The sequence below is a fragment of the Wolbachia endosymbiont (group B) of Chorthippus parallelus genome, from assembly GCF_947251815.1.
Classification (GTDB): Bacteria; Pseudomonadota; Alphaproteobacteria; order Rickettsiales; family Anaplasmataceae; genus Wolbachia.
This window is the reverse complement of sequence record NZ_OX366390.1, coordinates 980,416-1,038,086: the sequence shown is the minus strand read 5'-3', so window position 1 is coordinate 1,038,086 and position 57,671 is coordinate 980,416. Positions and strand designations below refer to the sequence as shown.

General features: G+C 33.3%; 44 protein-coding genes and 14 pseudogenes (2 of these 58 only partly in view). 29 read left to right on the top strand and 29 right to left on the bottom strand.

Annotated elements, in window-relative coordinates; genetic code table 11:
* Window positions 1-743, top strand: the final stretch of a protein-coding gene (gene tkt / locus OPS21_RS04760) for a transketolase (protein ID WP_264337260.1). 1,222 nt of this gene lie to the left of the window's left edge; 743 of the gene's 1,965 nt are visible here — the last part of the coding sequence; its start codon lies beyond the left edge, outside the window; the stop codon is at window positions 741-743.
* A 5-nt stretch (window positions 744-748) separates the two neighbouring features.
* On the opposite strand, the gene OPS21_RS04755 is transcribed toward tkt, so the two are convergent.
* The 3 genes and pseudogenes from OPS21_RS04755 to OPS21_RS04745 all read right to left on the bottom strand — a co-directional run.
* On the bottom strand, window positions 749-2,368 hold the full coding sequence (locus tag OPS21_RS04755) for a recombinase family protein (protein ID WP_264337259.1): 1,620 nt from the start codon (window positions 2,366-2,368) through the stop codon (window positions 749-751).
* A 290-nt stretch (window positions 2,369-2,658) separates the two neighbouring features.
* A complete protein-coding gene (locus OPS21_RS04750) occupies window positions 2,659-3,120 on the bottom strand; it encodes an ankyrin repeat domain-containing protein (protein ID WP_236514967.1) in 462 nt (153 codons plus the stop codon).
* A gap of 25 nt (window positions 3,121-3,145) precedes the next feature.
* Window positions 3,146-3,481, bottom strand: a pseudogene (locus OPS21_RS04745) (ankyrin repeat domain-containing protein); the annotation flags it as partial.
* 71 nt (window positions 3,482-3,552) lie between these two features.
* Between OPS21_RS04745 and OPS21_RS04740 the strand changes: the two are divergent.
* Window positions 3,553-4,652, top strand: a pseudogene (locus OPS21_RS04740) (IS3 family transposase).
* A 110-nt stretch (window positions 4,653-4,762) separates the two neighbouring features.
* Here the strand turns inward: OPS21_RS04740 and OPS21_RS04735 are convergent.
* Window positions 4,763-5,140: pseudogene (locus tag OPS21_RS04735) on the bottom strand (ankyrin repeat domain-containing protein); the annotation flags it as partial.
* 168 nt (window positions 5,141-5,308) lie between these two features.
* Window positions 5,309-5,683: pseudogene (locus OPS21_RS04730) on the bottom strand (phage tail protein); the annotation flags it as partial.
* A 221-nt stretch (window positions 5,684-5,904) separates the two neighbouring features.
* On the opposite strand from OPS21_RS04730, the gene OPS21_RS04725 reads away from it, so the two are divergent.
* Window positions 5,905-6,849: an IS110 family RNA-guided transposase gene (locus tag OPS21_RS04725; protein ID WP_264336326.1), complete on the top strand. Its 945-nt coding sequence runs from the start codon at window positions 5,905-5,907 to the stop codon at window positions 6,847-6,849.
* A gap of 246 nt (window positions 6,850-7,095) precedes the next feature.
* Here OPS21_RS04725 and OPS21_RS04720 read toward each other — a convergent pair.
* The 4 genes and pseudogenes from OPS21_RS04720 to OPS21_RS04705 form a co-directional block, all read right to left on the bottom strand.
* Window positions 7,096-8,010, bottom strand: a pseudogene (locus tag OPS21_RS04720) (phage portal protein); the annotation flags it as partial.
* Complete coding sequence (locus OPS21_RS04715; RefSeq protein WP_264336327.1) at window positions 8,010-9,041, bottom strand: PDDEXK nuclease domain-containing protein; 1,032 nt, start codon at window positions 9,039-9,041, stop codon at window positions 8,010-8,012. The gene OPS21_RS04715 and the pseudogene OPS21_RS04720, both read right to left, overlap by 1 nt.
* Before the next feature lie 26 nt (window positions 9,042-9,067).
* Window positions 9,068-9,292: a gpW family protein gene (locus OPS21_RS04710; RefSeq protein WP_264336328.1), complete on the bottom strand. Its 225-nt coding sequence runs from the start codon at window positions 9,290-9,292 to the stop codon at window positions 9,068-9,070.
* Window positions 9,285-9,419 carry a hypothetical protein gene (locus OPS21_RS04705; RefSeq protein ID WP_265027572.1) on the bottom strand — a complete coding sequence of 45 codons (135 nt, stop codon included), beginning with the start codon at window positions 9,417-9,419 and terminating at the stop codon, window positions 9,285-9,287. The genes OPS21_RS04710 and OPS21_RS04705 overlap by 8 nt, the downstream gene beginning before the upstream one ends.
* A 55-nt stretch (window positions 9,420-9,474) precedes the next feature.
* Here OPS21_RS04705 and OPS21_RS04700 point away from each other — a divergent pair.
* The 7 genes and pseudogenes from OPS21_RS04700 to OPS21_RS04670 form a co-directional block, all read left to right on the top strand.
* Window positions 9,475-10,574: pseudogene (locus tag OPS21_RS04700) on the top strand (IS3 family transposase).
* A gap of 171 nt (window positions 10,575-10,745) precedes the next feature.
* A complete protein-coding gene (locus tag OPS21_RS04695; RefSeq protein ID WP_264337258.1) occupies window positions 10,746-12,431 on the top strand; it encodes a phage terminase large subunit family protein in 1,686 nt (561 codons plus the stop codon).
* Window positions 12,421-12,654, top strand: a complete 234-nt coding sequence (locus OPS21_RS04690; RefSeq protein WP_264337257.1) for a gpW family protein — start codon at window positions 12,421-12,423, stop codon at window positions 12,652-12,654. Before OPS21_RS04695 ends, OPS21_RS04690 begins: the two co-directional genes overlap by 11 nt.
* A gap of 31 nt (window positions 12,655-12,685) precedes the next feature.
* Window positions 12,686-12,982 carry a hypothetical protein gene (locus OPS21_RS04685; RefSeq protein WP_264337256.1) on the top strand — a complete coding sequence of 99 codons (297 nt, stop codon included), beginning with the start codon at window positions 12,686-12,688 and terminating at the stop codon, window positions 12,980-12,982.
* 93 nt (window positions 12,983-13,075) lie between these two features.
* Window positions 13,076-13,273: a type II toxin-antitoxin system RelE family toxin gene (locus OPS21_RS04680; protein WP_019078751.1), complete on the top strand. Its 198-nt coding sequence runs from the start codon at window positions 13,076-13,078 to the stop codon at window positions 13,271-13,273.
* 128 nt (window positions 13,274-13,401) lie between these two features.
* Window positions 13,402-14,814, top strand: coding sequence for a phage portal protein (locus tag OPS21_RS04675; protein WP_264337255.1), 1,413 nt, complete (start codon window positions 13,402-13,404; stop codon window positions 14,812-14,814).
* Window positions 14,815-14,828: 14 nt separating this feature from the next.
* Window positions 14,829-15,464, top strand: a pseudogene (locus OPS21_RS04670) (S49 family peptidase); the annotation flags it as partial.
* Window positions 15,465-15,571: 107 nt separating this feature from the next.
* On the opposite strand, the pseudogene OPS21_RS04665 reads toward OPS21_RS04670, so the two are convergent.
* Window positions 15,572-16,671, bottom strand: a pseudogene (locus OPS21_RS04665) (IS3 family transposase).
* A 71-nt stretch (window positions 16,672-16,742) separates the two neighbouring features.
* On the opposite strand from OPS21_RS04665, the pseudogene OPS21_RS04660 reads away from it, so the two are divergent.
* The 4 genes and pseudogenes from OPS21_RS04660 to OPS21_RS04645 form a co-directional block, all read left to right on the top strand.
* Window positions 16,743-17,204: pseudogene (locus tag OPS21_RS04660) on the top strand (S49 family peptidase); the annotation flags it as partial.
* A 27-nt stretch (window positions 17,205-17,231) separates the two neighbouring features.
* Complete coding sequence (locus OPS21_RS04655; RefSeq protein WP_264337254.1) at window positions 17,232-17,606, top strand: head decoration protein; 375 nt, start codon at window positions 17,232-17,234, stop codon at window positions 17,604-17,606.
* A gap of 36 nt (window positions 17,607-17,642) precedes the next feature.
* Window positions 17,643-17,855 (top strand): annotated as a pseudogene (locus OPS21_RS04650) (major capsid protein); the annotation flags it as partial.
* A 71-nt stretch (window positions 17,856-17,926) separates the two neighbouring features.
* Window positions 17,927-19,026 (top strand): annotated as a pseudogene (locus OPS21_RS04645) (IS3 family transposase).
* 89 nt (window positions 19,027-19,115) lie between these two features.
* Here OPS21_RS04645 and OPS21_RS04640 read toward each other — a convergent pair.
* Complete coding sequence (locus tag OPS21_RS04640) at window positions 19,116-19,742, bottom strand: hypothetical protein (protein ID WP_264337253.1); 627 nt, start codon at window positions 19,740-19,742, stop codon at window positions 19,116-19,118.
* Window positions 19,743-20,054: 312 nt separating this feature from the next.
* On the opposite strand from OPS21_RS04640, the gene OPS21_RS04635 reads away from it, so the two are divergent.
* From OPS21_RS04635 to OPS21_RS04615, 5 genes are read left to right on the top strand one after another with little or no spacing between them, the layout of a single operon-like run.
* Window positions 20,055-21,749 (top strand): recombinase family protein, encoded by a 1,695-nt coding sequence (locus tag OPS21_RS04635; RefSeq protein WP_264337252.1) that lies wholly within the window; start codon window positions 20,055-20,057, stop codon window positions 21,747-21,749.
* Between the two features lie 48 nt (window positions 21,750-21,797).
* Window positions 21,798-22,385, top strand: a complete 588-nt coding sequence (locus tag OPS21_RS04630) for an L-threonylcarbamoyladenylate synthase (RefSeq protein ID WP_006013379.1) — start codon at window positions 21,798-21,800, stop codon at window positions 22,383-22,385.
* Window positions 22,386-22,402: 17 nt separating this feature from the next.
* Window positions 22,403-23,254: a DNA polymerase III subunit delta' gene (locus OPS21_RS04625; RefSeq protein WP_211908312.1), complete on the top strand. Its 852-nt coding sequence runs from the start codon at window positions 22,403-22,405 to the stop codon at window positions 23,252-23,254.
* Window positions 23,255-23,290: 36 nt separating this feature from the next.
* Entirely contained in the window at window positions 23,291-24,085 is a 795-nt protein-coding gene (locus OPS21_RS04620) for a hypothetical protein (protein ID WP_264337251.1), read from the top strand.
* Between the two features lie 44 nt (window positions 24,086-24,129).
* Window positions 24,130-24,789: a VirB8/TrbF family protein gene (locus tag OPS21_RS04615; protein ID WP_264337250.1), complete on the top strand. Its 660-nt coding sequence runs from the start codon at window positions 24,130-24,132 to the stop codon at window positions 24,787-24,789.
* Here the strand turns inward: OPS21_RS04615 and OPS21_RS04610 are convergent.
* Window positions 24,767-26,269, bottom strand: coding sequence for a proton-conducting transporter transmembrane domain-containing protein (locus OPS21_RS04610; protein ID WP_264337249.1), 1,503 nt, complete (start codon window positions 26,267-26,269; stop codon window positions 24,767-24,769). The two genes, OPS21_RS04615 and OPS21_RS04610, sit on opposite strands and share 23 nt — an antisense overlap.
* 288 nt (window positions 26,270-26,557) lie before the next feature.
* On the opposite strand from OPS21_RS04610, the pseudogene OPS21_RS04605 reads away from it, so the two are divergent.
* Window positions 26,558-27,749 (top strand): annotated as a pseudogene (locus OPS21_RS04605) (IS4 family transposase).
* Window positions 27,750-28,118: 369 nt separating this feature from the next.
* Here OPS21_RS04605 and OPS21_RS04600 read toward each other — a convergent pair.
* Window positions 28,119-29,639: a hypothetical protein gene (locus OPS21_RS04600; RefSeq protein ID WP_265027571.1), complete on the bottom strand. Its 1,521-nt coding sequence runs from the start codon at window positions 29,637-29,639 to the stop codon at window positions 28,119-28,121.
* Between the two features lie 180 nt (window positions 29,640-29,819).
* Between OPS21_RS04600 and OPS21_RS04595 the strand changes: the two genes are divergently transcribed.
* The 6 genes from OPS21_RS04595 to OPS21_RS04570 all read left to right on the top strand — a co-directional run bounded on the left by OPS21_RS04595 (window position 29,820) and on the right by OPS21_RS04570 (window position 35,533).
* The gene (locus OPS21_RS04595; RefSeq protein ID WP_264337247.1) at window positions 29,820-31,097 is read left to right on the top strand and encodes an adenylosuccinate synthase; all 1,278 of its coding nucleotides are present in this window, start codon (window positions 29,820-29,822) and stop codon (window positions 31,095-31,097) included.
* A gap of 158 nt (window positions 31,098-31,255) precedes the next feature.
* On the top strand, window positions 31,256-32,230 hold the full coding sequence (locus OPS21_RS04590) for a hypothetical protein (protein ID WP_264337246.1): 975 nt from the start codon (window positions 31,256-31,258) through the stop codon (window positions 32,228-32,230).
* 212 nt (window positions 32,231-32,442) lie between these two features.
* A complete protein-coding gene (locus OPS21_RS04585) occupies window positions 32,443-33,387 on the top strand; it encodes an IS110 family RNA-guided transposase (RefSeq protein WP_264336326.1) in 945 nt (314 codons plus the stop codon).
* Window positions 33,388-33,755: 368 nt separating this feature from the next.
* Window positions 33,756-34,607 carry a hypothetical protein gene (locus OPS21_RS04580; RefSeq protein WP_264337245.1) on the top strand — a complete coding sequence of 284 codons (852 nt, stop codon included), beginning with the start codon at window positions 33,756-33,758 and terminating at the stop codon, window positions 34,605-34,607.
* A 102-nt stretch (window positions 34,608-34,709) separates the two neighbouring features.
* Window positions 34,710-34,946 carry a translation initiation factor IF-1 gene (infA, locus tag OPS21_RS04575; protein WP_007302820.1) on the top strand — a complete coding sequence of 79 codons (237 nt, stop codon included), beginning with the start codon at window positions 34,710-34,712 and terminating at the stop codon, window positions 34,944-34,946.
* Window positions 34,943-35,533, top strand: coding sequence for a Maf family nucleotide pyrophosphatase (locus OPS21_RS04570; protein WP_264337244.1), 591 nt, complete (start codon window positions 34,943-34,945; stop codon window positions 35,531-35,533). The genes infA and OPS21_RS04570 overlap by 4 nt, the downstream gene beginning before the upstream one ends.
* On the opposite strand, the gene OPS21_RS04565 is transcribed toward OPS21_RS04570, so the two are convergent.
* From OPS21_RS04565 to OPS21_RS04545, 5 genes are all read right to left on the bottom strand, one after another.
* Window positions 35,520-37,787: a hypothetical protein gene (locus OPS21_RS04565; protein ID WP_264337243.1), complete on the bottom strand. Its 2,268-nt coding sequence runs from the start codon at window positions 37,785-37,787 to the stop codon at window positions 35,520-35,522. The genes OPS21_RS04570 and OPS21_RS04565 overlap by 14 nt on opposite strands.
* Before the next feature lie 394 nt (window positions 37,788-38,181).
* Window positions 38,182-39,507 carry an alanine:cation symporter family protein gene (locus OPS21_RS04560; RefSeq protein WP_264337242.1) on the bottom strand — a complete coding sequence of 442 codons (1,326 nt, stop codon included), beginning with the start codon at window positions 39,505-39,507 and terminating at the stop codon, window positions 38,182-38,184.
* A gap of 108 nt (window positions 39,508-39,615) precedes the next feature.
* A complete protein-coding gene (locus OPS21_RS04555; protein WP_264337241.1) occupies window positions 39,616-40,119 on the bottom strand; it encodes a protein-disulfide reductase DsbD domain-containing protein in 504 nt (167 codons plus the stop codon).
* Window positions 40,120-40,406: 287 nt separating this feature from the next.
* The gene (groL, locus tag OPS21_RS04550) at window positions 40,407-42,065 is read right to left on the bottom strand and encodes a chaperonin GroEL (protein ID WP_264337240.1); all 1,659 of its coding nucleotides are present in this window, start codon (window positions 42,063-42,065) and stop codon (window positions 40,407-40,409) included.
* Between the two features lie 90 nt (window positions 42,066-42,155).
* Window positions 42,156-42,446, bottom strand: a complete 291-nt coding sequence (locus OPS21_RS04545; RefSeq protein WP_007302813.1) for a co-chaperone GroES — start codon at window positions 42,444-42,446, stop codon at window positions 42,156-42,158.
* A 113-nt stretch (window positions 42,447-42,559) separates the two neighbouring features.
* Here OPS21_RS04545 and ygfZ point away from each other — a divergent pair, with 113 nt between their 5' ends.
* Window positions 42,560-43,357: a CAF17-like 4Fe-4S cluster assembly/insertion protein YgfZ gene (gene ygfZ / locus OPS21_RS04540; RefSeq protein WP_264337239.1), complete on the top strand. Its 798-nt coding sequence runs from the start codon at window positions 42,560-42,562 to the stop codon at window positions 43,355-43,357.
* An 888-nt stretch (window positions 43,358-44,245) separates the two neighbouring features.
* On the opposite strand, the gene OPS21_RS04535 is transcribed toward ygfZ, so the two are convergent.
* Together OPS21_RS04535 and OPS21_RS04530 are read right to left on the bottom strand one after the other, a co-directional pair.
* Window positions 44,246-45,127 (bottom strand): hypothetical protein, encoded by an 882-nt coding sequence (locus OPS21_RS04535; protein WP_264337238.1) that lies wholly within the window; start codon window positions 45,125-45,127, stop codon window positions 44,246-44,248.
* 72 nt (window positions 45,128-45,199) lie between these two features.
* Window positions 45,200-45,508, bottom strand: coding sequence for a hypothetical protein (locus tag OPS21_RS04530; RefSeq protein WP_264337237.1), 309 nt, complete (start codon window positions 45,506-45,508; stop codon window positions 45,200-45,202).
* 55 nt (window positions 45,509-45,563) lie between these two features.
* On the opposite strand from OPS21_RS04530, the pseudogene OPS21_RS04525 reads away from it, so the two are divergent.
* A pseudogene (locus OPS21_RS04525) lies at window positions 45,564-46,663 on the top strand (IS3 family transposase).
* Window positions 46,664-46,769: 106 nt separating this feature from the next.
* Here the strand turns inward: OPS21_RS04525 and OPS21_RS04520 are convergent.
* From OPS21_RS04520 to OPS21_RS04495, 6 genes and pseudogenes are all read right to left on the bottom strand, one after another.
* A complete protein-coding gene (locus OPS21_RS04520; protein ID WP_265027569.1) occupies window positions 46,770-47,036 on the bottom strand; it encodes a hypothetical protein in 267 nt (88 codons plus the stop codon).
* 178 nt (window positions 47,037-47,214) lie between these two features.
* A pseudogene (locus OPS21_RS04515) lies at window positions 47,215-48,314 on the bottom strand (IS3 family transposase).
* Between the two features lie 12 nt (window positions 48,315-48,326).
* The gene (locus tag OPS21_RS04510) at window positions 48,327-49,034 is read right to left on the bottom strand and encodes a hypothetical protein (protein ID WP_265027568.1); all 708 of its coding nucleotides are present in this window, start codon (window positions 49,032-49,034) and stop codon (window positions 48,327-48,329) included.
* Window positions 49,035-49,319: 285 nt separating this feature from the next.
* Window positions 49,320-50,597: an IS4 family transposase gene (locus OPS21_RS04505; protein ID WP_265027567.1), complete on the bottom strand. Its 1,278-nt coding sequence runs from the start codon at window positions 50,595-50,597 to the stop codon at window positions 49,320-49,322.
* An 84-nt stretch (window positions 50,598-50,681) separates the two neighbouring features.
* Entirely contained in the window at window positions 50,682-50,804 is a 123-nt protein-coding gene (locus OPS21_RS04500) for a recombinase family protein (RefSeq protein WP_264337236.1), read from the bottom strand.
* A gap of 73 nt (window positions 50,805-50,877) precedes the next feature.
* Window positions 50,878-51,858, bottom strand: coding sequence for an IS481 family transposase (locus OPS21_RS04495; RefSeq protein ID WP_264336561.1), 981 nt, complete (start codon window positions 51,856-51,858; stop codon window positions 50,878-50,880).
* 111 nt (window positions 51,859-51,969) lie between these two features.
* On the opposite strand from OPS21_RS04495, the gene OPS21_RS04490 reads away from it, so the two are divergent.
* Window positions 51,970-52,590 (top strand): hypothetical protein, encoded by a 621-nt coding sequence (locus OPS21_RS04490; RefSeq protein WP_264337235.1) that lies wholly within the window; start codon window positions 51,970-51,972, stop codon window positions 52,588-52,590.
* A 378-nt stretch (window positions 52,591-52,968) separates the two neighbouring features.
* Here OPS21_RS04490 and OPS21_RS04485 read toward each other — a convergent pair whose 3' ends face one another.
* The 3 genes from OPS21_RS04485 to mgtE form a co-directional block, all read right to left on the bottom strand.
* Complete coding sequence (locus OPS21_RS04485) at window positions 52,969-55,674, bottom strand: ankyrin repeat domain-containing protein (RefSeq protein ID WP_265027566.1); 2,706 nt, start codon at window positions 55,672-55,674, stop codon at window positions 52,969-52,971.
* An 11-nt stretch (window positions 55,675-55,685) separates the two neighbouring features.
* The gene (locus OPS21_RS04480; protein ID WP_264337233.1) at window positions 55,686-56,207 is read right to left on the bottom strand and encodes a hypothetical protein; all 522 of its coding nucleotides are present in this window, start codon (window positions 56,205-56,207) and stop codon (window positions 55,686-55,688) included.
* Window positions 56,208-56,695: 488 nt separating this feature from the next.
* Window positions 56,696-57,671: the 3' portion of a magnesium transporter gene (mgtE, locus tag OPS21_RS04475; protein WP_264337232.1), read on the bottom strand. Its footprint extends 386 nt past the window's final position; only the last 976 of its 1,362 coding nucleotides appear in the window; its start codon lies off the right edge, out of view; it ends in the stop codon at window positions 56,696-56,698.

Sequence of the window (57,671 nt, the reverse complement as noted above, 5' to 3'; positions counted from 1 at the left end):
TTATTCCTTATGGTGGAACTTTTTTAGTATTTTCCGACTACTGCCGCCCTGCTATACGTCTTTCAGCCTTGATGAAACAGCAGGTTATATATGTAATGACTCATGACTCAATTGGAGTAGGAGAAGATGGTCCAACTCACCAGCCAATAGAGCATTTAGCTTCTCTGAGAGCTATACCAAATCTGTATGTTTTTAGGCCAGCAGATGCAATTGAAACTTTGGAGTGCATTAGCATTGCACTTGAAAAAAAAGAGTCACCTGCACTATTTGCGCTTTCAAGGCAAAATATTAATTACATGCACTCTTATACTGACCAATTGGCCAACCTATCAAAATTTGGTGCATATATACTATGCGAATATTCAGGGAAGCTAGAAGTGACGATATTTGCTACCGGATCTGAAGTTGAAATTGCAGTTGAGGCAAGAGAAAAATTACAGGAAAAAGGTGTAGGTACAAGGGTCATTTCTATGCCGTGTTGGAGGCTTTTTGACGAGCAAAGTGATGAATATAAAGGGGTAATATTAAATAATGATAGTATTAAAGTTGCAATTGAAGCTGGAAGTGAAGTGGGTTGGCATAAATATATAGGTTCAAACGGTATATTTATTGGCATGAAAAATTTTGGAGAATCAGCACCTTATGAAGCTCTTTATAAGCATTTTAATATTAGCGCTGACTATGTAGTAAAATGTGTTTGTGAAAACGCTTTTTATCATTCCACTGCCCATAAAATTACTTAATGAACTCAGCCAGTACCGTTATTATGACGTCCAGTACAATGTTGCAAATTAAAAATCTCTCCATCCTGTGCTGGTTCTTCGATTCTAAACGCCACTTCTACCTGATCATAACCAATCTGAATTCGTTCTACTAATGCTTTAATGATGCCACGCTTAGTTTGCCAATCTAGCTGTTCCAAATTAGATTTTACACTGGAATAAAGACTCTTTATACTGTTGATGATAAGGTTCATTCCCTTCTCTATTGCTTTTTGATCAACTACCTTTTTCTTCTCTTCTTCTATCCCTCTTAAGCGTTCCCTCATTCTTTTCATCGTCTGTTTAAATTCTTCCTCACTTATATATCCTTTATCTCCTACATTTTCTTGACTATAATAGTCTTCCATTAACTTTTCGATGCCTTGTTTTATTTGATTTTCCCTTCTTGCAAACTTCTTATCTGATGATTCATCATTTTTATTTTCTGCAATTCTACGGTGATACTCATTTTTTATTATCTCTGGGTTTTTTAGTAAATTTTTCACCTTTTCCCATATAGCTGTTTCTAACATATCTGTACGGACCAATTTATTAGTACACTTCTCCCTACCATCAGTAATACGTATAGTACTACTACAGCGATAATAGCTAAACTTTTTTCCTTCAACTCCACATTGTGCACCACTATACGCATATCCACAGTTTTGACACACAACTAGACCTTGTAATAGATATTTCTTTTTTCCTCCCTCTCTCTGCATCCTTGCTCTTTTTCTATTTTCATCCAGTTGCTTTTGTACTTTATTAAATAACCCTTCATCAACTATTTTTGGTACTGGTATATAAATCCAGCTGTCCTCATCTGTGCGACAGATAGAAACCTTTTGTTTATTTCTTTCTCTTTTTTCAACCCTCTTTAATTTACCAAACGCTGCTTGTCCTTTATATGCTGGATTTCTTAACACCTTCCAAATTACTATTGGACACCACACCTTCTTTCCAGTTCTTGTTCTAATTGACTTATCTCTTAGTCTACGTATCACTTCCCTTATACTTATTCTCTCTTGCCCTACCCACATGAATATCTGCTTTACTATTTTTGCTTCCTCTTCATTTATTTCAAACTTTGTCTTTTCTCTATCTACATGCTTTATACGATTATAACCAAAAGGTGCAATGCCAATTACACTTACACAGCCTTTTTTTGCTCTATGGAGTTTTCCCCTACGACTACGTTCCATAATCTTTGTACACTCATATTCTGCCACTAATCCTTGCATTCCCAATAACAATTTAGACTCTGGATTATTTTCAGTCTTATGATTTAAGAATATTACTTCTACTCCTGCTTTTTCAAATTCATCAAGTAATATCATTTGATGTGCAGATTTTCTTGATAGTCGGTCAGGTGAATGAATATAAATTTTATCAATTTGATCTTCTCCTACTTTATCACGTAATGCATCTAAACCTTCACGTTCTAAACTCCACCCACTAAGCCCATCATCCTTAAATTCATACTCATTCAATAACTCATGCTTATCTGCAGCAATTCTATGCTTGAGCTCGGCAATTTGACTCTCTATTGTATTGTTCTGCGCTTGACTCTTCGATGAAACTCTTGCATATAAGGCCACTGTTATCATTTTTCTTTATCTCCTTTTCATTGTTTCTTTTTACCGCATACCTTAGTAACAGCTCATAGGCGTCTGCTAGATGTTGTTCCGCTAATTCATCTGGCTCGTATCGGCAAGTTAATGTTCTTTTTCTCATAGTTTCTCCTGCAAATGTTTTTGTAGTGCAAGGAGCCTTACCACTCCTTTTTTCCATCAATCCATTTACTCTTATGAAAAAGACCAACTTTTATCAGCTACAGCCTTCAAATTTGGTCTAGCCCTTCCTTTGCCAACTGCTGTTGCGCTTTCTGATACGACTCTTATTTTTTTAACAAACTTTCCATTTTCTCTGTTTCTTTCTTTAATACCTCGGCTATTTCTTTGCTATTTTTCGCATAATCCATCGCTGTTATTCCAAATTTATCTGCTTGCTCTATTTCAGCCCCTGCTTTTACTAGCTCCTCCACTATTTCTTTTTCTCCGACCATACATGCAAGATGCAGCGGAGTGCATTTATTGCCATACTCTTCAGCATTTACATTCCCTCCTGATTTTATCAATTCTCTAACTGTTTCTAGACGTTTCTCCGTTATCGCTAGATGCAGTGCTGTATGTCCTCTTACATCTGCTGCATTCACATCTACTCCTTTTTCGATTAATAACCTCACTGTTTTTACCTCTACTGCATAATGTAGAGCTGTTCTTCCTTTTTCGTCTCTTTCATAAATATTTTTAAACGAGTTCTCTAATAGTGACTTATCTTTTTTACCCAGCTTTACCATAACTTACCCCACCTTTTCTTTAAACCTAAGCCTTCCTTTTTACCACCTCATCTATCATTGCATTCACTTGGCTGATTATCTTGCTTGCTAAATTTTGACATTCTTTCTTTATTAGCGATTTGTCTCTCTTCCTTATTTCTCCTATCTCTATTATTTTTAGCTCCGGCATGTAGCTTCCATTCAACATGTCTGCTATTTCTCCCACTAGCCCCTCTATTCCATAGCACGTCAGTTCTCTACTTTTTGTTATTCCTCCTTTTTCTCTCAAAAATTTACTCGCCTTTTCACTCTCTTTGCTATCACATAGACGATACTTTTCACTTTCCCAGATGTAATACATTGGCGTTGCGCCGTACTTATTCTATAATGCACCCCATAAACTAGACCAAAAAAAAATGGTTGATCCGAGTAGGAAGGTAAAGGGGTAAAAGTATGGCAACAAAAAAATATGAACCAGAGTTAAAAGCAAAGATAGCTTTGGAAGCAATAAAAAATCAAAAAAGCACATCTGAGATATGTAGTGAATATAAAATACCATCAACAAATCTATATGATTGGCGTGATAGAGTATTGGCAAGGTTAAAAGACCTATTTGTTGAAGAAAGTGAAAGTGCGAGAAAACAAAGAATCTTAGCGCAAGAAATAGAAAGTTTACATAAAGTAATAGGAGAATTGACAGTGGAAAATAGTTATTTGAAAAAAAAATTACTGAAATAAGCAAAAAAGATAGAGTAAGGTTTATAGAAAAAGATTCTGATCTATCAATTAGGAAACAGGCTGATTTACTGGGGATTTGCAGATCTAGCCTATATTATAGGCATATAATTAATAACGAAAGTGAAATTTGATTCAAGAAGTATATTTGGCTTCTGATTGCCGTTATGGATATCGTAAAATTACTGCTGAAATCATAGCGAGTGGAGTAGTAGTCAATCACAAAAAAATCTTAAGAATTATGAAAAAAATGAAGATTAGTGGGCTGTATTGTAGAAAAAGATGTAATACAAGTATTAAAGAAAAAAAGCATAAAATATATCCTTATTTACTCAAAGATTTGATTATTTGTAGAGTTAATCAGGTATGGGCTACTATATATTATGGTAGAAGGTAAGTTTGTCTATTTTGTGGCAATAATGGACTTGTATAGTCGCTATATTATTGCTCATTCATTATCACCATATCTCGATGCTGGATTTTGCCTTTATACTCTCAAAGAAGCTCTAAAACAAGGTAAACCTGAGATTTTTAATAGTGATCAAGGAGTGCAGTTTACTAGCTACAACTTTATTATGGAATTAGAGCGTGCTAATATTAAAATTAGTATGGATCATAAAGGACGTTGCTTCGACAATATATTTGTTGAGCGTTTATGGAGAACTTTAAAGCAAGAAGCTATATATTATTATAGACCAAATAGTATCAGAGATTTGAATCTTATAATAAACGATTTTGTTGGTTGGTATAACTATAAAAGGCGACATCAGACTCTACATTATAAAGTTCCTGCTGATCTTTATTATCATAAACAGTAAATGAATATATTGATAAATACTTTAAATGTGTGTCGACGTATTTATCAACATATTCATTTTAAAAATCGGATCACTTTGAAAAAAATGGTCTAGACAAATGGGTGCATTATATTCAGTTGATTAACTTCAGCTCCAGCCTTTACCAGCTCTTTTATTATTTCAACTCCTGCTCCTCCCATCTTGCACGCAGAGTGGAGTGGCGTACATCCAGTGACATATTGAGTGGCATTTACTTCTGCTCCCGACCTTAGCAGCACTTTTACATTTTCTAAACTCTTTGCGAATACTGCACAGTGTAGAGGTGTATAACCATTTTTATCTCTTGCATTTACCTCTGCTCCTTTTTTTATTAATAATCTCACTGTTTTGTAATCAGAGATTTCTACTGCTTGATGCAAGATCGTCTCTCCTTCTTCATTTCTTTTATTAATGTCTTTAAATCCGTTACTTGATACTTCTTTAAAAAACTTACTCTTGCTAAAACTCATTTCATACCTCACAAAATTAGCTTTTCTAGCACCAGACAAATTTCTTATATTTACCTGCTGCTATTCAAGTCATGTCCTTTTTAGCATGAGAAAGCAAGTCTTTTTCTTTTTATTTCATACACTTTTACCTATTATTAATATAATATATGAGTATCTAAATATAAGTACTTAACTTATTAAAGATATTATTCGACTATCTTTCCAACTTCTGTGCAAATGTCGATGTTCATGCCACTTCAGTACTCCCGGGTAAAATACTAAAATGTGCTTTTCTAATTCGTGTATTGAGTCTTTTTGCTCTGAATCCAAATCATTTTTATAGTAAACGTTGTGTTCTGCTAAAACATATTTTCTGACCTTCTGATCTGTATAATTTTCTACTTTATAGTTATGAGTAACGCTAAATCTTTCTAAAATTGGCTTGTGTTTTAAATTCCAATATTGCCCTGAAAGTTTATCGCTTCCCAATACAAATTTATTTCCTCTTTCTTCTACGCTACTAACTGGAAAGCACGTATTTATGTCTCCTAAATCCCAACTGTTGTAAGTTAAAAATATGATATAAAGGAGATAAGAGGGAAGATAACCCTACTCACTATAGGAATAGAGTTATCACGGGCGTGTGCGACCGACCAACTGTTGGTATTATAACCGTTCGGATCAAGGTACACTAGCCCATCTCTCGATACGTTTGAATAGTTGCATGGGACATATGTATGCACCCGTTTACAATCTTAAATTAATTAAAACTAATCGAGGTTATTATGATTACATCTTATCAAAATTTTATTGGCATTGATATCGGAAAATTTAAAAATGTTGTTGCAGTTCACAAACAGAAGAACGCTGTCGAATTCGACAATGATACTGCTGGCTGGCAACAATTGTTTCAAGATTTTTCAAATATCTTACCTAATTCTTTAGTAACTCTGGAAAACACTGGAAAATATGAGCTTGGCTTAGCACATTTTCTTGTTGATAAAGATATTGCTGTACATCGAGCTAATACTCGCAAAGTAAAAAGCTTTGTTCTATCTCATGGAACTTTAGCAAAGTCTGATCAATCAGATGCAAGAGCCCTTGCTCAGTATGGGTTTGAACGCTATAGTACTCTATCTCTATTTGCACCTATGTCAAAAGAACAAACAACCTTAGTTGCACTTTGTCAACGTCGTGATGACATTACAAAAATGAGAGCTCAAGAGAAATCTAGGCTTGCAGCACCTGAAAACGACCATATAAAAGAAAGCTGTCAGAAAACTATTGAATTCTTTAATAGCCAGATAGATGAGCTCAACAATACCATACAAAAAATTATTGATGAGAATCCAGAGTTACAAAAGCGCCAAAAAATCCTTAAAACAGTTCCAGGAATAGGTGCAAAATTATCTCAAGATTTTCTGTGTCTAATGCCAGAACTTGGTTATGTAAGTAGGGGAGAAATTGCAAGTCTTGCTGGAGTTGCACCTCATCCGAAAGAAAGTGGTAAAACTATTGGTTATCGCAGAATAAGTGGTGGCAGAAGCAACGTTCGTGAAAAGCTTTTTACAGCTGCGATGTCTGCTTCAAGGTCTAAGTCTGCGCTTGGTGCCTTCTATTCAAGGCTTGTTGGTAAAGGTAAAAAGAAGATGGTGGCTATGACAGCTCTAATGCGTAAAATCATAGTAATTGCCAATGCGAGGCTTAAAGAAGCAGTCAATGTGAATTAAAAAAATCTGCATAGAAAATAGGTTAACGAATATGTGGATAAATACGTCTACACACATTTAAAGTATTTATACACATATTCGTTAACCATAAGATCTAAGCAGTAACTGTTGTTTGATACAAAATTTTTCTATGATTAAGTTAGGGTTTTTATTGTCAAAAATGCACTTTTTACTCGAATAAAAAACAAAATTACAAACAAAAGTTGTAATGAAACTAAATTCAAAAAATTTTAAAAAACATAGTTGATCTGACGGTTCTGAAAATTTTATATCCTCTCCTGGGTCTAAAAGCTGCATTGTTCCTGGCTCTAAACCTGATAGTGCTACTCCTTGCTCATTACTTTCACCTTCTCCCATGATATTTGCTTCTGGATCGAGTCTCGTAATAAATCCAGCAAACATTGCTGCAGTTTTCTTTCTCACCAGCTCTGCATCATCATATTGATCAAGCTCATAAAGTTTCAGAAGTATACTCGAAAGCCATGGCTCTCCTCGAATCTGACCAGGTCTTAGTGGTCTATAAATATGTAAAACATCATTTGCTGGCACTCTCACTGATTCACCAAACGAACCTTCACCAGGGTGTTCTCTAAATAAGTAATATGCCTCTCTTTGTCCAAGCCTGTTAAACTCAATGCCGTTTCTTATTACATTACCATTTCCTAAAGTTTGATTTGTTTTATTATCTAAATGTTCAGACTCAAGTACTTGCAGTTGTAATGGTACAGAAAATCCATCCTCTAGCTTTCTTGTTCGGAGTCGTACAAAACATTCTCCTCCCTCTATCATACTTCTGCATACTAGAGCTTGTAATCCATAAAAATCACTTACTCCGTTACTATCTGCTTCATCTGTCCATCTTAGCCATAATTCTTGCACTTTCTTTCTAAATTCTGCATTCTTTGCTTTTGATTGCGGTTTTATTCCTGTTCCAATAGAGTTACTTACTATTGTATCAATGATATTTGCTGCATATGGATTTTTTCTCACCATATCACGTGATCGACTACGTAAGTGCTCAAGGCTTTGAGACAGCAAATTGTTTATGCTTCCTGTTTCTCCTTGCCAATACATTATCCTTCTTCCTGATCCTGCAGCGTCCCATGCAGAACTTTTTGGTTTTGGTTTATTGAATAGTTGCTTGAATGATTTGAGTAGCATTACTTTTCTTTATCTGAAACTTTGGATAACTCAGCCTCTAGCTCTTCTACTGTTGGTAAAGCTGCCTTTATATTCTTTGGTAGATTTTCAGTAATTTTATATTCTGCCAACCCTATCGGTTTATTTATGTCTTTCAGTGTATACTTAGCTAGTACGTTATCCTTTGACTTGCATAAAATTAATCCTATAGATGGTTGATCTGTTTCGTGCTTTAGTAAATCATCAACGGCTGAAAGATAAAAATTCATTTTACCTGCATACTCTGGCTTGAAATCTTTGTCTTTTAGCTCGATTACTACAAAGCAACGTAACTTTAAATGGTAAAACAATAAATCAATATAAAAGTCTTTATTTCCAACATCTAAGTGAAATTGCCTACCAACAAATGCAAACCCTTCACCAAGTTCTAGCAAAAACTTCTCCATATGGCCTACAAGACCTTTTTCTACTTCTCTTTCGTGAGCATCGTCTCCTATACTCAAAAAATCAAAAATATATGGATCTTTTAATGTATAATGTGCTAAATCTGACTGCGGAGAAGGTAATTTATCTTTGAAGTTAGTAACAGCTTTTCCTTGACGTTTGTGCAATTCACGTTCGATTTGCATCACCATTATACTACGTGACCAGCCGTGCTCTATAGCTTTTTGAAAATAAAATAGTCTTTCTTTTGGATCTTTTACTTTATCTAAAATAACTACAATATGAAACCAAGGCAATTGTGCAGCAACCTGCTGCGTAAATTCAGTATCTTGATATTCTGCAGCAAATTGACGCATATAAGTAAGATTCCTAGCACTAAATCCCTTCATTTCTGGAAATGCGCTTCTCAAATCCTTACTTAGCTGATCTATGATTTTAGCACCCCAGCCATGCTCTTTTTGGCGTTTTAAGATCTCTGTACCAATATGGTGGTAAAGCACAATAAGCTTGCTATTTACTGCTAGTGCTGCTTTATAACGACTAGTAGCAATCTGTTCTTTGAGCTGCTCTAAAAATTCTGTATATTCTTTTGCTATAACTTTTGTCATAAAGTTCCTTTCAACAACTTTTATTATTATATGATCCCCTTACTCGTTGAAAAAACAATTTTCCTCTTTGGCTTCATACCTGCAATTTTCAATTCAGCCTTAATTCGTTGTCTTAAGCTTAGTAAATCATCTATATCTACTTCAGCATATCTCACAACATGGTCACCATATGCAATTGATACCACTCTTTCGCCACTCTGAAGCTTCTTTATTGCTTGTTCAATTTGAGACAAATACTCTTCGTTATACATTTTTCAACCACTTACTCTGTCTTACTTTTTTGGGCTTTTTGCTTTCCATTTTTCCACTCAAACTATTCCATTTACTCTCTGGCCATCTGTCTATTCCCAGTGCTATTGATGCTATAATGCACCCCATAAACTAGACCAAAAAAAAATGGTTGATCCGAGTAGGAAGGTAAAGGGGTAAAAGTATGGCAACAAAAAAATATGAACCAGAGTTAAAAGCAAAGATAGCTTTGGAAGCAATAAAAAATCAAAAAAGCACATCTGAGATATGTAGTGAATATAAAATACCATCAACAAATCTATATGATTGGCGTGATAGAGTATTGGCAAGGTTAAAAGACCTATTTGTTGAAGAAAGTGAAAGTGCGAGAAAACAAAGAATCTTAGCGCAAGAAATAGAAAGTTTACATAAAGTAATAGGAGAATTGACAGTGGAAAATAGTTATTTGAAAAAAAAATTACTGAAATAAGCAAAAAAGATAGAGTAAGGTTTATAGAAAAAGATTCTGATCTATCAATTAGGAAACAGGCTGATTTACTGGGGATTTGCAGATCTAGCCTATATTATAGGCATATAATTAATAACGAAAGTGAAATTTGATTCAAGAAGTATATTTGGCTTCTGATTGCCGTTATGGATATCGTAAAATTACTGCTGAAATCATAGCGAGTGGAGTAGTAGTCAATCACAAAAAAATCTTAAGAATTATGAAAAAAATGAAGATTAGTGGGCTGTATTGTAGAAAAAGATGTAATACAAGTATTAAAGAAAAAAAGCATAAAATATATCCTTATTTACTCAAAGATTTGATTATTTGTAGAGTTAATCAGGTATGGGCTACTATATATTATGGTAGAAGGTAAGTTTGTCTATTTTGTGGCAATAATGGACTTGTATAGTCGCTATATTATTGCTCATTCATTATCACCATATCTCGATGCTGGATTTTGCCTTTATACTCTCAAAGAAGCTCTAAAACAAGGTAAACCTGAGATTTTTAATAGTGATCAAGGAGTGCAGTTTACTAGCTACAACTTTATTATGGAATTAGAGCGTGCTAATATTAAAATTAGTATGGATCATAAAGGACGTTGCTTCGACAATATATTTGTTGAGCGTTTATGGAGAACTTTAAAGCAAGAAGCTATATATTATTATAGACCAAATAGTATCAGAGATTTGAATCTTATAATAAACGATTTTGTTGGTTGGTATAACTATAAAAGGCGACATCAGACTCTACATTATAAAGTTCCTGCTGATCTTTATTATCATAAACAGTAAATGAATATATTGATAAATACTTTAAATGTGTGTCGACGTATTTATCAACATATTCATTTTAAAAATCGGATCACTTTGAAAAAAATGGTCTAGACAAATGGGTGCATTATAACTGCAGCATCAGAGCCAGGAAAATGGAGAACGGAAAGAACTCCTTATTTAAAAGAAATAATGGATTCACTTTCTCCATCTTCGTCAGCGGAGAAAGTAGTATTCATGAAAGGAGCGCAGATTGGAGGAACAGAAGCAGGAAATAATTGGATTGGCTATATCATAGATCAAACACCAGGTCCAATGTTAGTAGTACAGCCAACAGTCGAAATGGGAAAGCGTTGGTCAAAAGGAAGATTTGCGCCGTTAATAGAGAGTACACCATGTTTAAAAAGTAAAGTAAAGGACCCAAGGTCAAGAGATTCAGGCAATACTGTACAAAGTAAGGAGTTTCCAGGTGGAATAGTAGTAATAACTGGAGCAAATAGCAGTGTAAGCCTCCGATCTATGCCAGTAAAGTATCTCTTTCTTGATGAGATAGATGCCTATCCAGGAGATTCTGGAGGTGAAGGAGATCCAGTTTTACTCAGCATAGCCCGTACTAATACATTTGCACATCGAAAGATTTTTTTAGTGTCAACACCAACGATTCATGGAATAAGCAGAATTGAGAAGGAGTTTGAAGCAACAGATAAGAGATATTTTTTTGTACCATGTCCGCATTGTAATTACTATCAAGTTCTAAAATGGCCACAAATAAAATGGGAAAATAGCGACTCAAGAACAGCACATTATGTCTGCACTGAATGTAGCGGCAAAATAGAAAATCATCAAAAGACAGAGATGCTAGAACGTGGAGAATGGAGAGCTACAGAGGCAAAAGAAGGGGAGAAAAAAGGATTTCATCTTTCAAGTCTTTATAGTCCAGTTGGCTGGTATAGTTGGCAACAAGCAGTAGAGGACTTTCTCCATGCAAAGGAAAGTGAACAATTACTGAAAGTTTGGATAAATACCACTTTAGGAGAAACTTGGGTAGATAAAGGAGAAGTACCAGACTGGAAGCAATTATTCAACAGAAGAGAATTTTTTCCCGTAGGCACAGTACCAAAAGGTGAAGTGGTTTTGACAGCAGGAGTAGATGTTCAAAAAGATCGGTTAGAAGTAGAAGTTGTAGCATGGGGAAAAAGCCGTGAAAGTTGGTCAATAGACTACCGAGTATTTGAAGGAGATACAGGAAGTGGAGAAGTATGGGGAAAGCTTTCGGAGCTCCTCAATCATCATTTTATCGGTGAAAATGGGCTTGAATACATGATAAGCATGATGGCGGTTGATGCAGGGTATGCAACGCAGGAAGTTTACAACTGGGTGAAAAGTCATCAAGGCTCTGGAAGAGTAATGGCGGTGAAAGGTGTAAATAAAGCACTAGTGCCACTTAGCAGCCCAAGTAGAGTAGATATAACAGTTGGTGGTCAAAAGCTAAAGAGAGGAATAAAGCTCTGGCCAGTAGGAGTATCAATATTAAAGTCAGAGCTTTTTCAATTACTTAATATTTCAAAAGGAGAAGAAGGAAAAGCTCTACCTGGATATTGTCATTTTCCCGAGTATGCACCTGAATATTTTAAGCAGCTAACAGCAGAGCAATTAGTCAGCAAAGTGGTAAAAGGATACACCAAACAAGAGTGGCAAAAGGTAAGAGAAAGAAATGAAGTATTAGACTGTAGGATTTATGCAAGAGCTGCATCTATTGCGCTTGGAATCGATCGTTGGCCAGAGAGTAAATGGAATAGTTTAAGTGAAAAACCAGAAAGTAAAAAGCCTAAAAAAGTAAGACAGAGTAAGTGGCTTGGTAATCAAAATGTACAGTGAAAAATATTTAACTCAAGTTGAGAAAGCAATTCAAAAACTGCAAAGCGGAGAAAGAGTTGTCTCAATTGCATATGGTGACCATGTTGTGCGGTACGGGGAAGTTCAAATAAATGACTTACTTAATCTACGGCAACGTATTAAGGCTGAACTGAAAGTTGCAGGTGCGAGACCGAAGAGAAGAATTGTGATTGCGACAAGTAAGGGGATTGACAAAATTGTGTAAAAATGTTATAGTTTAAAGCTAGTATTTTGCAATGAATAATATGGCTCAAAGTCAAGGAAGACTTAATGTTAATGTAAATTTTGAGGGGGAATTTGCTCAGTACCTTACAGAAATGGCGAAAGTTCAAAATAGAACTATAGAAGAAGTTGTAAAGGACCTAGTGGAAGAAGAAATTGAAGCAAGTAAATTATCTGAAGAAGATGATGAAATAGATGAAGTAGATATAGAGTTAGCCAAGCTTTCTCTTGAGCGTGATGCTAGAGGTGATGAAGAAATTAGAAGTGAGGATGTAGACTGGAATAGAATATTATCTGCAAAAACAGTCTAAAAGTGGAGATACAAGCTGGGATACGATATTATCTATTCAAAAAGAGTTCTTGAAGAGGACTTTCTTGCATTACCACCAACGATAAGATCTAGAGTGAGAAGAGCTGTAGATAGTCGTCTTGCAACCAACCCTAAAGCAATAGGTAAAGCATTATCGCATGAATTCAAAGGGTATTTTAGGATACGAGTAAGTGATTATCGTGTAATTTATAGGATAAACTACTTAAAACACACAGTAACTATTACTGCAATGGGACATCGGAAGGACATTTATGAACGCAGCCCAGAATAAGCGTTGGTATTTGTGCAAGAGCCTCATGCATAATTTATAAAGCGTTAACAGCCAGACTCTCCAGCAGCTTGCTGTAATTTTTTAATGTAAAATTGTGCAACAAACTGCTGCATAATCAAAGAGGCAAAATGTTATTAAAATCATTCAAACAACTATTTAGCAAGCCAAAAATCAAAAGTTCAGCCTGGGATGCAGCAGGGTCAGGAAGAAGGGTAATGTATTGGCAAGGAGAAGCAGGAAGCATAAATAATTTACTCTCTCAAAGCCTTGAGCACCTGCGTAGTCGCTCTCGAGATATGGTAAGGAAAAATCCATATGCGGCAAATATCATTGATACAATAGTAAGTAACTCTATTGGAACAGGAATAAAACCGCAATCAAAAGCAAGAGATGGGGAATTTCGAAAGAAAGTACAAGAATTATGGCTAAAATGGACAGATGAAGCAGATAGTAGCGGAATAAGTGATTTTTATGGATTACAAGCTCTGGTATGTAGGAGCATGATAGAGGGAGGAGAATGTTTTGTACGACTCCGAACAAGAAAGCTAGAGGATGGATTTTCTGTACCATTACAACTGCAAGTACTTGAGTCTGAACATTTAGACAATAAAACAAATCAAACTTTAGGAAATGGTAATGTAATAAGAAACGGGATTGAGTTTAACAGACTTGGGCAAAGAGAAGCATACTACCTATTTAAAGAACACCCTGGTGAAAGTACGTTTGGAGAGTCAGTGAGAGTACCAGCAAACGATGTTTTACATATTTATAGACCATTAAGACCTGGGCAAATCAGAGGGGAGCCTTGGCTTTCTAATATACTGCTGAAACTTTATGAGCTTGATCAATACGATGATGCAGAATTAGTGAGAAAAAAGACAGCAGCGATGTTTGCAGGGTTTATTACAAGACTTGATCCAGAAGCAAATATTTTAGGAGAGGGTGAAAGTAATGAGCAAGGAGTAGCACTATCTGGACTGGAACCTGGAACAATGCAGCTTTTAGACCCAGGAGAAGACATAAAATTTTCAGAGCCGTCTGATGTTGGGGGAAGTTATGAAGCATTTATGAGACAGCAACTGAGGGCAATAGCGATTGGTACAGGGATAACATATGAACAGCTAACAGGAGATTTAACAGGTGTTAATTATTCATCCATTCGAGCAGGGCTGATAGAGTTTCGCAGAAGGTGCGCAATGTTACAGCACAACGTGATAGTGTTCCAGTTTTGTAGACCTATTTGGAATAGATGGCTAGAATTAGCAGTACTTTGTGGAGAACTGAGTATAGATGAAAAAGTAGTAAAAGCAGCGAAAGAAGAAGTAAAATGGATACCACAGGGATTTGATTGGGTGGATCCGCTCAAAGATCAGCAAGCACAGCAAATGGCAGTAAGGAATGGATTTAAGAGTCGATCGGAAGTAGTATCAGAAATGGGTTATGATGTTGAAGAAATTGATCAAGAGATTGCCGAAGATCAAAAGCGTGCTGATTCTTTCAACCTTCTCTTTGATTCTGATGTCAGAACACAAACAAAATAAATCTCATTTACATTATGAAAATTTTACAAACCAACTGGATGTGCAAGCCGATGATGATAGAGCAAAAAAGCTTTGACTTGTTGTCGCTATATAACGGAAAACAGCCTATATTTAAAAATATAAAACATGCAATAAATCAAAATATAGCAAGAACAGCAATAATACCAATACATGGAATTTTGACCAAAAAACCAGGAACTTTTGACGATTTTCTGGGAATGATATCATATGAGAAAATTCAAGAAGAAATAGAAGAAGCTTTAGAAAATAAGGAAGTAGAAACTATTACACTTGATATAGATAGCCCAGGAGGAGAAGTAAACGGTGTATTTGATTTAGCTGATTTTATCTATAGTGCAAGAGGAAAAAAGAGGATAATAGCGATAGCAAATGATGATGCATATTCTGCTGCATATGCAATAGCTTCAAGCGCTGAAAAGGTATTTGTGAGCAGAACTTCAGGAATAGGAAGTATTGGAGTAATTGCAAGTCATATAGATCAAAGTGGGTTTAATGAAAAACAGGGAATAAAATATACGACAGTATTTGCAGGAGGTAGAAAAAATGATTTAAACCCACATGAACCAATAACTTCTGAAAGTTTAGAAAGCTTACAAAAAGAAGTAGACCGACTATATGAGATGTTTATAATGCACCCATTTGTCTAGACCATTTTTTTCAAAGTGATCCGATTTTTAAAATGAATATGTTGATAAATACGTCGACACACATTTAAAGTATTTATCAATATATTCATTTACTGTTTATGATAATAAAGATCAGCAGGAACTTTATAATGTAGAGTCTGATGTCGCCTTTTATAGTTATACCAACCAACAAAATCGTTTATTATAAGATTCAAATCTCTGATACTATTTGGTCTATAATAATATATAGCTTCTTGCTTTAAAGTTCTCCATAAACGCTCAACAAATATATTGTCGAAGCAACGTCCTTTATGATCCATACTAATTTTAATATTAGCACGCTCTAATTCCATAATAAAGTTGTAGCTAGTAAACTGCACTCCTTGATCACTATTAAAAATCTCAGGTTTACCTTGTTTTAGAGCTTCTTTGAGAGTATAAAGGCAAAATCCAGCATCGAGATATGGTGATAATGAATGAGCAATAATATAGCGACTATACAAGTCCATTATTGCCACAAAATAGACAAACTTACCTTCTACCATAATATATAGTAGCCCATACCTGATTAACTCTACAAATAATCAAATCTTTGAGTAAATAAGGATATATTTTATGCTTTTTTTCTTTAATACTTGTATTACATCTTTTTCTACAATACAGCCCACTAATCTTCATTTTTTTCATAATTCTTAAGATTTTTTTGTGATTGACTACTACTCCACTCGCTATGATTTCAGCAGTAATTTTACGATATCCATAACGGCAATCAGAAGCCAAATATACTTCTTGAATCAAATTTCACTTTCGTTATTAATTATATGCCTATAATATAGGCTAGATCTGCAAATCCCCAGTAAATCAGCCTGTTTCCTAATTGATAGATCAGAATCTTTTTCTATAAACCTTACTCTATCTTTTTTGCTTATTTCAGTAATTTTTTTTTCAAATAACTATTTTCCACTGTCAATTCTCCTATTACTTTATGTAAACTTTCTATTTCTTGCGCTAAGATTCTTTGTTTTCTCGCACTTTCACTTTCTTCAACAAATAGGTCTTTTAACCTTGCCAATACTCTATCACGCCAATCATATAGATTTGTTGATGGTATTTTATATTCACTACATATCTCAGATGTGCTTTTTTGATTTTTTATTGCTTCCAAAGCTATCTTTGCTTTTAACTCTGGTTCATATTTTTTTGTTGCCATACTTTTACCCCTTTACCTTCCTACTCGGATCAACCATTTTTTTTTGGTCTAGTTTATGGGGTGCATTATAGTTTGTTCAACTCATAGCAAGAAATAGGAATCTATCGACAGAAAAAATCGAATCAACAGAAGCAGGGTTATATTTTGGAGAAAATGCAACAGAAGTAGGGCTTGCCGATGGAATTATGACATATTCTGAATTTATCAATCAATATAGGAGTTACAGTATGAATTTAAACACAACAGATAAACAAGAACAGCCAATTCAAGACTCAAGTGAATTAATTGAAAAAGGTGGGTGCAAGAAGTGTCGAGGAGAAGTTTTGGAATTGATACGTTTATGTAACCTGTCGCACATGCCAGAGAAGTTAACGGAGTTTATTGAACAAAATGTGAGCACTAAAGAAGCGAGAGAGATATTAATGGAGCTACTAGCAGAGCGAACGAAAAAGACAGAGATACTAAGTACAATACCACAGAATTCACCGGAAGACTTGATGATGGAAGCAGCTAAAGCTCGTCAAACTGCATAAGTAAGAAATTTTAAAGGAGAAACATTTATGACAAATATAACTGAAGGAAATAATTTAGGAGATCTTCTGAAATATGAAGTTTCAAATCTATATTCAAGGGACCAAATAACAGTAGCTAAAGGTCAAAATATCAAGCTTGGCGCAGTAGTTGCCAAAAAGACAGATGATGGTTTTATTAGAGTACTTAATCCCACTGGAACAGATGGTACACAAACAGCAATAGGAGTAATTACAAATGATATAAATAGCAAAGATTCTGATATGAAAGGAGTAATTATTACTCGCATAGCAATGCTAGCAGATCATGCAGTTGTATGGCCAGCAAATATAACTGAAGAGCAGAAAAATGCAGCAATAAAGCAGCTTGAAGGACGAGGGATCATCATCCGCAAGGGAGCTTAAAAAAACTATTAAAAACACAAAAGGGGGAAAAGAAAAATGCAAAATCCATTTACAAATACAGCATTTAGCATGACGGCACTAACAAATGCGATAAATATATTGCCGATAAATTATGGACGAATTGAAAATTTAAATTTGTTTCCAAGTAGATCAGTAAGATTTAGACATATTACCATAGAAGAGCAAAATAGAGTATTAAGTTTACTACCAACGCAGTTACCCGGAGCACCAGGAGCAGTAGGAAAAAGAGTATAATGCACCCCATAAACTAGACCAAAAAAAAATGGTTGATCCGAGTAGGAAGGTAAAGGGGTAAAAGTATGGCAACAAAAAAATATGAACCAGAGTTAAAAGCAAAGATAGCTTTGGAAGCAATAAAAAATCAAAAAAGCACATCTGAGATATGTAGTGAATATAAAATACCATCAACAAATCTATATGATTGGCGTGATAGAGTATTGGCAAGGTTAAAAGACCTATTTGTTGAAGAAAGTGAAAGTGCGAGAAAACAAAGAATCTTAGCGCAAGAAATAGAAAGTTTACATAAAGTAATAGGAGAATTGACAGTGGAAAATAGTTATTTGAAAAAAAAATTACTGAAATAAGCAAAAAAGATAGAGTAAGGTTTATAGAAAAAGATTCTGATCTATCAATTAGGAAACAGGCTGATTTACTGGGGATTTGCAGATCTAGCCTATATTATAGGCATATAATTAATAACGAAAGTGAAATTTGATTCAAGAAGTATATTTGGCTTCTGATTGCCGTTATGGATATCGTAAAATTACTGCTGAAATCATAGCGAGTGGAGTAGTAGTCAATCACAAAAAAATCTTAAGAATTATGAAAAAAATGAAGATTAGTGGGCTGTATTGTAGAAAAAGATGTAATACAAGTATTAAAGAAAAAAAGCATAAAATATATCCTTATTTACTCAAAGATTTGATTATTTGTAGAGTTAATCAGGTATGGGCTACTATATATTATGGTAGAAGGTAAGTTTGTCTATTTTGTGGCAATAATGGACTTGTATAGTCGCTATATTATTGCTCATTCATTATCACCATATCTCGATGCTGGATTTTGCCTTTATACTCTCAAAGAAGCTCTAAAACAAGGTAAACCTGAGATTTTTAATAGTGATCAAGGAGTGCAGTTTACTAGCTACAACTTTATTATGGAATTAGAGCGTGCTAATATTAAAATTAGTATGGATCATAAAGGACGTTGCTTCGACAATATATTTGTTGAGCGTTTATGGAGAACTTTAAAGCAAGAAGCTATATATTATTATAGACCAAATAGTATCAGAGATTTGAATCTTATAATAAACGATTTTGTTGGTTGGTATAACTATAAAAGGCGACATCAGACTCTACATTATAAAGTTCCTGCTGATCTTTATTATCATAAACAGTAAATGAATATATTGATAAATACTTTAAATGTGTGTCGACGTATTTATCAACATATTCATTTTAAAAATCGGATCACTTTGAAAAAAATGGTCTAGACAAATGGGTGCATTATAATTCGATCTTGATGATGGAAAAAACCCTGCAACTGGTTATCATCCCTAAGTATCTGCTCTACTGCCTCTGGTGACATAAATTCCTTAAATGAAGTTTTTATTTGTCTTGGTGGTTTCTGTAGAGCAAATGATACGAAACCTTTCTTTTGCACTTTATCAAAGTGATAAACAGATTTTAGAAGTTTGCAATTTATGTGAAACAGTAAAAATAACAAGGATCTTTTATCATACTTAGTATTATTTTTTATCAGGTACGATCTCATTAATTCCTGAGTGAGGGCAAATCTTGCTACTTCACTAACTGTAGCCTCAAGTTTTGTACGATCAAAGTAGCTAATGAGATAATAGTTGAAAAGAGAGTCAGAATAACTGGTAAGTATCTTACGTTTTTGCTGAGTGGATCTATCGTCATAATCTCCATCCTGAAAAAGTTGCCCATTTAAATGATTTTTAAAGCAATGCTGAAAAATGATGCTCAGTTGTTTACCAGAAAGGGAATCTAACCAAGACTGACGTACCTTAGAATCCTGAAAACGATCTAGTAAAAGGTTAACAGGAACTTCTAAATCGCTTTCCAAAAATTCATGGCTTGGATGAACATTCATATTACATAAAATAAGCTACATTATACATAATATGACAATTCAAGCAAAGATTTTTTGGACATAATTTTTTCAAATCTTGTATATTTAATTAGGGAGAATTTGTGTAAACTAGATAGCTTTCTTAAATAAGGTGTGCATTGGTTTAGTTTAATAGAAGTCTCCTAACCTATAAAAAATTTCACAGGAAGAAAAACATGCAAAAAGGGGAATTAACTATTAATTGCCGTTATGAACCTCATAGGTTGGCGGATACATATTTGGTAAATGCTTATGAACAATTATTGAAATATAAAATAAAGGAGGTAGAAGAAAATGGTAACGGTAAGCTTGTATGCAAGAGTTTCATCAAGACAACAGGCACAGGAGAATACAATAGAGAGTCAGATTGTAGAATTGGAGCGTCGCATTAGTAGTGATGGACATGAATTGTTAGATGAGCATAGGTTCATCGATAATGGTTACAGTGGATCAAATTTAGAACGTCCTGGCTTAGAGAGTTTACGTGATAGAGTAGCAGAAGGTAAGATTGATAAGATATACATTCATTCACCTGATCGGCTATCACGGAAATTTTCATATCAAATGATCTTACTCGAAGAGTTTAAAAAGGCTGAATCTGAAATAGTATTTTTGAATCATAAGTTTGATGATAATCCTGATTCCCATTTATTTCTACAGATTCAGGGAGCAATAGCAGAGTATGAACGTGCAAAGATTATGGAACGAAACCGTAGAGGTAAACTTCATGCGGCCAAAGCTGGGTGTATAAGTGTGATGGGTAGGGCGCCTTACGGTTATCGCTACATAGCAAAACATGTAGGTGAAGGAAGTGCTCAATTTGAGGTTGATGAAGAAGAGGCAAATATAGTGCGTAAAATATTTAGTCGGGTTGGCCAAGAAAGAGCAAGTATAGGAGAAGTTGTACATGAACTGAATAAGATACCGGTAATAACACGAACAGGAAAAAGGTATTGGAAAAGGAGCACTATTTGGAACATGTTAAGAAATCCTGCTTATATAGGAAAAGCAGCTTATGGTAAAACTAGGACATGCTCAAAACCACAAGTAAAAAAGTCAAAAAAAGGAACTTGTGGTAAACTTAAAAGTGGTCGCTTTAACAGTGATAAAGAGAACTGGACTTATATTCCAGTACCAAAAATAATCAATGAGCCTTTATTTGATTCAGTACAGGCACAACTAACTGAAAATAGGCAAAGAGCAAGAGTACGACAAAGAAGAGAAACATATTTATTGCAAGGTTTAATGGTATGTCAACGTTGTCAATATACTTATTGCGGTACAAACCACGTTCATAAAAAGTCGACATATTATTACTATCGTTGCTCTGGTACAAACTCTAGCAAATTCAATGGCAATAAAATCTGCGATAATAAATCAATACGCACTGATGTATTAGATGGAGTTATATGGGAAGAAGTCAAGAGTATCCTGAAAGAGCCAGATAGGATTGCAAATGAATATCAACGTAGATTGTCAGAGAACAAAAAGCCTTTACATAATCAAACACGTGAAAAGCAAGAAAGTAAGCTAAGATTAAGTATCAAAAAATTTATTGATAGCTATGCCAAAGGGTTTATAAGCCAAGAAGAATTTGAACCAAGAATCACAACAATGAAACAACATTTGAAAGAAATTGAAGAAGAGAAAGAAAGAACACTCGATCAAAAGAAGTTACAACAAGAATTGAGCCTTGTTACAGATAGCTTGAAAAACTTTTCCTCAAGTGTTGAATCAAAACTTGATCTGGTAGATTGGCAGACTAAACAAAATATTATTAGAATGTTAATTCATCAAATTGAAATCAACCACAACCACTTATACATAGTGTTTCGCATAAAAAGTCTTGCAAATTTTGATCAAAATAGGCATAATAGAATTATGCAATGTTGTACTAGCAGTCAAAACGAGCAGTTGCTAATAAAATTTACTGTAAGTATACAACAGATGCGTGCTAGCCATTTCGGTATCTTAATTGCTACCATATAGCGAGATAACTGTAAACCCAGAGCTATTGTAGACATAAGTTTTAGCTATATGGTATTTGAAGTAATAAATGCAATAAAAAATAATTTGTTAGCATGCTTTCCAACAGAGACAGTATATGCTCTTTCTTGTAATGCGCTAGGTAACGAATCTATAGAAAAAATATATCGAATAAAAAAGCGTTCTCAAAACAAGCCGCTCTCTGTATTTGTTAGTAATATTGATAGTTTGATAAATATAGCAAAGGTAAAGGAAGAGTATATCGATTTAATAAACTATTTTTCTCCTGGACCAATGACCTATATTTTACCACTTCAAGATAACAGTATATTACCAAATGAGTTCTTTAAAGATAGTATAGGCATAAGAATTCCTGATCATCCTATTGCGATTTCAATATTAAATGAACTGAAAACTCCAGTAGTTGCAACTAGTATTAACATTTCAGGAGAAAAAAGTATATGCAAAGCAAGAGATATACCTCAGTCTATTAAGCAACACTTATCTGCAGTAATTGAAGATGATGAATTAGTTTCTGGTATAGAATCTACTATTATTGACTTAACTGGAGACAAGATTAAGGTTTTAAGAAAAGGTAAAATTTCATTACAAACAATAAATAACGAATTTTCAAACTAAGATCTATAGGAGAAAGAATGAAAAAGGTGATAGGCCACAACCAAGCAAAAAAAAAGATAATGAACAACTTGTCTGTTCAATCTTGGCTGATCTGTGGTAAAAAAGGTATAGGAAAAGCAACATTCGCAAAATCCTTTTCTAATTGGTTTCTTATAAAAAATTACGATGAAGTAGCATTAGACTTACACATTGTTGAAGGTGATACAATAGGAGTGGAAAAGGTGAGAGAAATGAAAAACTTTTTGCACTTAAGCCCCATTCAATCAGAATATAAAATAGCTATAATAGATAGCTTAGAGTCAATGACTAATAATGCTAAAAATGCAATATTAAAAATATTAGAGGAGCCGCCACAAAATTCTAAAATATTTGTAATTAGCCATAAGCCATATGATGTACAAACCACCATCCGGTGTAGGTGTTTTCAGCTGAATTTACTTCCATTAACTTACGATGAAACAAAGCAGGTTGTTTCATCTCAGTGTAAATTCGACGATAAAATATTTAGTGAGATCATTACTTTGTTTCCTGGAACTCCGGGAGTAATAATAAATGCAATAAACAGTGGTGCTTATGAGTCACATAAGCATTTTTATACATTTTTCCGTAATCTAAATAATTCTGATATAGTTAATAAAATAATTAATAGTGAGATTGAGCTAGAACTAGCATCACATATAATTCAAACCTCCATTTTAGAAAGTATAAAGAAAGAAGTAAATAATGTTGAAATTCTACTAAGTCAATGGAAAGAAATAGATGAACTTTTCGTTGCTGCAAAGCAATTTCGCTTAGATAAAAAGCATGTTTTAGCTAATGTAGTTAACATCATGACACAAAAATGTAATACTTTTAACATAAATTTATGATAAAATTCTGCTAATTTAATACTGAAAGTATATAACTTGAATGATAATAAATTAACTGTATGGCAATCAATAGAAGTTTTAACAAACACTATACTGAACATGCAGAAAGAATTGAGTTTAATCAAGAATACATCTTTAGATCAAGACGTCACTTTAGAAAAAGGGAAGGAGCTATCAAGTGGCATCTATGAGGCAAATTTTAAGCTAAACAAGGCAATCAATATAGCTACTTTGCCAAGAATTGGCTATTATATGATTAATGATGAACTTGTTGTACGTAATCATATTACGAAAGAGGAAGTAAAGATCCCTAGAGATTTTCATTACTTTAAAGTTGTTAAATCCAATCACGATGATTGTAAATTAACGTTTTGTAATTTTTTAGGTAATGAGTTTTTTGAATATAAAAAGTATGATCCACAATATTCTGGTCTTTCAGATGAATATAAACTCATGGATTTTGGTAGTATAAAAAAGACTAATAATCTAAAACTTAAGGAGTATGTTGGTCATGCACCTAAATTTTTTGCTGTAGAAGGATCTATTGAGCCTGGATCTGAAAACCATGTAATTGATCTATTTGAGCTAGTCAGAGACGGTAAAGGCAAAAAAGTGGGAACTCTTGCTGATGAATTTGGTTATTTTGATGATCAAAATAAATTACACTACTATAATTATCACAAAAGTGCAGAAAGTAATACTTATGATCCTGAAAGCTTCAGTGTAAAAATGATAAATTTAGATGTGAGCAAAATTGATAAATTTCACCTTATTGCAGAACAAGGTGATATAATAATTCATCCCATTTTGGAAAATTTAGACATATTTTAAAGTTTTTTAGAGTATCCAGTATATTATATAATTGGGTTTGTATTATGGAAGATAAATTACTTGAATCAGTAAAAAACAAAAGTTACTTCAGGAAAGCAGTTGAATGGTATTGCCACAGATACCTGTTCTGCGTTGTAGAAAGATCTTGGATGGCGTTAATAGCGTTACTTCTCTTAGTATGTTTATTTTTATCACTACTAAACATATACCTATTACTTCCTGTTAAAAAAGATTTAAATTTTGTGAAGTATATGAACCACACAGAAGATGAGTTCTCTGCAATACATAAACTTAGTTTTAGTAAAAAAGAAGATGAGTACATTTCCATAGCAAGGTATTTAATAAGTAAATATATTGAAACATATGAGTCCTCTCGGACTGTTGAGCCAAAGTATCAAGAAAATTTTATAAAAAACAATTCTGTATACAAAATCTACCAAAACTTTCAGGAAAAAGTGAACAATGAAGCTGTTTCATCCACAAGAAAAATTACCAACATAAACGTAACAACATTATCTATTGACCGGTTGACCAAGAACTTAGTTACATTTGCTGGAAACGCTACTGTAGTTTTTACAGCTGAGCAAAATAAGAAGATGAAAGATTATGCTGTGGAGGTCAGCTTCACTTTGTCAAATATAAAAGCAACTCTAGCTGGAACAGTACCATTTAAATTTATTGTTAATAATTATAAGTATAGATGATTACTGAAAAAATAATTACAGTACACGCAGCAGTAAGAACTGGAGGTAAAACTAGAAGGATTGGTGTCTTTTTAATAAAATAATTTCTAGAAGGTTTTAAGAAAAAAGCATTGTAAATTATCGGTAAGAAGTATAGAGCGTTGAGTATAGTACTGACAATTAACACCAGAGCTACAAATATAGAAAGTGTTACATTACTAGAGTTAAAAACAGCTTGAAAGATGAGAAATTTGCTCCAAAAGGTCGGAGCAGGAGGTACTCCTATCATGGATAATGCACCTATGGTAAATGCTGTCATGCTAATTGGCATACTACGTCCTATACCGTGAATTCTATCTATATATTTTTCACCCGTTTTTGTTATTATGCTACCTGCAACAAAAAATAAAGTAATTTTTGCAAACGCATGGCAAACTAATTGAAAAATTGCAACCCTCATACTGAGTTCACTAAAAATTGAAGCAAACAATATAATATATGACAACTGAGAGATAGTAGAATAAGCAAGCAATTTCTTTAATTCCTTTTGCTTTAATGCAATTAACGATGCAGTAATAATAGTAAATCCAGCAGCGTACGGAAGCCACCCTCCAGCAAACCAATTTTGCTGCACAAAACGTTGCATGGTATCGACGCCAAAGGTGTATAATATGACTTTTATGATGATGAAAACTCCGGATTTCACAACAGCAACGGCATGTAGTAGTGCGCTTACAGGAGTTGGTGCAACCATTGCTTTTGGTAACCAAAAATGCATCGGCATTAACGCAGCTTTTCCTATCCCATAAATTAGCATAGCAAAACACACTGCAATAAAAGTTATGAGTGAAGTATCAAATTTGAATATTCCACCACTTACAAAATCTAAAGTATGAAATTCATTATATAAAAGGCCTATTGCAGGAAAAAATAACACTAAAGAAGAGAAAAACAGCACACCAAAGTAATAGCGCCCTGCAACCACTGATTCATTTGTTGAGTTATAAGTAACTAAAGGGTATGTACTAATAGTTAGAAGCTCATAAAAAATAAATGTAGTAAGCAAATCTCCAGAAAAAGCAATAAACATTGCACAGCTAATTGATATTGAAAAAAAGCATAGAAAACTTGAGTGATTGCTATCAGCATAGTTATTCTGCATATAACATATTGCATATATACTGGTCAGCACCCACAAAAATGATATTAATAAACTGAATATTGCTCCACTAGACTCTAGCTTTAAACTAATATGCAAATTATTACCGAAGTCCATGAGAATAAATTGAGGATGATCACCATATACCAAATATAAAGTGCATAGAGATGTATATGCAAATAGAAGCATAGAAGAAGCAACAGTAACGCTATTATTCACTTTGGGCCATTTACTAGTAAAAAAAATAGCTAATGCGCTTAAAAGTGGGATCAACGCGGTAATTAACAAATAATTCTCAGTAATAAAAAGTGGCAAGGAAAGAGATGTAAAAACACAATCCATTAAGTAGTTCATCTTTCTGTTTAGGTAAAGCTAGAATTATATTCAAATTATAGAGAATTTGCTATTTTTTAGTTGTATATCGGAAGTGTTAAATAAACCATACGCATCAAGTTAAGAAGAAGTGGCGTAAGGAAGAAAGGAAATAAGAAAAAGCTATTTTATATATTAATTAATAAAGTGGAATATTCAAAAAAGCATAAGGGTCAAGTTAAGGAAATAAAGGTATGAAGAAGATAGGATAAGAAGATATAAAATTCTCTCGGATATATTTTAGTGAGAGAACTAATGATGAATAAAATAACTTGCTTATCAAATTACCTCAACAAATTTTTCAATGAAATGGCAAATAATTGAAACAGAAAAGGAAGAGAAAATTGAGTAATTGATGATTCATAAAAGCTATAATTTTGGGTAATATAGGGGTTACAAACTGAATCATAGATACAATGTGCCAATTATTAAATGAAGAATCTGTGATAATAACGAAACAGGGTTTAGATTTCAGGTTTACTAAAGAAGCAGTAGAATTTATGAAAAGAATGTACAATGGCTTTATTTAAAATACCCTGCAAATTGATTGTAGAATCTTGCAGCAATTTAAAAGCATTGGATAGTAGCTTTGCCTAACAGCATGGAAAATCTATATAAAGGTTATGGACAAAGGTTATGAGAGTAACACTAAGTGTGGAATAAAGTTAAAATTAGTTTTTGATTACCTAAATCAGACATTGGATCAACTTAACATAACGGAGGGAGTAAGAAGGTTATAGGGAGAAGTTGCTAATATCTGACCTTGGTTCAAGTTCTTTTAAACAGATCAATGGAACGGGAGCTTATTTTATAAGTCGTTGATACCAATGTATATGCTATAGAAACAAATCAAAAAATGGAATTATTGGAATGTTTAGGAGACAAGCTATTTTTAGAAATGAAGGTGTTGTTGGGAAAAGAAGCAAAGATTAGAGTAAGAATGATATGTCATAAATTAACTGAAGAGCAGTCTCTAGCCAGAAGAAGAAAAGCTAATAAATTGGCAAAATCACATGATCTTCCAAAAGGAATCAGAAATTGTTGAACTGGTCAAAACTAATATTCCAGAGGATAAAATTAGTGCTGAGCAAGTATTACAGAGTAAGGTGGCAAATTGAGTTGTTTTTAAACTATACAAGAGCTACATAAGACTTAAAAGGGAAGCCACACAGAGTATTGTGTGAATTATATGCTAAATTATGTGCAATTCTCATATTTCATGAGTTGTACAAAATTAAAAAAGAATACAGAACTCAGTTTAACAAAGGCATTTATTGAGCTAAAAAGGCGGATTAGAGAGTTATTTTTAGCACTAAAGAATAGAGTTAATAGTTTGAAAATTTTTCTTAAAAAGATTACAATAACTTGGTCATGATTTTCATTAAAAGACAAGTACAGAAAAACTAGAGTATCTACTTTAACTTCCCTAAATTTGCTCGCAATCTCTTAACTTGATGCTTATGCTTTTTTGAATATTCCCCAAATTTGGGAATAACTTATATCAAATTCCTATTCTCTTTTTCAGTTTTTTAGTTTTTTTTTTCTTGCAAGCATAATAGTTTCGTATACATAATGAAAGCAAATGGTATTTTTAGCTTGATAACAGAGGAAAATAAAGAGGGCTTGGGTGTAACACTCAAATAATGATTTACCTTATGGATACCGCTAGAAAAGTTGACTAAGGTATACAATTCTCTCTGCGTCAAGTTACTCAAGATATCGAATCTACAAACGCTTTGGATTGAGTGTGTTTGATCAATTTGAGTGCTTTAAATGAAAGGCGAAAATTGAGCATACTACGCCTCTGTACACAGTATCTTTAATGCAAATGCCCATGTGATTCCATAGATAATCTCTGTTTTTTTATTTTATCTGTCCATTTATCATTCTCTATATCTTGTTTGTTGGTTGCTCTTTTTTCTTGCTCAACAATTGCCTTATCTATCTTCTGATGAATTGCATTAATTGCATTTTTTTCTTTGTATACTTCGCTTTTTCCTTCAACAATTAAATTGGTAAAAATATTTACAACAAACTGCACTTGATTATGATTAACCTGACCTTTTATCGAAGAAGGTAAAGATCCTAATACTTCTGATGATATTTTACCTTGAAAGGAAAGCCCTAAATTATCTGCTACTTCACTTATTAATAACTCCCTGTTTTCTTTATTATCTTCCAATTTGGCATAATCACTAAGTAGATCCATAACTGCAGATACTCTAACTTCAATAATACCATCAACATCTTCACCTCCTAGAGCAACTCCTGATTCCAATAACTTCTCTCTGAGGTTTTTGCTTAAAAGATTAATAAATTCTTCATTTGCATCTGATCCTATGGTTGATATCGTACCATCTAAATAGTTATTTACTTTGATTTGAGTACCTAAGTCATGCTCTATTTGTATTTTTGTCTCATATTTAAATCCTAGTTCTGCACAGAATTTCTGAAAATATTCTTTAATAATGTCAAACAAGCTCTTGCCATTATCTTTATAGTTTTTTAGCTCTTCAGGAATAGTAAGTAATAATTTACCATCTCCATATTTTACAAGGTCTTCACCATCTTGAGACTCAAGTGTAAATTCTAATGAGTTAGACAGATCACATATCTTATCACCATGCATAACTTGATTTTTAACAGAGAGTATTGGTAGCCTCATATCAGATCTAATTCTTACATTATTTTGGTTAGCACAATCAATATTTATTACTTTTTTAGGATTTTCTACTATGAACGACTGTCCAAGTGCAAGTTGGGTTTGTATAAATGGAGCAGCCTCATACCCTGCTTGATTACAATTGGTGATTAGCTCTTCTAAAATAGCATCACTTGGAACCCTTGCTCCAGCGTATCTAAACATTTCCTTAAAAATTTCCTTTGCTAATGCACGGTAATCTTTTTTGGAGAATAGATGATAAGAGCTTCTCCCTGCGTTATAAAATCTCTCAAATTCCTTTCTATATTCATCAATTTTTTTTTCATCAGCAACTGTAGGGCTATTACAATGATTTTCCCAAACTTCAGATAGTCTATCTTGATCAAGCTCCTTAAGTACTGGTTCCATAAAAGCTTTACCTTCTTCAGAGAGGTTATCAAAATTATCACGGTTAAAAATCTCATTTTTATAATCTTTAGCTCCTTCCTTAAATGCAATAATAAAATTTTTATCTATTTCTTTTTCATTAATAATAAAATTCATTCTTTGAAAATCTAAGAACATTGTTTCACCGGAATTCGCTAATTTATTATCTTGATCTGCTCTTAACTTACTAAAATTGAATTCTTTAGCTGTGGCCTTTAATCTAACTACCGGACTCTTCTTTGCCTCTTTCATAATTAACACCTTACTATAAATATGCTGTAAGTTGTAACATATAATGATGAATAATTTGATAATATATTAAGAAAATCGATAGTATATTTCTTTATTTTAGAGATATAGGAAAGGCGTAGATTTCTCTTTTCATTTGTAGCATGCTGCATTAATATTTACGTATTAATCTAGAAAATAGTGATGAATAATATTGTAATTGTTGGTCTGCAATGGGGTGACGAAGGCAAGGGTAAAATAGTAGATTATCTTTCTGAGAATGCAGATGTAGTTGTGAGATTTCAGGGAGGAAATAATGCAGGGCACACTATAGTAATAGATGATGAGGTTTATAAATTAAATTTACTGCCCTCTGCTGTTTTGAGAGCGGACAAAATATCTATTATAGGAAACGGTGTTGCTCTTGATTCACATGCTCTAGTCTCAGAAATAGAGTCATTGAAAGTTAAAGGAGTGGACGTAAACTATAACAACTTGATGGTATCCGAGAGCTGTCCATTAATACTTAGCGTACATAAGGACAAGGAAAAGCTATTTGAAGATTTAAACGGAAATCACAAAATTGGTACAACAAACAAAGGGATAGGGCCATGTTATGAAGATAAAGTTGGCAGGAGAGCTATACGCCTTTGTGACTTAGAAAACACAGATGAGCTCAATCAAAGAGTGGACGCTCTCCTGAGTTACCATAATGCTATCAGAAAAGGACTTAACTACCAGGTAGTTAAAAAAGAAGAAATATTAAAGGAAATTGAAGAGATTTCAGAAAAAATTCTTTTATATAAAAAACCTGTGTGGAAGATACTAAATGATTTTATGAAAGAAGGTAAGAAAATAATATTTGAAGGCGCTCAAGGCGCATTTTTAGATATCGACCACGGAACTTACCCTTTTGTTACTTCAAGTAATACCGTAGCATCGCAAGCGATAACAGGCTCAGGATTATCCTACAATGCTCACATTATTGGTGTAGCAAAAGCGTATACAACAAGAGTGGGTAATGGTCCATTTCCTACTGAACAAAATAACGAGATTGGAGACAGCTTATTTTCTATAGGTAAGGAACTTGGAACAGTAAGCAATAGAAGAAGGCGCTGCGGATGGTTTGACGCAGTTTTAGTGCGCCAGGCCGTACAACTCTCTGGAGTTTCAAGCATTGTATTAACCAAATTAGATATTCTTGATTCTTTTGATACTATTAAAATAGGCACTGGTTATAAGTGTGGCGAAAAAATGTATGATTATTTACCCGCATCACATTCAATACAAAAAGAATTAGAGCCAATATATGAAGAATTTCCTGGTTGGAAAGAGAAAACTCAAGGCAAAAGGTCAGTTAAGGAATTACCTGCAAATTTGATGAAATATGTGAGAAAAATAGAAGAATTAATAGGTGTACCAATTCATCTAATTTCAACTAGTCCCAATAGAGAGGATGTTATTAAGCTTAAAAATCTATGAAAACGTCTTGTTAACTTTTATCTAATAAAAAACGATACTTGTGTGACTTCAAGCAATCTATTATGCAAAGTAGCAGCGTAAACGTACAGTGAGCAGTGTGATTTTTCTTAAATACATGTTGATTGTTATAATATAAACATAGTTAAAGGAGGCGTATTATGATTGCAGGTTTGACTAAGGGAGACAAAGCAGTAAAAGCGGAAAAAACAAGTGATCAGCTGAGAGAATTGTCAGTTGCAGAATATGTAGTTAAGTCAATACATGACTTGCAAAAATTGCATAATAGATTATGTTCATCACAGGGCAACAATTGTGTTAATGATAGAGAGAAGTTTGTCCAAGATAGTGATGGGCTTGGTATATTTCAATTTCTCAAAAGCTATATTAATGATGCAGAAAAAAATGAGCCTTCCATTAAGAACCTTACTATAATGAAATTTCTTCGCTCAATTATAGAAGATAGGGAACTGTATAAAAAGTTATGCAGTTTCGATGATTTTCTCGATTGTGAGTTAGAAAATTTGAGAGATAAGATAAGCTTATTAGCGCTTTTGAGAGAAAAGATGGACTTTACTGATATACAAAAAGCTTATGGTAATTGGCGTTTTAGTAATCTAATAGGTGATAATGATTTTAAGCGAATGTATGTGGATGAAGCAGTAAAAGAAAGAGAAAAGCCTGTTAATGAGGACTTTGAGAAAAATATAGGTAAATACATAGAGTTAGTAAAGGAAGGAAAAGAAGTTGCAAGTAGGTATTTTGGAAAATGGAAAGAGGACTTTCAAGTTTACTGTGAAGAAATTGACAATAATAATAAAGTTTTGAATATTAACCTTACTCATTACGACAATAGTGAGCCAACAAAGATTAGTGACGTTTTACAGCAAGAGAAAGATATTAAAGAACTGAATATCTATTGCAATAAAAAACATGAAATACACGCTCATAAAAAAGATAAGAAAAGATATTATGAATTTAAAGAAGGTGCATATTATGAAATGACAAGCACTTGGGCTGCAAAAGATGGATCCGAAATGTGTACCATGATTATGAATGTGAGTAGCGATGGCATAACTGAAATACTAAAATTCAATGGTGAAGATTTTGTGCTATCAGAGGAAATTGTAAGTTAAAAATATGATATAAAGGAGATAAGAGGGAAGATAACCCTACTCACTATAGGAATAGAGTTATCACGGGCGTGTGCGACCGACCAACTGTTGGTATTATAACCGTTCGGATCAAGGTACACTAGCCCATCTCTCGATACGTTTGAATAGTTGCATGGGACATATGTATGCACCCGTTTACAATCTTAAATTAATTAAAACTAATCGAGGTTATTATGATTACATCTTATCAAAATTTTATTGGCATTGATATCGGAAAATTTAAAAATGTTGTTGCAGTTCACAAACAGAAGAACGCTGTCGAATTCGACAATGATACTGCTGGCTGGCAACAATTGTTTCAAGATTTTTCAAATATCTTACCTAATTCTTTAGTAACTCTGGAAAACACTGGAAAATATGAGCTTGGCTTAGCACATTTTCTTGTTGATAAAGATATTGCTGTACATCGAGCTAATACTCGCAAAGTAAAAAGCTTTGTTCTATCTCATGGAACTTTAGCAAAGTCTGATCAATCAGATGCAAGAGCCCTTGCTCAGTATGGGTTTGAACGCTATAGTACTCTATCTCTATTTGCACCTATGTCAAAAGAACAAACAACCTTAGTTGCACTTTGTCAACGTCGTGATGACATTACAAAAATGAGAGCTCAAGAGAAATCTAGGCTTGCAGCACCTGAAAACGACCATATAAAAGAAAGCTGTCAGAAAACTATTGAATTCTTTAATAGCCAGATAGATGAGCTCAACAATACCATACAAAAAATTATTGATGAGAATCCAGAGTTACAAAAGCGCCAAAAAATCCTTAAAACAGTTCCAGGAATAGGTGCAAAATTATCTCAAGATTTTCTGTGTCTAATGCCAGAACTTGGTTATGTAAGTAGGGGAGAAATTGCAAGTCTTGCTGGAGTTGCACCTCATCCGAAAGAAAGTGGTAAAACTATTGGTTATCGCAGAATAAGTGGTGGCAGAAGCAACGTTCGTGAAAAGCTTTTTACAGCTGCGATGTCTGCTTCAAGGTCTAAGTCTGCGCTTGGTGCCTTCTATTCAAGGCTTGTTGGTAAAGGTAAAAAGAAGATGGTGGCTATGACAGCTCTAATGCGTAAAATCATAGTAATTGCCAATGCGAGGCTTAAAGAAGCAGTCAATGTGAATTAAAAAAATCTGCATAGAAAATAGGTTAACGAATATGTGGATAAATACGTCTACACACATTTAAAGTATTTATACACATATTCGTTAACCATAAGATCTAAGCAGTAACTGTTGTTTGATACAAAATTTTTCTATGATTAAGTTAGGGTTTTTATTGTCAAAAATGCACTTTTTACTCGAATAAAAAACAAAATTACAAACAAAAGTTGTAATGAAACTAAATTCAAAAAATTTTAAAAAACATAGTTGATCTAGAATTAATAAAGCAAAATGATGAATTATATATTCAAGATCTCTCCTTATACGATGCTGTAATACAATCACTAGAAAAGGATAAGGCTGCTCCTATTAATTTTCATAGCGAATCTATAGTGGCCTATCAAGATAAGGAACTAGAGGAGAAATTAGATCATAAAGTTGATGCTGGTAATAGCCTTCCTTCTTCTCCTTCTATTAATAGTAATGCATTGGAAGTCAATTTACAGCACACTAAAACTCAGCCAGAAGTTGTTTCACAACAAATCCGAACTCAAGAGGAAACTAACTCACAACGAATGGATGAATTGATTCCAGATAATCAAATATCGTCTAAAGAAAATGTCGAATTAAAGCAAGAAATGTCAAGCTTGAAAAAAGGAGCTACTGAATTGAAGCAAGAAATAGAAGCAGAAACAATTGTAAAGTTAGAGAGGCATGATAGCGATTTAAAAGATGAACTTGAAGAAGAAGTAAAGTTCGACATCGAAGATCCAGAAATCGAGTACGAGGAATTTCCAGAAGATATACTTGAACTTATTGAAGACGAAGATAGTATTGATGAATTGCAAGAGAACTACAGCGACATCATTGCAGATCAAATTCAGACAATTGAAGAAATGAAAGAAGAAATAGAAAACTTAAATAATCAAGTTAAATACTTAGAGGATCAACAAGATCAAGTTACTGATAAACAAAAAATTAGCAAGACCATAAGTGGTTATGCAAAACAATATTATAGTCTAATGGGAGAAGTTTTTAGTGAACCTGATAATGAGTCTGATGTTCCACTGAAAGAAAAGACAACATTGCACAAATCTCCAAGCCTTGATAGTGGACTTGATAGCGATGAGGAAAATTGTGATAATGATTTATCTTCTAACATAAGTTCTATAAGTTCTGTTGAGAAGGTGGCAGAGAGTAGAAACGTAGGTAACTTGCTTTCCTCTTGTATTATATGGAGATAAGTTGCAAGAGGAATACTCACGTAGAGTATAAAAATCTCCTGTATTGATAATAATTTAAAATCTATAGTAGACTGAAAAAGATTATTAAATTATAATACGACAATGATAAAAGAAGACAAATCAAAAACAATTTTTGAAGTGGAAGGGGCAGTAACTGCTTTACTACCTGCAGCAGAATTTAGAGTGAAGCTGGACAATGAACATGAGATTATCTGTCATGTATCAGGAAGAGTGAGAAGAAGTAAAATACGTATTATTATAGGCGATAGAGTGTTAGTTGAGATGAGTATTTATGATAGGAATGCAAGAAAGGGTAGGATAATAAAAAGGCTCAAGTGATAGAACAATCTCTAGATAATCTTATTCTTGCTTCATCATCAGAAAGGCGAGTAGCCTTACTAAAACAAATAAATATTAAGCCAGGTTTGGTTTTGCCAGCAGATACAGATGAATCGCCTTTGAAGAAAGAGCTGCCAAAAGATTACTCAATCCGTATGGCAAAAAGTAAAGCCAAGAAAATACAAAGTGCAAATCCAAATTACTTTGTGCTTGGTGTTGATACAGTTGTTGCTTGTGGTAGAAGGATACTGCTCAAAGCTGAAAACGTTGAGCAAGCAGAAAAATGCGTTCGCTTGTTATCAGGAAGAAGGCATAGAGTATACACCAGTGTGTGTTTATTAACTCCTGATCAATCTAAACAGCATATTAGGACTGTAGTTACAATAGTGAAATTTAAGCGTCTCAGCGAACAAGAAATTAAATATTATTTAGCATCAGAAGAGTGGAAAAACAGGGCAGGGGGGTGCAACATACAAGGTCTTGCAGGAATGTTTGTATTATTTTTACGTGGCTCATACTCTTCTGTAATAGGGTTACCATTACATGAAACCCATTGCTTGCTAAGTAATTACTTTAACCTATACTAATACCATTGTCCTTTTTTTGTTTTTCTTCAGCAATAAGTTTAGCCCAGATTCTATTTCTATTTGCTAATGCAATTCTATTGCGATCAGGACTATCATTGCGTTCTGTTAAAGTATCTTTTCTTTCCTCTTCTACTATTCCAGCTTTCAGTTGTGCTGCATCTTTTTCTAGCAATTTATATAGTTCGCTATTTTTGTCTATAGTCAGATTAGTATTATCATTTTCTTGTTCTGCTTCTTGTTCTGCCACTTTTCTTTCTAATAACTTACGTACAGGGTCATATTTTTTACCTTCTTTTATTTCTTTCAACATACTTTCTGAGAATAAATCTTTAGTAGCCTGGTGTGAAGGTTCTCTCAATCCTTTATTCAATTTTTCCAATGTATCTTTTGGTTCAATGGTTTCTAATCTCTTCTCTAATTGCTCAGAATTGACCTGAAAATTATAGTGGCTAGTGTAAGTTGGAGATGAGTAACCTGAGTCGTTTATTTCTTTCTCCGCTGCATTGTCTTTTAGCAATCCAGCTGCTAATAAATGTTCTTTTGTTTGCCCACTCATTTTCTTTTGATTTACTGGTTTTAGCAGGAATTTCTGAGTTTCTTTATCCAACTTACTGGTAAATTCCGTAAGTAGGGTATCATCTCTTTGTTCAACATTCATTAGGCTCGCTTTTAACTGTCCAGAATTTACTCGAGATTTTTCATGATTAGAGTGAGTTGGAGATGAATAGCCCGAATCGTTTGTTTTTATGTCTGTTGAGCTGTATTCTAGAGATTCATTTTCTTGTAATTTATCTTCGGTTTCTTTTTGTTTATTGTTTCCTCTTTCTTCGTTTTCCTTAGTGCTAAGATAATCTTTTTCTTGTTTATAATCTGATTGAGGATTTGAAAGCGTTATATACTCATCTTCGTTATCGCTCCAACCATCTTCGAAGTCAGAAAATTCTTCATCATACTCACTTTCACTACGTAATAACTCATTTTTTGCTTTCCATGCAAGAATCGAAGCTACATCATTTAGTGGTTGCTTATTTCCAGTATTGCGTGATTCTTTAGCGTTTTCATACTTAAATGCATCTTTAACTTTTTTGAATGCAACGTCTTGTACTGGTGCAGCGCTTTCAGTAGTTGTAGGATCAAAAATTGCACCTTTTTGCCGATTATTAGATATTTGCTCACTTTCATCTGATTTTCGGCTTCCAGGTACAGCATGTCCAAATGTAGCAAATGTAGGATTGTCATACCGTTCATCCTCTTGTGTATTATCTTGATTGTAGATTACAGACTTGGTGAAAATAGTACTGCTTGAAGAAGCATCAGAATATGGAGAATTGTAGTTATTTCTACTATTAATCCGTATTGGCTGATACTCATCTTTTTTCTGATTATTAGGTAATGAACTAGCTCTAGGTGGAAGTGACGGTGGAATCTTTTTAGCAGATGCGTTATTAGAATTTGTAGTGCTAGTCGTTACATGCTTAAACTCAACTTCTTGATCTTGAGTAGCTTGAACGCCAATACCTTTACTAATATCACTTTCTATGAAAGTTTCAGATGATTGTTGTTTCTCTTGTTCTTGTCCTTTCTCCTTGAATTGTATTTGATATAGGAATAAGCCACCTATTTTTACATCTGTGTTTGCTTTTAATTGTTCCTCAGTAACACCATTACGTTCAGTTAGATCTACACCATCTTTATCAATCTTGATTTTGATAGTACATTTTTTTCCATTTTTGTCATGCCAATTCAAAGTCATTTCATATGAACCATCGGTTACAACATAATGCCTTATTCTTTTCTCTCCTTCTTCGGCAACAAAACCGTGCATTCCGCTCTTTCCATCACTATGCAGCGTTGAAAATCCCGAAATTCCTTTCTTCTGACAAAAGTCACTATTTAAAAACTCGCTGATTTTAAACTCTTTTTTGTCATCTCCCAGTGTAATACTTGCGTGATCGCCATATATTGAAACTCCTGCGATATCATCAACATACTCTTTTAACCTTGCTTTAACTTCACTTTCAAGCTTTTGTTCGGCTTTCTTTATCTTGTTCTGCTCTGGAAGAATAACTTCATAAGCTTTATTTTTGTCTTCATCTATCTCCAAATTCCAGATGGGGTGCTTTATTAGAAACTTTACTGCATTAAAACCAACTCTGGAATTATAAATTGGGTCGTCTTCCTTTTTTATTTCATCGAATAAAGTAAAAAATCCTCGAATGAATTCATGATATTGTTGTGTGCTTTGAGTATTCATATTTTCCCTCACTAATAACCCTCTGCCTTTTAGCCTTAGCTAGTACAATTATTACGGGAATTGATTTAGTTTTTATTAAAGAAGTTGTATTGCTAACGTGATGACATGAGCTATTTTATGTTCACATCAAGCAATTTAAGTTGTCATTCCAGTCTGGAATCTAGATTTTTCTAGACTTGATCCTATATAGTCAAATTCATAACTACAAACGTTATAATATAAGAGTAATTTTCACCAAAAAGTATGTCATTCTAGTAGCTGACACTGGGATCCATTCGCACTCAGTTAGTGAGCATAAAATTATTATGTTAAAACATAACATTTTTGATGAAGTTCATGAAAGGCTGGATTCCAGACTGGGATGATAACTTAAAATATTGCTTTAGCTCTGTTTTTACAACTTCAAGTATTTGCTACTCATAGTAAATACTTCTGGATCTTGAGAAGTGAGCTTGAGTATAGCAAGTATGTTTATGAGCAGCAAAGCAGCAATTGAAATATCAGCGATATCCCAGAGTAACTTAACTCCACCGATTGCACCAAATGGAATGATTAAGGTAAAAACTACAGTCCAGATTTTGGTGTATTTATTATCCATAGATACATAGCGTATTGTTTGTTTTGAACAAAAAAACCAAGTAAAAATAGTAGTAAATGCAAAGCAAAACATTATGGTCATAATAAAATAGTCAATATAGGGCCAATTCATAGCTTTTCTAAAAGCAAATATGCACATGTTAGTGCTCTCTAAATCAGTAATCCAAGAATCTGTGACAAGCAGTACCATTGTTGTAATGAATACTATGAGTGCAACTATAAAAGGAGATATTATTGTGATTAGACTCTGTTCAATGATAAATTTATTGTTATTTTTTTTAGGAGTAATCGAGGAGTGTACAATTCCTTCGAGGCCAAGTCCTATATCTGTTGCAAAAATACCTCGCAAAGTTCCAACTTGAATAATAGTCAACATTTCTAAAATTAAACCTAAAGATAAACCAGAGTTAAAGCTACTAGTTGTAAAAAAACTGCTTGTTATTAATTTTAGAGAAGGAAGAATATTTTCACTAAACTTAAATAATATGATACCGCAAAGTGTGAGGTAACTTACCGTCATTATCGGTATCATAGCCGATATAAAAATTTTAATTTTTTTTAAGCTGAGAGCTGCAACAACAAAAAATATTATGGCCATTACAATGCCGCCAATGACTACAGGTATATCTACCATGCTGAGTGGTATTGATAGAGAATTTACCTGAACAAGGTTACCAACTGTTATTGAAACCATCATCATAATAACTAGAAACACAACTGTAGCTTTTCTAGAATTAAATGCATCAGTCATGTAGGCTACAGGTCCACCTATAAACCGTCCATTTTTTTCTTTTCTGGTTTTTATACTTAGGTAACAAGTAACATATTTTATCACAGAAGTAACAACAATAATGATTGCCATCCATAAAATGGATCCCGGTCCTCCGGTTTTTAGAGCAACAGCAGTTCCTGAAATATTTCCTACTCCTAAATTTCCCCCTAAGATTGTAAACAGAGCAGCTATAGAAGAAAATTTATTTTCTCCTCTTTTAGCTCCAATAAGTGAAACGGCATACGGTAGTCTAAACACCTGTAACCATTTTAGTTTAACCGATAGGTAAACACCAGCAACTAGTATGAGTAGTATTGTTGGCAGTAATAAAACAAACTTTACTGTATCCATCTGTAAAAGAGAGATTTTTACTCGAGTATATAGCAAAAATTGAAAAATACCTAACTTATTGTTTATGAGAAGTAACACTATAAAAGCTATAGTAAGCCTGCTAAAATCCTATTTTTCATACCACTCATTTATGAGTTTATTGATATCAGAATCTATAAAATCCTTTAGTGGTTGACTGGTTTTTATCTCGGCATTTTTAGGGATACACCTATCTTTACATATTGCGTACTTTATATGAAAGTTAATATCAACGTATTCCTGATTTGGAATGATATTAGTTTTAAAGGGAAATAACACCATATCTTCATATATGTTACTAACAAATGTAACTTCCCCAACTTTATCTTCATGTTCCTTGGGAGTAGGCCAATGAATATCTATATTTGATATGTTACCCTGACAGTCAAAGGAAGTAGGAAGGCCGAAATCTCCAGGGTCTTTGTAATATATATGCCAACCTGGTTTTATTGTAACCTTTATTGCGCCTTCAATGGTGAGGTTTGCTTTATTTACCTTACCAATGAGCAGATCAAATTTTGCAACTTCTTCTTCAGCGCACAATTGAGTGCAAGAAAAAAGTAAAAGTAGGATTGAGTATATACGTATTTTCATAAATACTCTATTTATGAAGAAAATAATTTAAGTTCTATCTATTATAATAAAAATATTATATAAATCATTTGTTAATATAATATTATGCTAATACAAATATAGTAGCAATTATAACTTTCATATATTATTTTTTTATTTTTAAGCAGTTATAATATTAAAGAGACGTAACAAATATAAATAGTAGTGGCTTTGCATAGAAAACCACAAATTTATTTCCTTTATAAATGTAAGACTTTTTAGAACTAGAAAGATACCTTGGAGCAACTTGCTCCAAGGCTCTTGTTTACTTAGAATCCACCCATTCCGCCCATTGCTCCTGCACCCATAGGTGATGAAGCATTTTCTTCTTTGTTTGGTAGATCAACTATCATAGATTCAGTAGTAATAAGTGCGCTTGCTACAGACACTGCTGTTTCAAAAGCAATACGAACTACTTTTGCCGGATCAATTACACCAGCTGTTGATGCATTAGCGTAGTTCATAGCCTCAACGTTGTATATAAGCTCTTTATCATTCTGCTTAATCAAATAGTCAATTATAACAGCAGATTCAAGACCAGCATTTTTAACCAATCTTTTGATTGGAGCACTGAGAACTTTTTTGACAATGTTGATACCTATTTGCTCTTCATCGCTTGAAGCTTTTAGCTTATCAAGAGCAGCTGCAGCGTAAAGAAGTGCAACTCCACCACCGGGAACTATCCCTTCTTCAATTGCAGCTCTTGTTGCATGAAGTGCATCTTCAACTCTATCTCTGCGTTCTTTTACTTCTACTTCGGTTGCTCCACCAACTTTGAGCACAGCAACGCCGCCTGATAATTTCGCTAAACGTTCTCTTAGCTTTTCTTTATCATAATCAGAGGTTGAAGTTTCAATTTGAGATTTAATCTGGTTAATTCTAGCATTTACTCTGTTTTGTTTGTCACAGTCGCTGTCTTCACTAACAATTGTAGTATTGTCTTTAGTGATTTTAACATTTTTGGCAGTACCAAGATCTTCAAGAGTTAAATCTTCCATCTTGATTCCAAGCTCATCTTTTATGACATACTTAGCACCTGTTAAAGCTGCTATATCTTCGAGCATCTCCTTTCTCCTATCACCAAAACCTGGAGCTTTTACTGCAGCAACTTTTAGACCACGTAATTTGTTGATCACTAAAGTGCTTAATGCTTCACCTTCAACATCTTCTGCAATGATAAACAAAGGTTTACCAGACTTAAAAATAGCCTCAAGAATAGGAAGTAAAGGTTGAATAATATTAAGTTTTTTTTCTGTAATCAGCAAATATGGATCATCAAGCTCCACACTCATCTTTTCATTATTTGTAACAAAGTATGGAGAGAGATAACCACGGTCAAACTGCATACCAGTTGTAAGTTCAACTTCTAATTCTTTTGAACCCTTACTCTCTTCAACAGTGATGACGCCTTCTTTTCCAACTTTTTTAACAGCATCAGCAATGCTATTACCAATATCTTTATCACCATTTGCAGAAATTATTGCAACTTGTGCAACTTCATCCATTTTCTCTAAAGAAATTGTGCGAGACATTGATGTAATTTCCTTTAATATCACATCTTTTGCCTTCTGTATTCCATTTTTGATACAAATACGATCATTTCCAGCTGCAATTGACTTTGAAGCTTCCATTATCATATTGCTAGTCAGTATTGAGCATGTTGTGGTGCCATCACCAACTTTGTCATTACACTGAGAAGCACTTTGAGCAATGGTGCTTACTATTGCAGAGTGTAATGGTTTTTCAGGCTTTATAGCTTTCATTACCTTATAGCCATCCTTTGTGACCTCTGGTCCACCATATGGCTTGCTAATTCCTATTGTATTTCCCCTAGGCCCTGCAGTTGCTCCCACCGTTGAGTCAACCATTGCTGCAACTTCACGAAAGGCTTCTTGCAACTGTTCGCCTGATACTACTATGTTAGCCATTTTTATCACTCCTTAAATTAATAAAAAATTTAGAATATTAAAATACATAATGCACTATATAGCGCATTAGTTTAGTAAAATAGGAATTACCTACTTGATAACAGCAAGTAGGTCTGACTCCTTCATCACGACATACTTTTCATTATCATGTTCTACTTCTGTTCCAGCCCACTGCCTGTAGAAAACCTTATCACCAGTTTTTACAGTTAAAGCTATGCGCTCTCCGCTTGAGTTGCGTGAACCACTACCAATTGCTATAACTTCACCTTTAGTAGGCTTCTTTTCAGCACTTGATGGTAGTACAATTCCACCTTGTTTTTCTTCAGTAATAGGCTTTATTAGCACATTATCATCTAATACATTCAAATTTACACTTGACATTTATGTTTCCTCATTAATAGATTAACCTACAATTCTATGTAGTCATCTAAAGGTTACATTTCAAGGGCTGGAGTTAGTAAAAGTGTATAATTTAAGGTTTGAACAGAAGTTTTATGGGTTACATACCGCTAGCAAACCGTAGTGTAATATCTTTATACGGACCAGATACGAGAGATTTTCTTCAGGGTATTATAACAAATGACATTAATAAACTAAGTAGCCAGCAGGCAATTTACTCTTTATTACTCAACCCTCAGGGAAAATATCTGTACGATTTTTTTCTCATTGAATATGGTGGATATATTTTCTTAGAGTGCGAAAATGTGCACTTACAGCAAATTATCGAGAAACTAGATTTACTTAAAACTTATTTGAGAGTGAAAATTAAAGACATTAGTGCACTATATAAGGTTGGAGTTTTGTTTGATGCTAAGTTGGCGGAGTGTAGTAGTAAGTCACAAGTTATTTTTCAAGATCCAAGGCACAAGCTGCTAGGAATGAGGATCATACATAAAGATGAAATAAAAGAACCGGTTGGAGATTTTATTCAGTATGAAAAAGTTAGAATTACAAACCTTGTCCCAGATGGAGCAAAAGATATGGTGCAAAATTCATCATTTCCGCTGCAATATTTAATCGATAAGATAAATGGTATAAGTTTTAATAAAGGGTGCTATATAGGTCAGGAAGTTGTAAATCGAATGAGCAGACAAGAAAAATTCAGAAGGAAACTTTACCTTGTTGAGGGAAAAAATGCACTTCCAAATATTGGCACTAAAGTAATCAATGAACATAATGAAGAAGTAGGAGAACTACGCTCTAGTGTTGACAATATTGGACTTGTATTGCTTAATACTGGAAAAAGCCACGCAAATTTATATGTCGGTGGAGTTAGCATTAAGACGTTATAAAATATCTATTCGAGTTTGAAAGAAAAGAAACAAACAATGAAGCAACCAAGCTGATATAGTTATGCAAAAACTAATATAATTAATTGCTATTTTAACACTTTTTTGATAATAGACAATAAGAAGGTAAGGAATGGTATTTAAATTAAAATTTTAAACATTCTTAAAGTAATGCTTTAGATACTTCAAGGTAAAACTTTTAAAGTAATACTTGAGTATTTTTAGATATTAATCTGGAGGTTCAACAGGCACTTTTTTATGCTGTTTAAGAAGAGCAAAAATTGCATTTTCTCTTGCTGAAAGCTTGTGTTTCTTATATTTTCCATAATATACATTATGTAATTTTCGATGCTAATAAAAATATCTGCCAATCTTTTAAACAACAACCTATCGAACCTCCGGATTAGTACTTAAAAGGAACTATTAAAGTACCTCTTTAAGTATTAAGAAGCACTTAAAATTTCAACCTTTAGCTCCAATACGACCCTCTATTTGTCTTTTCTTAAAAAGCGTTAAGATATTTATCAATTGAGTAAGTTTTTCTGTAAATATTTCAATCTAATCATACTCTTTTTGATGTCTTTTTTGATCTTTTTCAGAGTTATCCACAGTTTTTTTATTCTCAATTATATATATATTAGTATTTGGAGATCATATTTATTATAGATCTCCAAAGTACTCAGAAATGTAAAATTATATACTCTACTAGGTTATCAACTTAGTTATTAACAATTCGGTGAATAACTAAAACAAGAGAAAGGTGCCTTTGCGCGAATGTTATGTATATCGTAAGACAAGGTATCTAAATACCCTTAACAGGATTTTAGATACCTCAAAAAATTTGGAAAAAAAGAGGAAGAAGTCTTTTCTTCCTTTTACTTAATTAGAATGTTACACGCCTAGACTTAGATAAATTTGTTCTGATAATAAATCAACATTATTTAAATTCTCACTAGGCTTTGACATTTCATACGTAATACCACCAGCAATAAGTCCAGTGAGTACAGCAGCAGCTACAGCTATGCCAATTAAAGCCAATATTGGTAATGAAGCACCAGCAGCAAAAAGTCCACCACCGACTGCTAATCCAGTCATAACACCACAAATAGCACCAGCGACAATTGCTTTATCTACTTCAGACTGATCATTTTTACTTGACTTACTTTCATTTCCTATATCTTGGCTACTACTTGTTCCAAGTGGATTGCCAGATTGTTTCGTTCTATCTTCAATTGCCTCAATTTTTTTTAGAAAACCTTCATATTTACTTTTATCTTGACCATCTTCCAGCATCTCTCTTTGTAAAGTATCTTTAATCATATTACGATCCACTTCGGATAAAGCTTTCCAAAAATTTTCGAATCCAAAAATTCTTGTGATCTCATCAAAAGCTAGAGCAACACCATCGTTACATTTCACAATAATATCAGCCACTCTATACTCTTCGTCAACAAAATCATTCACGTGTTTAACACCAAAATCGATATTTAAAAATCTTTCTAATAAATCTTTCTTTTGAACCATATCGAAAATGACTAATCGGCAGTGTTCATGACTTATAAGATTTCGTAAAAAGCTAACTGATATCCAATGAGAATCTTCGTCTCTTTCTTCATCTCGATGTAATTGAAAAACAGCAAAAATATCTTCTGTTTTAGCCACTTCAAATATTTGACTTATATCCTCCTCTCTTACTGATTTATCTTTTAATGCTTTCTCTAGATCACGAAACAATTTTTGTTGTTCTGGACTTAAATCTTCATACTTTAGCATATCAAACTCTCCTACAAAAATAATAATATACTTTAATTATGATATATTTAAACAATAAAGTCAATAATTTAACTAAGTATCACAAACACTCAAACAAGAAAAAGGAGCTTTTGCTCGAATAGAAACGCTATTATTCTTTAAAACTGCAGAATTATACATATCGTCAGGACAAGGTATTCCGAGGCGATTCCTTTCAGGAAACCACATGATGAACTCACTGAGGACATCAGCTATATCATCAGTAAACTCAGTTTCAGTATGAATCTTTTCAAACTCATCAAATATCAAATAATGAAAATCTCTTTCCGCTTTCTCAAGAAAGATGTGACCTTGCTCAACAAACTGACTACAAGACTGAAACACTTCTATAATGCACCCCATAAACTAGACCAAAAAAAAATGGTTGATCCGAGTAGGAAGGTAAAGGGGTAAAAGTATGGCAACAAAAAAATATGAACCAGAGTTAAAAGCAAAGATAGCTTTGGAAGCAATAAAAAATCAAAAAAGCACATCTGAGATATGTAGTGAATATAAAATACCATCAACAAATCTATATGATTGGCGTGATAGAGTATTGGCAAGGTTAAAAGACCTATTTGTTGAAGAAAGTGAAAGTGCGAGAAAACAAAGAATCTTAGCGCAAGAAATAGAAAGTTTACATAAAGTAATAGGAGAATTGACAGTGGAAAATAGTTATTTGAAAAAAAAATTACTGAAATAAGCAAAAAAGATAGAGTAAGGTTTATAGAAAAAGATTCTGATCTATCAATTAGGAAACAGGCTGATTTACTGGGGATTTGCAGATCTAGCCTATATTATAGGCATATAATTAATAACGAAAGTGAAATTTGATTCAAGAAGTATATTTGGCTTCTGATTGCCGTTATGGATATCGTAAAATTACTGCTGAAATCATAGCGAGTGGAGTAGTAGTCAATCACAAAAAAATCTTAAGAATTATGAAAAAAATGAAGATTAGTGGGCTGTATTGTAGAAAAAGATGTAATACAAGTATTAAAGAAAAAAAGCATAAAATATATCCTTATTTACTCAAAGATTTGATTATTTGTAGAGTTAATCAGGTATGGGCTACTATATATTATGGTAGAAGGTAAGTTTGTCTATTTTGTGGCAATAATGGACTTGTATAGTCGCTATATTATTGCTCATTCATTATCACCATATCTCGATGCTGGATTTTGCCTTTATACTCTCAAAGAAGCTCTAAAACAAGGTAAACCTGAGATTTTTAATAGTGATCAAGGAGTGCAGTTTACTAGCTACAACTTTATTATGGAATTAGAGCGTGCTAATATTAAAATTAGTATGGATCATAAAGGACGTTGCTTCGACAATATATTTGTTGAGCGTTTATGGAGAACTTTAAAGCAAGAAGCTATATATTATTATAGACCAAATAGTATCAGAGATTTGAATCTTATAATAAACGATTTTGTTGGTTGGTATAACTATAAAAGGCGACATCAGACTCTACATTATAAAGTTCCTGCTGATCTTTATTATCATAAACAGTAAATGAATATATTGATAAATACTTTAAATGTGTGTCGACGTATTTATCAACATATTCATTTTAAAAATCGGATCACTTTGAAAAAAATGGTCTAGACAAATGGGTGCATTATACTTCCATCTTTGACCTCGTTCTTCTTGAGCCTAAAATGAGTGTGTTTGGCAGTAACGTCCTAAGATCTGCGATCACTTTAAAGCCAATTCCATGTTCTTCCACGACTACTGCGTGCAGCCTATTCTCATATTTACTGAGAAACTCATGAATATCGTGCTCAACTGCACTCGGGTCAAGCTTTCTTGCCAGTAAATCCACCCATACTCCACATCTTTTTGGCTGATGCGCAAACTCACTCTTCGTAAAGAACGGCTGAAACACTCCTACCGCTGTTCTATCAAGTGTTTTCAGCGAACCACTGTTGAGATCGATGAACGCTACTAGAATCTATAATGCACCCATTTGTCTAGACCATTTTTTTCAAAGTGATCCGATTTTTAAAATGAATATGTTGATAAATACGTCGACACACATTTAAAGTATTTATCAATATATTCATTTACTGTTTATGATAATAAAGATCAGCAGGAACTTTATAATGTAGAGTCTGATGTCGCCTTTTATAGTTATACCAACCAACAAAATCGTTTATTATAAGATTCAAATCTCTGATACTATTTGGTCTATAATAATATATAGCTTCTTGCTTTAAAGTTCTCCATAAACGCTCAACAAATATATTGTCGAAGCAACGTCCTTTATGATCCATACTAATTTTAATATTAGCACGCTCTAATTCCATAATAAAGTTGTAGCTAGTAAACTGCACTCCTTGATCACTATTAAAAATCTCAGGTTTACCTTGTTTTAGAGCTTCTTTGAGAGTATAAAGGCAAAATCCAGCATCGAGATATGGTGATAATGAATGAGCAATAATATAGCGACTATACAAGTCCATTATTGCCACAAAATAGACAAACTTACCTTCTACCATAATATATAGTAGCCCATACCTGATTAACTCTACAAATAATCAAATCTTTGAGTAAATAAGGATATATTTTATGCTTTTTTTCTTTAATACTTGTATTACATCTTTTTCTACAATACAGCCCACTAATCTTCATTTTTTTCATAATTCTTAAGATTTTTTTGTGATTGACTACTACTCCACTCGCTATGATTTCAGCAGTAATTTTACGATATCCATAACGGCAATCAGAAGCCAAATATACTTCTTGAATCAAATTTCACTTTCGTTATTAATTATATGCCTATAATATAGGCTAGATCTGCAAATCCCCAGTAAATCAGCCTGTTTCCTAATTGATAGATCAGAATCTTTTTCTATAAACCTTACTCTATCTTTTTTGCTTATTTCAGTAATTTTTTTTTCAAATAACTATTTTCCACTGTCAATTCTCCTATTACTTTATGTAAACTTTCTATTTCTTGCGCTAAGATTCTTTGTTTTCTCGCACTTTCACTTTCTTCAACAAATAGGTCTTTTAACCTTGCCAATACTCTATCACGCCAATCATATAGATTTGTTGATGGTATTTTATATTCACTACATATCTCAGATGTGCTTTTTTGATTTTTTATTGCTTCCAAAGCTATCTTTGCTTTTAACTCTGGTTCATATTTTTTTGTTGCCATACTTTTACCCCTTTACCTTCCTACTCGGATCAACCATTTTTTTTGGTCTAGTTTATGGGGTGCATTATAATCCTTTTCGCCAATCGTCTCATAAGCAAAATCTATTTTCTTAAAATATTTTTCATTAAATATTTGCCATTTAGGCTCTGGAGGGTCTTGCATGTATTGCGACTGATAAACATAAGGCTCTGCTTTTTCCTTAATTCTTAGCTCCTCCATCGGCAGTCTGTTCTCATCAATGCTGGTTCCATCTTCTAGCACTGCTGGAATGATGATCTTTTCAAACTGCCGCTCTGACTTTTTATCCAAATAACCAAATATATCGTAAACACTGATTCTCTGTCCAATCACCAAAAATGGTGTGTCAGCAGTGTTGCGCCTTGAAGTTATGCACTGCTCAAATTTCTGACAGGCACTGATCAGTGATACCCTGCTATAAGCGCAGCTTGCATCGTGCAAGTCATCAAGAATAATGCAGCCACCATACTTTCGACCTTCATCAAAATCAAGTGAGCTGTCCCCTGCCCCAGTACCTGTTACATGTCCTGATATTGAAAAGCCATTAACAAAACCTCCTTCCTTAGTTCTGATCACTCTTGTACTTCTGCGCCCAACTATCTTTACATTGGGAAAAACTTGCTTATAAAATGGAGACTCAAGGACAATGTGCAGTTCGTTCATCTTCTCACGCATTAAATCCCTTTGATGAGTGATGTACATAAATTTTGCCCTGGGATTGTTGCCCAGGGCAAAAGCTACATGAAAGATAAACCCGAGCGTTGTCTTAGCGCAACGGGGCGGTATGTTCCCACTGCCATTAAGTTAAGGGAAAGAGAAGTTAAGATTGGACAAAAAATTTGAAGTGATTGATAATTATGGTAAATACTAGGGTGAATTTTTAAGAAAAGGGAGTCTGAAAAGTGCAAGTTATTTAAAAAAGTAATAATTGCAGGTTATTTTGCAAAGAATGTACTAATGCAATGATACTGAAAAGATATCTTGAATTTAAAACACATGTTTTCTAGCTCTTTTCTGGTAGTTGAGTGAACGAATATCAGATATCTTATGACGATCAACTCTTCTCCCTTTTCTCACCACTAAAGTGTTCATCAAAAATAACTGTGATAGTCGATCCATAATGCAGTCTATGTCTGACTCTGTAGAAAAAATATCAAAGGCTAAGTTTTTAATCGCATTAAATGAGACAGATTTATTGATGCTTTTTTTTAGTTTACTATTCTGTGCGCTCAATGTCTCTTCATCATCTTCTATCATGATACTTTCTAGATTACTGATGAAGATAGTTAACCAAAAATCCTGCTTGATAGTTTCAATACTTTTTCCTGTGAAATTCTCTAAATTTAATCTTCCCTTCAGCCTAGAAAAAAATGTTTCTACTCCCCAGCGCAAGTAATATAATCTCTCAAACTCTTCAACTGTAAAACGTTTCTCATCTAACAGAGATGTTACTAACACTTCAACTTCGCCAGAAGAAAGTATTATTTTGACTAACCTGAATTTCATCTCATCAGGTAATCCTAGCTTTCGTAGCTGTCTTGCTACTTTAATAGGTGCGGTAGACACTACCACCGTACTAGATGGGCTTTCCGGCTTAAACATAGCGTTTATTTCATTGAAAGACGAACTTGAACAGCGAATTATATAATTGATTTTCCTTCCTGTAAGCTCAGCAAGAAATCGATAAGATACGTATCCTCTATCACAGATTAACAAATCGTCTGATTTTATGGATTCAAGCATACCGATTGCTAAATCAACCTCATAGCTGTCACCTCTACTTAGCACAGATTTTATTGCAATATTATTTAGCACATCGTAGCAAACTTCAAAGGTTGCACTTGTATAGTCTTCAAATCTCTGGATTCCATTCCATACTGCTCTTGAGCCAAACTCACCTATTATTTTGTCGCTCTTTGGCAGAATCAGTATTGAAGCATCAAATGCAAGTACTCTGAAGCCATGGTGGGTTTTAAATTCCTGATCTTGGTAGTATAGGGAAACTATATCATCATTTAACTCTGAAAACGCAGTATGCTTTAGCTTCTTTCTTGCTTGAGTAAATGCACTTGCCGTAATTGTATAATCTTTTCTTGTATGCAGAACAAACTCATTAAGCATCACTTGTAATGACTTTACACTCTTTCTAAAAATCAGGAGAAATACATTAACGAAGGGCAGCTTTCTTTTTCGTGAGAAGTCTTTTGAGGATGCTCTGTGTGCGTTTATAAAGTTTAAACTCATCAATTTATTTTTTATAAACATGATTATTCTTTTTTTTACTCATGTCATTACTTCTTTTAATTTGTGGATCTTACCTGATTTTATAATACAGTTCATCACTTTTCCTTAACTTAATGGCAGTGGGTATGTTCCACCCATCCATAATCCTTGTTCTTTTGATGTTGCTATTTTATTTTTTACTCTCTCTACTATCATCTCTCTTTCTAATTGTGCTGCTCCTGATAACACTGTTTGTACGTGTGTGATTCATAGAGGTTATTGCAACTAATTTGTCAGATCAAGTCTGAACTTGAAATACCTGTTAAGAGGTTTTATATTTTTGAAGTGACTTTAACTCTTGGTTATGTTTGTAATTTTGCATGACAAATGTTTCTTTTGATGAGATATAATTTTTTTGTATTTCACTTAGACAAGGAATTGTTTTTTCCAGTTCTTTATATTTTTCCCAAGGAGTCTTTCCCTGAAGAGAGCTATGAGGACGTTGTTTATTATAATATTCTTCCCAATCCCTAAGCTTGACTTGCAATTCATAATCCTTAATGTTAACGCTACTATAAAATTCATCTAAATCTGTACGCTGCGCTCTTTCTACTTTACCATTTAAATGTGGGGAAAACGGCTTAATTGGACGGAATTTTATTTTCCATTCTTTTAGACACTCTTGCACTTCGTAAGCAAAAAATTCTTGTCCTCTATCGGTCTGAATCCTTTGACAATGAAATGGAGCCCTTTCCCTTAATTGTTTTAGGAAATCCAGAGTATTTTTTGAAGTACGCCTTGAGTATAATGCGATAACTTTATAACGCGTACAATCATCTATAGCAGTATATTGATAAAGCCCCGAAGATATTTTGCAAACATCCATTTGTACACGCTCTCCTGGCACTTTGCAGTTATAACGCTTAATCTGCTTGCGATAGTGGCGCTTAATACGTAAAAGACTTACATCGTGTTTCTTCAAAACTTTGTGTATAGTAGCCAATGCAAAAGAGATATCATGTAAACGCTTTAATTCAGCTTGAATACGTCTTGCTCCTAATTTTCTAGCTTTTCTCAGATGAAGAATGAGCTGTTCATTTGACTTGTTGATTTTTTGTAAGGGTAAAGTTTTAGGCCTGCTACTAAGGTTTGACAATCCCTGTTCACCTAGCTTTTCATAACGTTTGTACCATTTTCGTAAGGTAAAGCGTGAAATGTTATAGTGTTGACATACTTTGCCTGCATGACCTAATTTTTTGTATAATTCTATCCAATTCAGACGCAACTTAACTTTGGTATCCATTTACTGATTGCCTCTTGTTGATGAATTTATTCATATTATTGTAATAAGGTATTTAAACTATCACAAGTCAAAGTTTTTATTTTATCTTACATTTTTGCTGTAATAACCTCTATGAATCATACAGGAGTGTTAAATAAATTACTATCTATCAATCCTTTTGGTTCTCGTGAAAACAACACTAGTATTGTAAATGGCAGTGATAATCAATTTGCTAAACCAGATAGCGTTAGAGCGATTAGTGAAACTGATACAGCTGTAGCAATATATAGTAACCCTAATATAAGTAACACATGTTCTGCTAATTATGAAACATCTTTAGCGAAGTATGATAGTACTGGTACATGTTCTAGCCAAGATGTATGTCTTAATAAAAATGGTAACATATGGTCATACATTAGCAAATTTATACCTTTTGGTTCTCACAGATCAAGTAAGACAGATGTAGCAACATATAGCAACACTGATGCAAGTGGCACATGTCCTGCTAATTATGAAACATCTTTAGCGAAGTATGATAGTACTGATACATGCCTTAGTGATAATCAATTTGCTAAATCAGATATAACTCAGGTTGAAAGTGGTAAAGCTATTTCAGAGTCTAATAGTTCTAATGTTGTACCATTTTGTGCAAAAGTCTCTAATGATATAGACACGTCAAAATCCCAAGGCACCCTTGTTAATTCTGTTGAGTTAGAAAGGCTAACTAGAGAAGTCCATCCTTCACTACTCTAAAGGTTTACTAAGGGTTCTTTAGGTATCAACTCTCAAAAAATTGGCGTAAGTTTAGGCAGTGTTATGTCTAGATTTACGCGCATGCTACACAAGATTCTAAATCATATTATCCTTTTGGAACACATGTAGGCTATAGGTTATAATAAATGATCTTACCATTCTAAATAAATTATATTAACTTAATATTATATATTATTAATAACTTAAATAATACGATCACTTTCGACAACCAAAACTAAGGACTGTGAGAACATTTTTCTTTGAGATGGAATGGTCTACCACTTGATTCGTGCGAACTTTTGTTTGTATAAATTCATTATTTTATTTCTCGGGTTTTTTAAATATTTCCCTCATAAAATTAGATAGCTTGCTGTAAAATTATCTTTTCAAGCTCTTGTTACTCACAAGTTCTACAGCAACGCTGTTAAATGAAGATATAGGTGACCTATGAGTTAAGTTAACTGTGCTTTTATCTTCAAATTGCAATGCTTCACTTATATTTTTTAATTTTCTTTTTTTAGGTAGTGTATGTTCATCAAATGTCTCTAGGTTTCTTTTATGTGATTGTGTTTTTAAGTCTGGAGCTAAGTGCATATCTTCAAGATAATAAATAATTTCTTCTGAGTTAGAATATACAATAACATAGTCCAAAGGACTCATATTTTTTTCATCTTGTCTATCTATACTAGCTCCTTTCTCTATAAGGTATTCAACAATATCTAACTGACCATGCATAACAGCAAAGTGCAAAGGACTCTCACCTTCTTTGCTACGTAGATTTATATTAGCTCTTTTCTCTACAAGATATTTCACAATATCCAATCTACCATATATAACAGCAAAGTGCAAAGGACGCATGTTATTTTTATCCTTTATATTTATACTAGCTCCTTCCTCTACAAGGTATTTAATAATATCTAAGTGACCATATATAACAGCAAAGTGCAAAGGACACATACTATCTTTGTTTAATGATTTTATTATAGCCCCTTGCGCTACAAGGTATTTAGCAATATCTAAGCGACCATATACGGCAGCAAAGTGCAAAGGATTCATACCTTTTGTGTTCTTTAGATTTACATCACCCCCTTTCCTTACAAGATGCTGAACAGTACCTAAGTGACCATATATGATAGCATAATCTAAAGAAGTAAAATTCTTTTCATCAATACCATTAATAACTTTACTTAATTTATCAGGATATATTTTCTCTAATATCAGCTTAATAACCTTTTCATTACCATCTTTGGCTAGCAAATGTAAGATAGTACCTCCATCATAAATAGAATCAATAAATTCATTAACTAATCTACTATATTTACTTGCATGACTCCAAACAGACTTAACGTGATTTGGATTCGTAAGGCAAAATGATGTCATCATTTCTCTTAAAGTTTCTTCTTCTATTCCTGTTCGTTCTTTCTCTACTCTTACTGTTTTTTGTATCCCTTTATGAACTCTTGCTATTGACTCCTCTAGCTCAATCACTGAAAACTTATTGAGTAGATTAAGAGCATCCAAAACTTGTTGCTTACCTTTTTCTGATTTCTTCTGGAGGAAAATTTCTTCTATATCAATTTGATTGGGATCCAAGTAAGCCATATATGATACAATATCATGCGATTGCTGCCCAACATTTTTTTCTCTTCTTACTTTATTAAGGTTAAGCTTCAAAGTTGTAAATAATTCTTTGGTGATACCTAATGCTTCCAAAAGATCAGGATTTGATTTTTGTATTGCTTCATTATAGCGTTTTAGATATTCGCTAATACTAATCTTTTCTTGTTTTATATATGCTGCTCCTTGCACCAAAGCTAATGGTAGATAATTCAACGCTTCTGCTAACTCTACTAGATAGCGATTCTCTAATTTATCTTTTATCCCTAAGGCCCTTTCAATAAATGTTATAGCTTCTCCTAGAGAAAATCCATCATTCAACTGTATCTTTTCTATTTCTTTTTCCCAATTCTTGCTACGAGAAGTAATAAAAACGTAAGGCTTTTCTCTATGAAAAAACAAATTAGGAAAATAGGATGGTAAAAATTTTTCGATCTCCTTATACTTACTGGTGTTATCAAAGATGAAAAGACTTTTTACGTCTCGAAAATACTCGTATACATCCTGGACAATAGATTCTATTTCTCTATCTCGAACAACATTAAAATCCATATCATTATCATTTTCTGTAGGAATTTCTAATTCTTTAGCTAAATTACGAAATGAATTGAAAAGAGTGTCATATGTTTTAGCATTTATCCATATAACTTTTGTCCAAATATTACTCTCCTTACTATATGCGTAGCTTCTAGCCAATTCACTTTTTCCTGTTCCATATTCTCCATTAATCAAGACCATTCGTGACAGTTCTACTTCTTGATTTTTACTATCTAACTTCTTTTTTAATTCATCTAACATCACTTCTCTTTTAATAGAGAACTCTGATAAATAATCCAAATTAAAGGAAAATGTATTTTTATCTTCTTTTTCATGACGTATTCGCAAATCCTTAATTTCTTCACGCAAGTCTTCTATATCTTTTTTTTTCGTCAGATCATTTCCATTAATCTCTTTTAATATACTATTGGCTAATTTTTTCTTTTTCTCCTCATCTAAAATATACGCATATTCTTCTTTTTTAGGTGAGTTAACAAGTACATATTTTTGTTCTACCTCCTTCCATTCTTCTAATTCCCATACAAAAGGAAGTCGATAGCTGCATTTTTCAGCATAGTCATATTTCTCTAATAAACCATATTGATAATAGTGAACAATTTTATTCTCTGTTTTCTTTATTCCTACCCATGTATATAAATCTGAGGTCATTAAAGTTTTACTACTTTGTTCATCTTTTTTTATGTGATATCCATAATCCCCCAAAGATAGTTTTCTTTTTTTTGAATTACCAAGAACAACACCTTTAGTTATAAAATCAACAAAAAGGTCTTTTCTCTCACTAAAATTTGAAGAATAATCCATTATTCTATATACAGCATCCATTGCTAATTTCTCAATTCCCCTCTGCCAAGAGGAATTGACATCTACAATCTTTATGAATTGTTCCTCAAATTTTTGAAAAATTTCCAAGCCAGCCTCTACTAAACTCTCTCTCTCCTATTATCTTTAAAAGATACAACTCCTAGAGAAACACTTTTTGCTTTTTCTCTATGTCTTCTTGCAGACACATCACCTATACATTCAACAGCTTTAGTAAAACTTAATCTATATAGATTCGGTGGAATAAGATTATTCACAATTGATGCAAACTGACCTGCTATTTTGCCCACTTTTCGTGTTTTTGAATCTGGTTTTGCTTCTTCAGAATATTCAAATATCTTTTTCTCAAATTCTTTAACAAAAGTCTTAACAAAAAAAGTTGCTTTTTTCACTATTTCATCACTTGTAATGCTTATACAGCTAAACATTTCTTCATCATCAGTCGATGTACTACTGCTGCCTATAGATGAAGATCTTGTTACTCTAGGGCTCTCCTGACTTCGTCCACACTGAAGTTCTTCACTAGATAATATATTTTCATAATCAACTATTGCTGATCCAGCATCTACATAATCCATTTGATTATCTGCTACTTGTTCTCCTATATTTTCTTTACCTAACATAAAACCGCCTATATTTTAATATTCATATTTTGATTGTTTTGTCGTAAACCTCTTTTCTGAAGATTGATTTCAACATTTGATTCTTATGCAGCTGTACCAAACCAATTTGCTGTAGAAACCTTACGGTAATCCTAAGTAACTTTAATTGCTGAGTAACAGTGTGCTTTTCTTTTGACTTCTGACTAAAATAGATATATTCTTAAAAAATCGAGAATTGCTTTCTGAGTGATATACATAATACAATGCATCTAACTCACACCCCATGTTTTCATTACGTTAGACTGCATTGTAGCTAAAAAGATCTAGCAAAGCAAGAATTTTTTTGCATACTTTAGCATCTTATTTTAGTTTTTATTTTAAAACTAAAGCAGCTCAGTTTCATGTACTTTTATTTCTTTATCAACTGTTATTTTTCTTCTTCAATGTATCTGTGAGTAATGATAACGTTGCTGGTAAAGCAATTTTTTTATATAGCAAGATTCAGCTATTTATAAAAAGATCGTGGCTAGACCAAAAAATATAAGAGCTGAGAGAATATCAGTTGTTGCTGATGTTAAGATTGAAGATGAAACAGCAGGATCGGATCTTAAACGATGAAGCATTATAGGAATGAAAGTGCCGATAAATGTTGCAATAATCGACATTGCAATCATGGAAACTACGAAAATGATCTCTACTTTTAAACTATGGAACCTTATTGCTAATACTACGAGCGAAATTGTAGATAAAATCACTCCATTTATAAGACCTATTAAAAATTCTTTCATCAGTATTCTTTTTGCATTTTGCTCAGTTAGATATTTTGTTGCGATTGCCCGGATAGTTAGTGTTACTGTTTGGGATCCTGCATTTCCGCTCATTGATGCAATTATTGGCATAATTATTGGTAGTACTATAAAACTTTCTATTACGTTATCGAAAAAGCCAACTACTATAGAACATATTGTTGCAGCTAAGAGGTTAAATAATAACCAAGGTAACCTTTTAATTATAGTTTTATGTATAGGAGCATTTATATCAGATTTAGATGATACACCGCTTATTTTAAGTACATCCTCTTCTGCTTCTTGCTGAACAATTTTGATTACATCTTCAATAAGGATTACACCGATAATTTTACCACTCTTATTTACTACTGGAGCTGATAATAGAGAGTAATCTTTAAATATTCTTGCTACTTCTTCTTGGTCCATTCCAGTTTTAATTATTTTTATATCTTGACTCATTATCTCTTTTATTATTGTTTCTCCTGAGTGAGATATTACCTTATTTAAGTTGAAACTACCTATAGGTTCTAATTTCGAGTTAATGATGAAGATTTGGTAAAATGTTTCTGGTATTTTTTTATAATTGCGCAAGAATTCCATTAGCTGATTTATCGTCCAATAATATGGAGCTATAACCATATTTTTATGTATCAACCTTCCTGCACTTTCTTCTGGGTATGATAACAATTCCTCTACT

What these genes read in the sequence shown, in the direction of transcription:
- OPS21_RS04535 (WP_264337238.1), bottom strand. Translation starts at nt 45,127, where the DNA reads ATGCTAAAGTATGAAGATTTAAGTCCAGAACAACAAAAATTGTTTCGT.
- OPS21_RS04590 (WP_264337246.1), top strand. Translation starts at nt 31,256, where the DNA reads ATGATTGCAGGTTTGACTAAGGGAGACAAAGCAGTAAAAGCGGAAAAA.
- OPS21_RS04505 (WP_265027567.1), bottom strand. Translation starts at nt 50,597, where the DNA reads ATGTTTATAAAAAATAAATTGATGAGTTTAAACTTTATAAACGCACAC.
- OPS21_RS04725 (WP_264336326.1), top strand. Translation starts at nt 5,905, where the DNA reads ATGATTACATCTTATCAAAATTTTATTGGCATTGATATCGGAAAATTT.
- OPS21_RS04675 (WP_264337255.1), top strand. Translation starts at nt 13,402, where the DNA reads ATGTTATTAAAATCATTCAAACAACTATTTAGCAAGCCAAAAATCAAA.
- OPS21_RS04710 (WP_264336328.1), bottom strand. Translation starts at nt 9,292, where the DNA reads ATGTATAACGAAGAGTATTTGTCTCAAATTGAACAAGCAATAAAGAAG.
- OPS21_RS04635 (WP_264337252.1), top strand. Translation starts at nt 20,055, where the DNA reads ATGGTAACGGTAAGCTTGTATGCAAGAGTTTCATCAAGACAACAGGCA.
- OPS21_RS04630 (WP_006013379.1), top strand. Translation starts at nt 21,798, where the DNA reads ATGGTATTTGAAGTAATAAATGCAATAAAAAATAATTTGTTAGCATGC.
- OPS21_RS04585 (WP_264336326.1), top strand. Translation starts at nt 32,443, where the DNA reads ATGATTACATCTTATCAAAATTTTATTGGCATTGATATCGGAAAATTT.
- OPS21_RS04755 (WP_264337259.1), bottom strand. Translation starts at nt 2,368, where the DNA reads ATGATAACAGTGGCCTTATATGCAAGAGTTTCATCGAAGAGTCAAGCG.
- OPS21_RS04510 (WP_265027568.1), bottom strand. Translation starts at nt 49,034, where the DNA reads ATGTACATCACTCATCAAAGGGATTTAATGCGTGAGAAGATGAACGAA.
- OPS21_RS04530 (WP_264337237.1), bottom strand. Translation starts at nt 45,508, where the DNA reads ATGGGGTGCATTATAGAAGTGTTTCAGTCTTGTAGTCAGTTTGTTGAG.
- OPS21_RS04545 (WP_007302813.1), bottom strand. Translation starts at nt 42,446, where the DNA reads ATGTCAAGTGTAAATTTGAATGTATTAGATGATAATGTGCTAATAAAG.
- OPS21_RS04595 (WP_264337247.1), top strand. Translation starts at nt 29,820, where the DNA reads ATGAATAATATTGTAATTGTTGGTCTGCAATGGGGTGACGAAGGCAAG.
- OPS21_RS04705 (WP_265027572.1), bottom strand. Translation starts at nt 9,419, where the DNA reads ATGGGGTGCATTATAGCATCAATAGCACTGGGAATAGACAGATGGCCA.
- OPS21_RS04715 (WP_264336327.1), bottom strand. Translation starts at nt 9,041, where the DNA reads ATGACAAAAGTTATAGCAAAAGAATATACAGAATTTTTAGAGCAGCTC.
- OPS21_RS04655 (WP_264337254.1), top strand. Translation starts at nt 17,232, where the DNA reads ATGACAAATATAACTGAAGGAAATAATTTAGGAGATCTTCTGAAATAT.
- OPS21_RS04625 (WP_211908312.1), top strand. Translation starts at nt 22,403, where the DNA reads ATGAAAAAGGTGATAGGCCACAACCAAGCAAAAAAAAAGATAATGAAC.
- OPS21_RS04685 (WP_264337256.1), top strand. Translation starts at nt 12,686, where the DNA reads ATGAATAATATGGCTCAAAGTCAAGGAAGACTTAATGTTAATGTAAAT.
- OPS21_RS04490 (WP_264337235.1), top strand. Translation starts at nt 51,970, where the DNA reads ATGAATCATACAGGAGTGTTAAATAAATTACTATCTATCAATCCTTTT.
- groL (WP_264337240.1), bottom strand. Translation starts at nt 42,065, where the DNA reads ATGGCTAACATAGTAGTATCAGGCGAACAGTTGCAAGAAGCCTTTCGT.
- OPS21_RS04495 (WP_264336561.1), bottom strand. Translation starts at nt 51,858, where the DNA reads ATGGATACCAAAGTTAAGTTGCGTCTGAATTGGATAGAATTATACAAA.
- OPS21_RS04690 (WP_264337257.1), top strand. Translation starts at nt 12,421, where the DNA reads ATGTACAGTGAAAAATATTTAACTCAAGTTGAGAAAGCAATTCAAAAA.
- OPS21_RS04750 (WP_236514967.1), bottom strand. Translation starts at nt 3,120, where the DNA reads ATGGTAAAGCTGGGTAAAAAAGATAAGTCACTATTAGAGAACTCGTTT.
- ygfZ (WP_264337239.1), top strand. Translation starts at nt 42,560, where the DNA reads ATGGGTTACATACCGCTAGCAAACCGTAGTGTAATATCTTTATACGGA.
- OPS21_RS04615 (WP_264337250.1), top strand. Translation starts at nt 24,130, where the DNA reads ATGGAAGATAAATTACTTGAATCAGTAAAAAACAAAAGTTACTTCAGG.
- OPS21_RS04640 (WP_264337253.1), bottom strand. Translation starts at nt 19,742, where the DNA reads ATGAATGTTCATCCAAGCCATGAATTTTTGGAAAGCGATTTAGAAGTT.
- infA (WP_007302820.1), top strand. Translation starts at nt 34,710, where the DNA reads ATGATAAAAGAAGACAAATCAAAAACAATTTTTGAAGTGGAAGGGGCA.
- OPS21_RS04555 (WP_264337241.1), bottom strand. Translation starts at nt 40,119, where the DNA reads ATGAAAATACGTATATACTCAATCCTACTTTTACTTTTTTCTTGCACT.
- OPS21_RS04610 (WP_264337249.1), bottom strand. Translation starts at nt 26,269, where the DNA reads ATGGATTGTGTTTTTACATCTCTTTCCTTGCCACTTTTTATTACTGAG.
- OPS21_RS04480 (WP_264337233.1), bottom strand. Translation starts at nt 56,207, where the DNA reads ATGTTAGGTAAAGAAAATATAGGAGAACAAGTAGCAGATAATCAAATG.
- OPS21_RS04695 (WP_264337258.1), top strand. Translation starts at nt 10,746, where the DNA reads ATGGATTCACTTTCTCCATCTTCGTCAGCGGAGAAAGTAGTATTCATG.
- OPS21_RS04600 (WP_265027571.1), bottom strand. Translation starts at nt 29,639, where the DNA reads ATGAAAGAGGCAAAGAAGAGTCCGGTAGTTAGATTAAAGGCCACAGCT.
- OPS21_RS04565 (WP_264337243.1), bottom strand. Translation starts at nt 37,787, where the DNA reads ATGAATACTCAAAGCACACAACAATATCATGAATTCATTCGAGGATTT.
- OPS21_RS04560 (WP_264337242.1), bottom strand. Translation starts at nt 39,507, where the DNA reads ATGGATACAGTAAAGTTTGTTTTATTACTGCCAACAATACTACTCATA.